Source organism: Virgibacillus proomii (assembly GCF_018916875.1).
Classification (GTDB): domain Bacteria; phylum Bacillota; class Bacilli; order Bacillales; family Amphibacillaceae; genus Virgibacillus; species Virgibacillus proomii_B.
Genome location: NZ_JAHLNO010000019.1, coordinates 346,029 through 403,699, shown reverse-complemented (window position 1 = coordinate 403,699; position 57,671 = coordinate 346,029). Strand labels below are relative to the sequence as shown.

General features: G+C 36.1%; 45 protein-coding genes, 3 pseudogenes and 1 CRISPR repeat array (2 of these 49 cut by a window edge). Of the genes and pseudogenes, 10 read left to right on the top strand and 38 right to left on the bottom strand.

Going from position 1 to position 57,671, the window contains the following annotated elements:
- From ilvN to KQI21_RS09230, 11 genes are all read right to left on the bottom strand, one after another.
- A protein-coding gene (ilvN, locus tag KQI21_RS09280) for an acetolactate synthase small subunit (protein ID WP_216483909.1) crosses the window boundary here: on the bottom strand, nt 1–151 show its 5' portion. The gene continues 368 nt to the left of window position 1, outside the view; 151 of the gene's 519 nt are visible here — the first part of the coding sequence; it begins with the start codon at nt 149–151; its stop codon lies off the left edge, out of view.
- Nucleotides 148–1,872 (bottom strand): biosynthetic-type acetolactate synthase large subunit, encoded by a 1,725-nt coding sequence (ilvB, locus tag KQI21_RS09275; protein ID WP_216483908.1) that lies wholly within the window; start codon nt 1,870–1,872, stop codon nt 148–150. The genes ilvN and ilvB overlap by 4 nt, the downstream gene beginning before the upstream one ends.
- A gap of 907 nt (nt 1,873–2,779) precedes the next feature.
- Entirely contained in the window at nt 2,780–4,465 is a 1,686-nt protein-coding gene (ilvD, locus tag KQI21_RS09270) for a dihydroxy-acid dehydratase (protein WP_216483907.1), read from the bottom strand.
- Nucleotides 4,466–5,289: 824 nt separating this feature from the next.
- Complete coding sequence (locus KQI21_RS09265) at nt 5,290–6,117, bottom strand: aldo/keto reductase (protein WP_216483906.1); 828 nt, start codon at nt 6,115–6,117, stop codon at nt 5,290–5,292.
- Between the two features lie 1,889 nt (nt 6,118–8,006).
- A complete protein-coding gene (locus tag KQI21_RS09260; RefSeq protein WP_216483905.1) occupies nt 8,007–8,816 on the bottom strand; it encodes a MurR/RpiR family transcriptional regulator in 810 nt (269 codons plus the stop codon).
- 29 nt (nt 8,817–8,845) lie between these two features.
- A complete protein-coding gene (locus KQI21_RS09255) occupies nt 8,846–10,372 on the bottom strand; it encodes a DUF4127 family protein (RefSeq protein ID WP_216483904.1) in 1,527 nt (508 codons plus the stop codon).
- A 4-nt stretch (nt 10,373–10,376) separates the two neighbouring features.
- Nucleotides 10,377–11,171: an HAD family hydrolase gene (locus KQI21_RS09250; protein WP_216483903.1), complete on the bottom strand. Its 795-nt coding sequence runs from the start codon at nt 11,169–11,171 to the stop codon at nt 10,377–10,379.
- A 27-nt stretch (nt 11,172–11,198) separates the two neighbouring features.
- Nucleotides 11,199–12,515: a PTS sugar transporter subunit IIC gene (locus tag KQI21_RS09245; RefSeq protein WP_216483902.1), complete on the bottom strand. Its 1,317-nt coding sequence runs from the start codon at nt 12,513–12,515 to the stop codon at nt 11,199–11,201.
- Between the two features lie 33 nt (nt 12,516–12,548).
- A complete protein-coding gene (locus KQI21_RS09240) occupies nt 12,549–12,857 on the bottom strand; it encodes a PTS sugar transporter subunit IIB (protein WP_216483901.1) in 309 nt (102 codons plus the stop codon).
- A 66-nt stretch (nt 12,858–12,923) separates the two neighbouring features.
- On the bottom strand, nt 12,924–13,232 hold the full coding sequence (locus KQI21_RS09235; RefSeq protein ID WP_216483900.1) for a PTS sugar transporter subunit IIA: 309 nt from the start codon (nt 13,230–13,232) through the stop codon (nt 12,924–12,926).
- A gap of 219 nt (nt 13,233–13,451) precedes the next feature.
- Nucleotides 13,452–13,688, bottom strand: a complete 237-nt coding sequence (locus KQI21_RS09230; RefSeq protein ID WP_216483899.1) for an IS3 family transposase — start codon at nt 13,686–13,688, stop codon at nt 13,452–13,454.
- Between the two features lie 502 nt (nt 13,689–14,190).
- On the opposite strand from KQI21_RS09230, the gene KQI21_RS09225 reads away from it, so the two are divergent.
- Nucleotides 14,191–14,871 carry a toxoflavin lyase-like VOC family protein gene (locus KQI21_RS09225; RefSeq protein WP_216483898.1) on the top strand — a complete coding sequence of 227 codons (681 nt, stop codon included), beginning with the start codon at nt 14,191–14,193 and terminating at the stop codon, nt 14,869–14,871.
- Between the two features lie 469 nt (nt 14,872–15,340).
- A CRISPR array of direct repeats spans nt 15,341–15,771; the repeat unit is 33 nt; unit sequence CGTCGCACCTTATATAGGTGCGTGGATTGAAAT.
- A 121-nt stretch (nt 15,772–15,892) separates the two neighbouring features.
- Here KQI21_RS09225 and manA read toward each other — a convergent pair.
- From manA to KQI21_RS09185, 8 genes are all read right to left on the bottom strand, one after another.
- The gene (manA, locus tag KQI21_RS09220) at nt 15,893–16,849 is read right to left on the bottom strand and encodes a mannose-6-phosphate isomerase, class I (RefSeq protein WP_216483897.1); all 957 of its coding nucleotides are present in this window, start codon (nt 16,847–16,849) and stop codon (nt 15,893–15,895) included.
- A 178-nt stretch (nt 16,850–17,027) separates the two neighbouring features.
- The gene (locus KQI21_RS09215; RefSeq protein WP_216483896.1) at nt 17,028–18,956 is read right to left on the bottom strand and encodes a PTS fructose transporter subunit IIABC; all 1,929 of its coding nucleotides are present in this window, start codon (nt 18,954–18,956) and stop codon (nt 17,028–17,030) included.
- 706 nt (nt 18,957–19,662) lie between these two features.
- A complete protein-coding gene (locus tag KQI21_RS09210) occupies nt 19,663–21,576 on the bottom strand; it encodes a BglG family transcription antiterminator (protein WP_216483895.1) in 1,914 nt (637 codons plus the stop codon).
- Nucleotides 21,577–21,638: 62 nt separating this feature from the next.
- Nucleotides 21,639–23,579 (bottom strand): BglG family transcription antiterminator, encoded by a 1,941-nt coding sequence (locus KQI21_RS09205; protein WP_216483894.1) that lies wholly within the window; start codon nt 23,577–23,579, stop codon nt 21,639–21,641.
- Nucleotides 23,580–24,417: 838 nt separating this feature from the next.
- Nucleotides 24,418–25,794, bottom strand: coding sequence for a 6-phospho-beta-glucosidase GmuD (gene gmuD / locus KQI21_RS09200; RefSeq protein WP_216483893.1), 1,377 nt, complete (start codon nt 25,792–25,794; stop codon nt 24,418–24,420).
- Nucleotides 25,795–25,818: 24 nt separating this feature from the next.
- Nucleotides 25,819–26,124, bottom strand: coding sequence for a PTS sugar transporter subunit IIA (locus KQI21_RS09195; RefSeq protein ID WP_216483892.1), 306 nt, complete (start codon nt 26,122–26,124; stop codon nt 25,819–25,821).
- Between the two features lie 15 nt (nt 26,125–26,139).
- Nucleotides 26,140–27,426 carry a PTS cellobiose transporter subunit IIC gene (gene celB, locus KQI21_RS09190; protein ID WP_216483891.1) on the bottom strand — a complete coding sequence of 429 codons (1,287 nt, stop codon included), beginning with the start codon at nt 27,424–27,426 and terminating at the stop codon, nt 26,140–26,142.
- A gap of 20 nt (nt 27,427–27,446) precedes the next feature.
- Nucleotides 27,447–27,761 carry a PTS sugar transporter subunit IIB gene (locus tag KQI21_RS09185; protein WP_216483890.1) on the bottom strand — a complete coding sequence of 105 codons (315 nt, stop codon included), beginning with the start codon at nt 27,759–27,761 and terminating at the stop codon, nt 27,447–27,449.
- 642 nt (nt 27,762–28,403) lie between these two features.
- Here KQI21_RS09185 and KQI21_RS09180 point away from each other — a divergent pair.
- Together KQI21_RS09180 and KQI21_RS09175 are read left to right on the top strand one after the other, a co-directional pair.
- Nucleotides 28,404–29,795 carry an NAD-dependent succinate-semialdehyde dehydrogenase gene (locus KQI21_RS09180; RefSeq protein WP_216483889.1) on the top strand — a complete coding sequence of 464 codons (1,392 nt, stop codon included), beginning with the start codon at nt 28,404–28,406 and terminating at the stop codon, nt 29,793–29,795.
- A gap of 636 nt (nt 29,796–30,431) precedes the next feature.
- Nucleotides 30,432–30,862 (top strand): annotated as a pseudogene (locus KQI21_RS09175) (RNA-guided endonuclease TnpB family protein); the annotation flags it as partial.
- Nucleotides 30,863–31,089: 227 nt separating this feature from the next.
- On the opposite strand, the gene KQI21_RS09170 reads toward KQI21_RS09175, so the two are convergent.
- From KQI21_RS09170 to KQI21_RS09145, 7 genes and pseudogenes are all read right to left on the bottom strand, one after another.
- Complete coding sequence (locus tag KQI21_RS09170) at nt 31,090–32,391, bottom strand: family 4 glycosyl hydrolase (protein WP_216483888.1); 1,302 nt, start codon at nt 32,389–32,391, stop codon at nt 31,090–31,092.
- 419 nt (nt 32,392–32,810) lie between these two features.
- On the bottom strand, nt 32,811–34,859 hold the full coding sequence (ptsG, locus tag KQI21_RS09165) for a glucose-specific PTS transporter subunit IIBC (protein ID WP_216483887.1): 2,049 nt from the start codon (nt 34,857–34,859) through the stop codon (nt 32,811–32,813).
- A gap of 253 nt (nt 34,860–35,112) precedes the next feature.
- On the bottom strand, nt 35,113–35,958 hold the full coding sequence (gene glcT, locus KQI21_RS09160; RefSeq protein WP_216483886.1) for a glucose PTS transporter transcription antiterminator GlcT: 846 nt from the start codon (nt 35,956–35,958) through the stop codon (nt 35,113–35,115).
- Between the two features lie 102 nt (nt 35,959–36,060).
- A complete protein-coding gene (locus KQI21_RS09155) occupies nt 36,061–37,152 on the bottom strand; it encodes a nitric oxide synthase oxygenase (RefSeq protein WP_216483885.1) in 1,092 nt (363 codons plus the stop codon).
- 415 nt (nt 37,153–37,567) lie between these two features.
- A pseudogene (locus KQI21_RS16790) lies at nt 37,568–37,840 on the bottom strand (hypothetical protein); the annotation flags it as partial.
- A 952-nt stretch (nt 37,841–38,792) separates the two neighbouring features.
- On the bottom strand, nt 38,793–39,902 hold the full coding sequence (gene menC, locus KQI21_RS09150) for an o-succinylbenzoate synthase (RefSeq protein ID WP_216483884.1): 1,110 nt from the start codon (nt 39,900–39,902) through the stop codon (nt 38,793–38,795).
- A 163-nt stretch (nt 39,903–40,065) separates the two neighbouring features.
- Entirely contained in the window at nt 40,066–41,484 is a 1,419-nt protein-coding gene (locus tag KQI21_RS09145; RefSeq protein ID WP_216483883.1) for a YfcC family protein, read from the bottom strand.
- Nucleotides 41,485–42,130: 646 nt separating this feature from the next.
- Here KQI21_RS09145 and KQI21_RS09140 point away from each other — a divergent pair.
- Together KQI21_RS09140 and KQI21_RS09135 are read left to right on the top strand one after the other, a co-directional pair.
- Entirely contained in the window at nt 42,131–42,946 is an 816-nt protein-coding gene (locus KQI21_RS09140) for a MurR/RpiR family transcriptional regulator (protein ID WP_216483882.1), read from the top strand.
- A 1-nt stretch (nt 42,947) separates the two neighbouring features.
- Nucleotides 42,948–44,075, top strand: a complete 1,128-nt coding sequence (locus tag KQI21_RS09135) for a M20 peptidase aminoacylase family protein (protein ID WP_216483881.1) — start codon at nt 42,948–42,950, stop codon at nt 44,073–44,075.
- A 44-nt stretch (nt 44,076–44,119) separates the two neighbouring features.
- Here the strand turns inward: KQI21_RS09135 and KQI21_RS09130 are convergent, their stop codons facing one another.
- Nucleotides 44,120–44,689, bottom strand: a complete 570-nt coding sequence (locus tag KQI21_RS09130) for a sigma-70 family RNA polymerase sigma factor (RefSeq protein WP_253291375.1) — start codon at nt 44,687–44,689, stop codon at nt 44,120–44,122.
- 217 nt (nt 44,690–44,906) lie between these two features.
- Between KQI21_RS09130 and KQI21_RS09125 the strand changes: the two genes are divergently transcribed.
- The 3 genes from KQI21_RS09125 (at nt 44,907) to KQI21_RS09115 (ending at nt 48,307) form a co-directional block, all read left to right on the top strand.
- Nucleotides 44,907–46,520, top strand: a complete 1,614-nt coding sequence (locus KQI21_RS09125) for an aspartate:alanine exchanger family transporter (RefSeq protein ID WP_253291374.1) — start codon at nt 44,907–44,909, stop codon at nt 46,518–46,520.
- Between the two features lie 1,224 nt (nt 46,521–47,744).
- On the top strand, nt 47,745–47,945 hold the full coding sequence (locus tag KQI21_RS16140; RefSeq protein ID WP_253291373.1) for a hypothetical protein: 201 nt from the start codon (nt 47,745–47,747) through the stop codon (nt 47,943–47,945).
- 14 nt (nt 47,946–47,959) lie between these two features.
- Entirely contained in the window at nt 47,960–48,307 is a 348-nt protein-coding gene (locus KQI21_RS09115; RefSeq protein ID WP_216483880.1) for an ABC transporter, read from the top strand.
- A 311-nt stretch (nt 48,308–48,618) separates the two neighbouring features.
- On the opposite strand, the gene KQI21_RS09110 is transcribed toward KQI21_RS09115, so the two are convergent.
- Genes KQI21_RS09110 through KQI21_RS09095 form a run of 4 tightly spaced genes read right to left on the bottom strand, consistent with a single transcriptional unit; the run spans nt 48,619 to nt 49,879 of the window.
- Complete coding sequence (locus KQI21_RS09110) at nt 48,619–48,891, bottom strand: transposase (RefSeq protein ID WP_216483879.1); 273 nt, start codon at nt 48,889–48,891, stop codon at nt 48,619–48,621.
- A 36-nt stretch (nt 48,892–48,927) separates the two neighbouring features.
- A complete protein-coding gene (locus KQI21_RS09105) occupies nt 48,928–49,314 on the bottom strand; it encodes a hypothetical protein (protein WP_216483878.1) in 387 nt (128 codons plus the stop codon).
- Nucleotides 49,315–49,557 carry an IS110 family transposase gene (locus tag KQI21_RS16785; RefSeq protein WP_216483877.1) on the bottom strand — a complete coding sequence of 81 codons (243 nt, stop codon included), beginning with the start codon at nt 49,555–49,557 and terminating at the stop codon, nt 49,315–49,317.
- 43 nt (nt 49,558–49,600) lie between these two features.
- A complete protein-coding gene (locus KQI21_RS09095) occupies nt 49,601–49,879 on the bottom strand; it encodes a hypothetical protein (RefSeq protein ID WP_216483876.1) in 279 nt (92 codons plus the stop codon).
- A gap of 82 nt (nt 49,880–49,961) precedes the next feature.
- Here KQI21_RS09095 and KQI21_RS09090 point away from each other — a divergent pair, with 82 nt between their 5' ends.
- Nucleotides 49,962–50,198: an LPxTATN C-terminal sorting signal domain gene (locus KQI21_RS09090; RefSeq protein WP_216483875.1), complete on the top strand. Its 237-nt coding sequence runs from the start codon at nt 49,962–49,964 to the stop codon at nt 50,196–50,198.
- A gap of 139 nt (nt 50,199–50,337) precedes the next feature.
- Here the strand turns inward: KQI21_RS09090 and KQI21_RS09085 are convergent, their stop codons facing one another.
- The 7 genes from KQI21_RS09085 to KQI21_RS09055 all read right to left on the bottom strand — a co-directional run bounded on the left by KQI21_RS09085 (nt 50,338) and on the right by KQI21_RS09055 (nt 57,401).
- Entirely contained in the window at nt 50,338–51,114 is a 777-nt protein-coding gene (locus tag KQI21_RS09085) for a GNAT family N-acetyltransferase (RefSeq protein WP_216483874.1), read from the bottom strand.
- A gap of 236 nt (nt 51,115–51,350) precedes the next feature.
- Nucleotides 51,351–52,331 (bottom strand): ABC transporter ATP-binding protein, encoded by a 981-nt coding sequence (locus KQI21_RS09080; protein ID WP_216483873.1) that lies wholly within the window; start codon nt 52,329–52,331, stop codon nt 51,351–51,353.
- On the bottom strand, nt 52,328–53,311 hold the full coding sequence (locus tag KQI21_RS09075) for an ABC transporter ATP-binding protein (protein ID WP_216483872.1): 984 nt from the start codon (nt 53,309–53,311) through the stop codon (nt 52,328–52,330). The genes KQI21_RS09080 and KQI21_RS09075 overlap by 4 nt, the downstream gene beginning before the upstream one ends.
- 11 nt (nt 53,312–53,322) lie before the next feature.
- A complete protein-coding gene (locus KQI21_RS09070) occupies nt 53,323–54,132 on the bottom strand; it encodes an ABC transporter permease (RefSeq protein WP_216483871.1) in 810 nt (269 codons plus the stop codon).
- Nucleotides 54,132–55,085 (bottom strand): ABC transporter permease, encoded by a 954-nt coding sequence (locus KQI21_RS09065; protein WP_309245532.1) that lies wholly within the window; start codon nt 55,083–55,085, stop codon nt 54,132–54,134. The genes KQI21_RS09070 and KQI21_RS09065 overlap by 1 nt, the downstream gene beginning before the upstream one ends.
- A gap of 24 nt (nt 55,086–55,109) precedes the next feature.
- Complete coding sequence (locus KQI21_RS09060) at nt 55,110–56,651, bottom strand: ABC transporter substrate-binding protein (RefSeq protein WP_216483870.1); 1,542 nt, start codon at nt 56,649–56,651, stop codon at nt 55,110–55,112.
- Nucleotides 56,652–56,669: 18 nt separating this feature from the next.
- Nucleotides 56,670–57,401 (bottom strand): MBL fold metallo-hydrolase, encoded by a 732-nt coding sequence (locus KQI21_RS09055; RefSeq protein ID WP_216483869.1) that lies wholly within the window; start codon nt 57,399–57,401, stop codon nt 56,670–56,672.
- A gap of 212 nt (nt 57,402–57,613) precedes the next feature.
- Here KQI21_RS09055 and KQI21_RS09050 point away from each other — a divergent pair.
- A pseudogene (locus KQI21_RS09050) lies at nt 57,614–57,671 on the top strand (IS110 family transposase) (its annotated part continues 238 nt past the right edge of the window); the annotation flags it as partial.

Here is a 57,671-nt window from a genome sequence, read left to right as displayed (position 1 = left end):
CGACAACAAATGTCATCTTGGAGAGTCCTTCTGTTTCCGATGCGCCAACTGAAATACTCTCGATATTGAACTGTCTTCTATACAACATCCCTGTTATTCGATTAAGCACACCACTTCGATTTTGCACCGTGGCAGTGATAATACGCCTCATTTTCTCACCCCGATCATTTCTTGGATTCCCTTTCCTGGAGCAACCATCGGATATACACAGGTCTCTTGCTCTACACGACAATCGACTACAACAGGACCTTCATAGGCAAACGCTTCTTGCAATACAAGCGGCACATCCTTTTCGCTTTCAACACGCATTCCACGAATTCCATAGCTCTCTGCTAATTTTACAAAATCAGGATTTTCCATAAATATAGATTCAGAATATCGTTCTTCATAAAAAGTTTCCTGCCATTGTCTCACCATTCCCAGTGCCTGATTATTTACGATAATCGTTTTAATCGGTAGCTTCTTTTCTTTGACAACCGAAAGTTCCTGGAAAGTCATTTGAAATCCTCCATCCCCGACGATCGATACCACTAAGTCATTTGGGGCGCCTAGCTGTGCTCCAATTGCTGCTGGGAAACCAAAGCCCATTGTTCCAAGTCCTCCTGAAGTTACCCAACGATTCGGTTTTTCAAATCGATAGTATTGTGCTGCCCACATTTGATGCTGACCAACATCAGTTGTCACAATTGCCTTTCCCTCTGTGATGTCATATATTTGCTCAAGCAGCCATTGTGGAGAAATATATCCATTAGATCTGTCATACCACAGCGGATAATCTCGCTTATATTTTTCTAAATGATTCCGCCAGTTTTTGGGATTGATTGGTTCTGCTGAACTACTTAACAGCAATGCGTTTAAAGCTTCTTTTGCATCTGCTACGATCGGAATTTCGGTCGGTACATTTTTTCCAATCTCAGCTGGATCAATGTCGATATGTGCAACTTTCGCTTTTGGAGCAAAATGCTTGAGGTTACCGGTTAGGCGGTCGTCAAAACGTGCTCCAATGTTAATTAATAAATCACATTCATATAAAGCCATATTTGCTGCGTAAGTTCCATGCATTCCAGCCATCCCGAGCGATAAATCATGAGAACCTGGGAAACTGCCTAAACCAAGCAACGTATTAGCTACAGGAAGCTTAAGCTTTTCTGCAACAGCTTTTAACTCATTACTTGCGTTAGCAAAAATTACTCCTGCTCCTGCCAAAATCATTGGTTTTTTCGCTTTTGCCAAAGCATCCATCAGTTTAACTATTTGTAGAGGATTTGGTGTTTTATTTGGCTGATAACCAGGAAGTTCAAAATGATCATCGTATACAGCTGTTGAAAGCTGGGACGAAACATCTTTTGGGATATCCACAACAACCGGTCCCGGTCTTCCGGTAGAAGCAATATGAAATGCTTCCTTTACAACTCTTGGTAATTCTAACAACTCAGTAACCTGATAATTATATTTTGTAATCGGTGTTGTGATCCCCATAATATCAGCTTCCTGAAATGCATCCGTTCCAATGACAGTATTAGCCACCTGACCTGTAAAAATAACGATTGGCAACGAATCCATCATTGCATCTGTTATTCCTGTTACCAGGTTGGTCGCTCCCGGACCGGAAGTAGCAATAACAACTCCTGGCTTCCCTGTAACTCGTGCATAGCCTTCTGCTGCATGGATAGACCCTTGTTCATGGCGAGAAAGCACATGTTCAAAGGGAGCATTACTGCGATAAATTGCATCATAAATTGGTAACACAGCACCGCCTGGGTAACCGAAAATAGTATCGACTCGAGCTTTGACTAATGCGTCAATTAACACATCTGCACCCGTTTCTAATTTTTTTGTACTTTCCACTTCATGCTTTGCCTCAACCTCCACTACTGCATGCCTCCTTTAGATAGAATAATTTTTTAATATGAAAATCCCGCTCAATCAGAGCTGTATGGATTTATTCAACATTTCACCAACCTGATATTTAGCTATTAGAAAAACTTGGCTTGTCGCCAAGTCTTTATGGCGAAAGCTATAGTTTTTCTTATACTATAAAGCCAAAAGATTTATACTTTCCATAGTACAAAAAAAGCGCCCTCCTCCCTAACTGCACATAAATTTACAGTGTTTGGGGAGAAAAGCGCTGCCTTTCACGGTACCACCCAGTTTTTTAGCATTCTCGCGAATACTAACTTAGCGAGTTTAGTTGATTCTTATGCTATGTCTTGATAGGCATCCAAAAATCAATTAAAACTCATTTGGATAACAGATACATAAGTAAATGCACCTGGCCGGCCTATTAAGTGACCCGTTCAGTCCGGCGCTCAGAGATGATGTCAGAATATACTGTATTTCCGGGCTTCCAGCACCCCCGGATCTCTGTAAATACATTTGGCTATATTCCTTTTTTCCCGTCATCGCATTATAATAATTAAATTTTCAGTTTGTTTTTTGTTTAACTTTTCAAAAAATACAATTAGTGAAATACGAAAAATTATTGTTTGTTGTAAGATTTCTTTGATATTGCCGTTAATAATATACTGTTTTCAAACAAGAGTCAACAGGTATTTTAAAATTTTTAGATATATTCATTTATTGTATGCGCTTACAACACATTAATTATAATAAAGCAGAGGATATATTACATTTTCTTTACAATGTAATATATCGCAATTAACACTATTAATATAGTGTTTTTTTAAAAACAACAAAGCGCAATATATTAACTTAATATACTGCGCTTTATAATAAGCCTTTAAAACCATTTAGCTGCCCGATATACTAATCTTTTCGTTTATTTATCGAGAAAATCAGTAACTGCACCAATTGAGGAACAGGAAACATTATGTGCGTATTTTCCTAACACACCTTTTTTATACAAAGGAGGCGCTGTCCAGTGTTGCTTTCTTTTCTGTAACTCTTCTTCCGTAATTGCAAACGAAATTTCTTTTTTAGTAGAATCGATCGTAACCATATCGCCTTCTTCTAAGAAAGCAATCGGCCCTCCATCCTGAGCCTCTGGAGCAATATGACCGACGACTAAACCATGCGTTCCGCCAGAAAATCTGCCATCCGTTAGGAGAGCAACTTTTTCTCCCAGACCTTTTCCTACTAAAATTGCGGAGATTGATAGCATTTCTGGCATTCCAGGTCCGCCCTTTGGTCCAACATAACGAATAACAAGTACATCTCCTTCTTTAATTTGATTATTCATAACAGCTTCTGTTGCTTCTTTTTCTGTATTAAATACTCGTGCAGGACCCACATGACGGCTGACTTTTACCCCGGATACTTTAGCAACAGCACCACTAGGAGCTAAGTTGCCTTTTAGAACGATTAATGGACCATCCTTACGCTTTGGATGATCAAACGGCATAATTATAGCTTGGCCTTCTTTTAAAGATGGTACATCCTTCATATTTTCAGCAATCGTTTTTCCGGTTACAGTTAAGCAATCTCCATGTAAATAGCCAGCTTCATACAGCATTTTCATGACAGCTTGTACACCACCAACTCTGTGTAAATCCTGCATCACATATTTACCACTCGGTTTTAAGTCAGCAAGATGCGGTGTTTTTTCTTGGATTCGATTGAAATCATCCATCTTTAAGTCTACTTCCATAGCATGAGCGATAGCAAGTAAATGTAAAATGGCATTGGTAGAACCGCCTAAAGCCATAACAACTGTTATTGCATTTTCAAATGCTTTCTTTGTCATAATATCCTTTGGGTAAATGCCTTTTTCAAGTAGATGATAAACAGCTTTTCCAGCATTCTCGCAATCTTTTGCTTTTTCTTTCGATTCTGCAGGGTTGGAAGAACTTCCTGGTAAACTCATTCCAATTGCCTCCATTGCTGAAGCCATCGTATTTGCGGTGTACATCCCTCCGCAGGCTCCGGCTCCCGGGCACGCATGACATTCAATCTGACGTAACTCGTCGTCATCTATTAAGCCATTATTATGTTTTCCAACGCCTTCAAATACAGACACGATATCGATATCTTTTCCGTTAATTGATCCTGGAGCTATGGTACCTCCATACACAAACACAGCTGGCACTTCTGCATTGGCAATGGCGATCATACATCCTGGTATATTTTTATCACATGCACCGATAGCAACTAACCCGTCTAAGTTTTCTGCACCTACTACCGTTTCTATCGAGTCACCAATTAAATCACGACTTGGTAAAGAATAACGCATACCTTGCGTTCCCATCGAAATTCCATCAGAAACCGTAATGGTATTAAAAATTAACGGAACCCCTCCCGCCTCTCTAGCACCTTCTTTTGCTTGTTTCGCCAAGTCATTAATATGTATATTACATGGCGTAACCTCACTCCATGTGCTAGCAATACCAATCATCGGTTTTTTGAAGTCATCATCTGAAACGCCTACAGCTCGTAACATAGCACGATTTGGGGCTCTCATTGCTCCATCACTGAAGACATGACTTTTTATTCGCAAATCTTTTTCCAAATCTATTACCACCTTTCTTTCGCATTATTATATGCTTAATTATCAAATACTTCAATGTATTTTTGTAATTGAGAAAGGAAAAATTCCGTATTTATTCATCCTTCAATCACAATTATGCTAATCTGATCTTAGGGAGCTGCTGAACTAAATAAATGCTTAGAATAGCCGTTTAATTGCTATTCGGATAGTTATTTTCTAACAACTTTAATAGATTTGATTTACGATAAGATCTAAGTCAAGAATAAAGTGAAACTTCATTCAGCAGGAGTTTCTTCCATCTCCTACTGAATGTTAGTACCTAGAAGGGTATGACCTAAGGCCCTTGAACGAATCGGGCATTTAGATGCCGTTTTCTACCACTTACACCTTTTTGTACCAACTCAGACTCTTGAAATGGGAGTCTTACGGCATCTTACATGCGGGATAAACTCAAATTTCCTATCCACATAGGGAACTTCATTCATTCCCTACTGAGATTTAAAACAAAAACTAAAATCTCGGGCGTCCTTGAAAAAGAAAAACACTTTTTCTGCGTAAAATGTGGTGCTGTCGAAGCTTTTCTTGTCTTATTACCCCAAACGAATCTGGGATTTAAGAGCCGTTTTTTCTTCTTAGACTTCTTCTTATTCTCTTTCAGGCGGTGTGTAACATGTGTGATAAATAGATTTACACTAGAAAAACTTGGCTTATCATCAAGTCTTTATGGCGAAAGCTATCGTTTTTCTTATACTATAAAGCCTAAAGTTTTATATTTTCCTATAGTACAAGAAAAACTTCCATCCCTGCACCGGAATAGAAGTTTTGATGATAGATTTTAAAATGGTTTAATCAAAGCTGTCTGGATTTGTGCCACTGCGATCATTCATATTTAAACTATTAATCTGCTCCATTTCTTCTTCCGTTAGTGAGAAATCAAATACGTCAGCATTTTCATTGATTCGTTTCGGTTTAATGGACTTAGGTATGGTTACAACCTCATTTTGTATATCCCATCGCAAAATTACTTGTGCGGCGGTTTTCCCATATTTTTCGCCAATGCTTTCTAAGAGAGGATCATGAATCAGCTGACCTCGTTTTAACGGTGACCATGCTTCCAGTTGAATGTGATGAGAATTACAAAACTCATGTAAAGGTACTTGAGTAAGATGCGGATGGTATTCTACTTGATTAACAGCAGGTATAATTTTACTATCCTCCAGCAAATTTTCCAAATGGTGTTGGTGAAAATTACTAACACCGATTGCTCGAACCTTGCCAGCTTGATATAGCTCCTCCATAGCCTGCCAAGTTGCTTTGTACATACCTTTTACAGGCCAGTGAATCAAATATAAATCTAAGTAATCTAATCCTAGCTTTTCCAAACTAAGCTCAAATGCTTTGAACGTATTCTCATAACCCTGCTGATCATTCCAAATCTTCGTTGTAATGAATAACTCATCGCGAGCTATTCTTGATTCTCGAATCGCTTCGCCAACACCTATTTCATTGTCATAAAAAGAAGCGGTATCAATCAAGCGATAGCCAGTTTCCAGCGCTGCTTGAACAGCTGTTTTCACTGTACTTCCATCTTCTACTTTGTACAAACCAAGCCCAAATCCTGGCATTTCAACTCCATTATTAAGCGTTACTGTATCTTGTAAGTAAGCTATCATATCGCTATTCCTCCATCATTACTTATATGCTTGTTCAAAAAAAGGTGAGAGGGGGCATGTTTCAAGTAAACAAGTCAAGAACAAAAGTGTAAGCGATCGGGTTACTAGGCGCTTGAGCACAGAAGCTAGACGACGAAGCTACTTATCCACCATGTAAAAACGGATAACGTTTCCAAATCAATAAAAAACTTGCCTGTTTTCCAAGCTTTTGATTAGAAAAACTTGGCTTATCGCCAAGTCCTTAGCGAAAGCCGTAGTTTTTCTTATACTATAAACCATAAAATTTTATACTTTCCTATAGTACAAGGAATGTCCTTGTTGTACATATACGTTAGACATTAAAAACTTAACTTCAGTATTGAAAATTCAATATTTGCTTTGTCACTTTTGCCTTACTCTTTGAACAATCGCTTATAGAGGTGTTCAAAAAGCACGCTAAAAAGAAACATCGAATTTCTTCGTCGTTCAAACGTATAAAATTTTTGCGTTAAAGTTCATTCAACGTAGTAAAACCTTTTAAGTTCTACGTATACGTGCAACAAGGCTATCGTCTACGCTCTGCTTGCGGCTAGCTAAGTTTTCTTTATTGGCTTTTTTCTCCGTTCCTTGGAGAAGAAAAACACTTTTCCTGCATGGGAATAAGTCTCAAGAAAGCTAAACTAGCACTTATGTATCTATTAAAGAATCTTCTACTAAAGCGCCTACGTCCTGTAGGCAACGTAGAAGTCAGTACGTCCTGTACAAGCGCGTACTCGAAACATCGCCGCCCTAAACTTCGACTAGATAGGACGTACTAGTGTCGGAGTTCCAACAAGAATGCTGCGATCTTAGCTGATCTTGGTCCTTTTTATCCTCTTTTCAAACACGCTCTTATGTATTTATTTTAACGAATAAAAATGCATAAATAAAATAAATTCATCACAAAAACAAGTGTACACACATACTGCGAGGGAAGGAAAAAAACATTAGAGGGTGAAGATACATGGTATTATCTAAAGTTTTTAAAACCAATTTATTTTTTCTAACTATTTCTCTTTAGTTTTAATTATTAGCATAGTAGGCGGTAAATTTTCAACTAAACTAAAGTTAATGCACCATCTCTTGTATTTTTTATTGCCATTAATATGATATTAGGTAGCGATACAATTAACATTTTTTTATTACATGATCCTACAATTACTGGAACTGGTTGGGATGATGGCAATCGTTATTATTTTATTTGCTGGAGGTGTGCAGAGGAATTGGTAAGCTATTCGCCTTGTTGCTGCTTTAACAGCATCAACAAACATCATTGATCGAATTGCTAGAGTAATTTATTTAGCAAATACGTGGAGGAATATTAATCAGCTTAATTATTGGAAATTTAGGTGGTAAAGGGTTAGAATCTTATGTCTTTAGCCTCAAGTAGTTTGTATTCATTACTTACTTTAGCATTTGTTAGTATATAGTATTGGATCTTTAACAAATGCGAGCGGATTTTTAGCAGTATATATTACTACGCTCGTAATTGGTAACCGTCCACTGAAAAAGCATACCATCCTTCTTTTTAACGAAGGAATTAGCTGGATAGTCCAAATAAGCATGGTTGTTTTATTAGGGATTTTTTGTGAAGAATAAAGTAAAACTTCATTTAGTAGGACTTTTCCTTCACTCCCTACTTCCTGTCCTTGAAAAAACCGCGATGTATTGCTTCCGAAGCATTCCTTGTCCTGTCACCCGGAATGTAAGGTGCGGTAAGACACCCAAGGGTTGTAGAGAACATGAAAAATTCGCCTGTTCAACATAGCAACCACCCGCTTACCTTAGGTTTTTTCTACTTTGATACAGGCGAATAAATTTTATACATTGGCTTAAACTGGATTGTTCATCTTAAATATGACTTGTCTTCGTTAATCAATGGACTCAGAAATTTGTTTCTTTGCCCATGCAATTCTAGCACCATCAATTTCATGCAGGTAATGACAAATCTGTTCAACGACAAAAAGCTGCGACATTTCCGTAATTAATGTACTTCCTTCTTGTGCTACTTCTTTTCCTGCAGTAAACAATATCAATTCAGCAATTTTAGTAATAGGCGACCGTGAATGGTTTGTAATAGCGATCGTTTTTGCCCCATTTTCCTTGACCTTACTTAACCATTGTAACGTCTCTCGTGTATCACCTGTAACACTAAATGCTATCGTTAAGTCATCAGATTCGATTAAATGAGATGATACTACTCTTGTATGCTGTTCCGAAAAAAAGTACGCTTTATATCCAAGGCGCATGAGTCTAATCTGTGCTCCCTGTGCAGCCAAAGCTGAAAAGCCGATCCCAAACAAATAGATTGCATTGCTGTTCTTTATCAAATTAGCTGATTGTTTTATTTTTTCTGCATTGGTCAACAATCTTGTTTCATCTAGCATTTTAACGATATCATGATACGTTTTTTCAAATTCAGTATTTGTTTTAACCTCTTTTGTGTCTAGTAATTGCTTTGCCATAGTAGTCTTGAATTCATGATATCCAGAAAAGCCCACTTTTTTTAAAAAGCGAATAACAGTAGCTTCCCCGACACCAAATTCATCAGCAAACTCCGTTAAAGACAAAAAAGCAATACGCTGGTAGTTCTCGGAAACAAACGAAGCTACCTTTTTTTCGCTCTTTGTTAAGGATGGATAAATGCTCTTCACTCTTGCTAAAAAATCCATGATATTCATTGATTAAACTCTCCTCACGCCAGGGATAACTATTTATTCTTTATTTTTAAATCAAGACCAATTTCAAACATTCTTCTCCACGGTAAATGTACACAAACCTGTGATAATTCGAATTCTGAAAAGCTGTTTTTTATCATTTGCTGATAATATGTTACAACCCTCTTCTTAATTTCACTAGCAACTTTATCATCTTGATTATTCAATTGGAAATAGTCTGCACCGATTTCAGGAAGAACGGTTTCTGTAACCTCTTTTCTAACAATGGCCTGATATAAACCATCTTCAAGAATATGGTATATGAGATTCTTTTTTATTGTCAAGCAATCCTGCTTGTCAAACGCAAAGATGCCTGCAGCAATTGATGTTCCTAACGTATTACAATTTGTGTTCCAACCTTTATAGGATATCAATTGATCTAGAACCTGATAGTCATCCAGATAATGGAGCAATTCTATATCTCCTCCATTTGCAAAGGCACTGTCCGCAAGCACTACAGGCTTTCCCATCTCCAAATAGTCTTGGATACGTTCCGTAAAAAAGTGAAGCTCGCGATAGCTGCTGTATGTTACATCTTTTTCATTTTGATTAAATGCTTCTTGCATTACTTTACCCGGAGTATTAATTGCTAATATAAAATCTGCCTCCTCCGGTTGCAAAGACACTTTGCAGCCAGAAGCAAGCAAATGTGCTTTGACACTTTCAGCAAATGGTCTGTCTTCATAAAGTGGTACAATATAGGGGCCTAATGTCGAGCTAAAAAAAGAGTATACCCGCGGTTTCCTATTGAGCAAATGATTCAGCATCCGAGCAACTAATGTGGATCCAACCTCATCTGCTCCTGGATAGACCATTACTTTGTTTTGTAATCTTTTTTGTTCGATATAACGATAAACAATTGCCTGATCTTTTGCAGTATATCCATATACTGCAGCATCATCTTGCGGAATAGCAAGAAAGTTTATTACATCTTTAACAACTAAGTCGAGGATATGCATGTTCATCGTAACATTGAATTTACGTCGTCTTTCATAATCTTCAATAAACATTTCTGGAATTTTAGTATTTATTTTTTGTAATTGACTTTTTTCCTTTTCATTTAATCCTGTACGTTTGTCTTTATCCAGTAAATAAGCTCTTTTAAATAATGCTTCTCCATACTCAGCATAATAATCCGGTTCTTCATCAGCACTATTAAACTTCGGAGTACGCATAATTAAATTTGATGCAAATATCAGTAAATGCGGATACGCTTCTCTTAGCATTTGAAACTTTCTCAATCGCTCTTTTCCTTCTGATTCACGTAATTGATGTAATCTAGAAGGTAAAAGACCGCCGTATAGCATCATTTCAACAGAAACCACCAGACCATCCGCCTCGGGAGCATGATCATTGATAAACTTCCATAATTGCTCGACATTTGCCTTCTCTTTTTTCTTACCAAGTATTTCACATGGTGGAACAATAAGTTTTATGTCTTTTCTTGTTTCTTCCATATATTTCGGATATATATAATTACATGGCCGCTCATCTAAAGGGATATAGATTATCTTTTTCATGTTTTCACCTAACTTTCGGAGATTTATTCATAATCACTTCAATACAGTCAGCTACTGTTTTTTGAATCTCATCCGCTTTTTGCTTCACTTGTTCTGAAGCACCATCAATTACAAATGAATACCCTGCTGCTTCGAACATGGAAATGTCATTTTCAGAATCACCGATAACATACACATCTTGTGTTGATATATTCAGTTCTTTCATAATTTGGCGAACAGCAACACCCTTCGAAATATATTTAGACATAATTTCTAAGGAAGAGTCACTGGTTTCTACACAATTAACAATGTTTTCATATTTTTTATTGATGGTAGCTTTTATCTGTTTGAAACCTGATTTTTCACCGAATATGAGAAAGATGGTTGGAATCACGCTGTTCCCAACTTTTTTGTTTAGTTGTGGATCAATAACTGCCGAATCAACAAATTCAGCGACTCCTCCCATAGGGCGTGGTGAAGGAAAATAACGCCGTATAGCATCATTTACTTCAACTCGTTCTTTTCTATTATCTAATATTTTCATGATTCCTTTAGCCGCATGAGAATCAATCTCCTGTTTAAAAACTACTTTTCCATCCTTATTTGTTATAACGGCACCATTTTGGCTAATTCGAAAATCACCTTGAACTCCTAGTTGCTTCTCGACATACACAATATCATGATCTAATCGTCCTGTAGCAATAATAAATGTACCACCTGAGTTCGAAAATGACTGAATTTTCCTCATGTTTTCTAATGATATTTCATTGTTTTTATCAAGTAATGTTCCATCTAAATCACAGATTAATACTTTCGTCATGCATATCCTCCTGTTGAACAGCTCTCTTTAACTTCTGTTTTCCCTTTCAATAGCTGCTACTCTATTAGTTGCAATTACAAACGGCAAATAAATAACTACCGATAGAGCAATTAATAGAGCAGCTAAAATTGCTGCACGGAAATCACCTGCTGTCGCTAAGAAAGCGGATAATACAGGCGGGGTTGTCCAAGGAATAAAAACAACCGTTTTTGAAATTAATCCTAAAGATGTAGCAAGATAAGCAATATTCAGATTCACAATTGGCACAAGAATAAGAGGTATCGCTAAAATTGGATTCAAAATAACTGGCAGCCCAAACATTAATGGTTCATTAATATTAAATAACCCTGGAGCAGTAGAAAGTTTAGCAACACCGCGGTACTCCGCACGTTTGGATGCAATAAATATGGCAATTAATAAACCGATTGTATTTCCGCCACCACCCATCATTGCGAAGCTATCAATAAATGGTTTGGTTACAATATTAGGTATGATGCTGCCAGCCTGAAATGCTTCAATATTTTCCTGAATAGCAGCTAGTAAAGTTGGTTCCGTAATTGGTCCAAGGACAAAGGTACCGTGAATTCCTAAAGCCCATAATAGGTTTTGTACAAACATAACTCCATTAATACCGAATAATCCTTGATAGATAGCATCAAGTGGTGCTTGTATCGCTTTTGTTATTATTTCTTGTAATCCTAAATCAAAAAATGCATTCGTTAAAAACACCAATAGGGCAAACAATGTTAACGTGAAAAATGCTGGGATCAATGCATTAAAAGATCTAGCAACTTCTGGAGGAACACTTTCCGGCATTTTGATTTGTAATTTTTTAATTCTCTTTAATCGTAAAAAAACTTCTGTTCCAATTAAGGATGAAATAATCGCAAAAATTAATCCAGTAGCGGATGTTTCACTTTGACTAAATACCCCCGTTATCTCTACCATTTTCTCTTGATTTAGGGGAACAACTTTAACAATACTAGGAAACATGGAAACTAATACAGCAACTGCCATTACTCCTGGTATAACGCCATCTTCATTGTAAGAACGTGCCAGTTTATAAGCCACAGTAAAAGCAATTAAGATGGAAAGCAGTCCTAATGTACCATTGTAAACTTGATTTCCTATTTGCTGGTAAGCACTTAAATCTGCAACATCAGCAAAAATACCGTTATTAGGATCCAAAATTACATTATTAATCAATACAAAAAATGAGGCTACAATAACAAGTGGAATCAAAATAATAAAACCATCACGCACAGCTCCTAAATGACGCTGCGTAGAAAACCTTGTAGCAATAGGTGTCAACCATTGAGCAATTTTATTGGCTATTCGATTCATTTTTATTTCCCCCTAGCTTTTTATTTTTCCATACTAGTGGTTTACTATATCCAATATTTGTTTTAAAACATTTTCAACACGCATCAAACCATAATCCTGACTATTAATGACACGAACTGGAAGCGAATTCCCTAATTCTTTTTCCATTTGATTTTTCATAAAAGCAACTTGCGGACCTAACAATAGTAAGTCATACTTGTTATTTTGCAAAAGCGAACGTGCTTCTGAAATAGATACAGCTTCTATTTGCAAATCTACACCTTCTGTTTTTGCAGCATCCTTTATTCTTTGAACAAATAAACTCGTGGACATACCTGCACTGCAGGCTACTAATACACGCATAACACACACTCCTTTTTTCGTATTTATTAGTTTTAGAAAAACTTCTATCTTTCTTACTGTAAACCTCTATAAAGTTTTATCTTGCTGCATTGCAATAATTTCAGTTGCTAAGTCTTTTGCCAACATTGCTGTCATTAAGTGATCCTGCGCGTGAACGAATATAATGGATAAATTCATGCTTCTTCCATTAGCTTCTTCATGTAATAAAGATGTTTGAATTTTATGTGCCTGAAGCAGCTGATCATCAGCATCTTTTAACAATTGTTCGGCTTTTTCAAAATTTCCTTTTCGGGCATTTTTTAATGCTTCCATCGTATAAGAACGTGCATCACCGCTGTGCATAATAATTTTAAAACCGCTTTCATTCATATCCATGGTTTCACCTCCTTGCTGTAAGAATATCACAAAAATCAATTTTTGTATATAATTATTCACCTATTTTTTAAAAATGGAGAATATCATCCAAATGATTAGTTAGAAAAAAGATAGTAAAGAACAAAAGCTAGAAGCGCTCGATTAGCGATGTACAAATAGAGAATTTCTGATGATAAAGGAAAACTTCATTCAAGGAATTCTTTTCTCTTTGAAAGTTTTTTAAGGTGTTCTTTTTTTAATTGGGATAGGTGGGAAATAGTCTAGGCTTTCATTTACTTGACAATGGTTAAACCAATGCACATAATCAGCTGACCCTAGTTTTAATTGTTTTAAACTATCGAACTTTCTATTTTTCACAAACTCTTTTTTGAATGATTTAAATGTCGATTCTGCTATAGCGTTATCATAGGAACACCCTTTTATGCTAATGTGATCGTTCGATTTGAATGCTGCCATGCTTCATCACCTATCTGTTATCAAACTCTTTGCCACGATCGGTGGGAAAATAGAAACTTCTTGCGAGACTTGCTGGAATTAGTGGCTAAAGCCTTCATGACTAATAGATGATCTTAGTTTACTTCTAAACTGTACCTAATCATTTCACGATTAAAAAGATCGACAAACAGGCAGACATAATGCCACTTTTCAGCTACACGTACATACGTGCAGTCACTTACAAGAACATTAAGTGATGTATCTTGATCAAAACCGCGATTTAAAACGTTTGTAATTTCGGCTTTATTGGTCTGCTTAGATATGTTATTCCACAAAGGTCCAGATTGTAAAATTAAGTTAAAGGTTAATTGTACAGAGTTAATAAAGTTGTCTATAAAATTCGAATTAGTATAATATTTAATAAGGAAAAATGAATGGGAAAACGTTTAAATTAAACACAACCCTATTCACACATCGAGGCTGATATCTAAATATAAAACTTTTTTAGGAGGATATATTTGTTATGGAAATAAAGTTACTGACACTACAAACAAATAAATTAGAAGCAATGAAGGAATTTTATACGCAACAATTAGGTTTTTCTCTTTGTGGCGAAAGCCCAAATCGTTTTCAAATTCAAGTAGGAACAAGCATTTTAGAATTTAAAAATGAAAATGTAAAAGGGGAACCATATTATCATTTTGCTTTTAATATTCCATCCAATCAATTTCAAGAAGCAAAGACATGGTTGAAAGGAAAAGTCAGGCTGTTATTAGATGATGGACAAGACGAGGCAGATTTCTCATTTTGGCCTGCGTATGCTTGCTATTTTGAAGACCCGGCAGGAAATATTGTGGAACTTATAGCTCGATATAATGAAAATCCAATTAGAGAAACCCCATTTTCAGTAAATAACATTTTGAATATCAGTGAAATTGGGTTGGTTGTCAAAAACGCTCCTAGTGTCGGGAAGAAATTGAAAGAAATAAACATTTTAAAAAGTGATAATGAACCTATTACTAATTCTTCTTTAAGTTTTATGCAAGAAAAAAAGAATGGTGTTTTTATTATTTTAACGAGTACGGGTAGAAGATGGCTTTTCTCAGAAAAGAAATCTAAAATCTTTTCTATGGAAATAAATCTTGATCAACAACTTGTTTTAGGTGTAGATGAAGAACATGAATTTTTTATTAGAAAAAATTGACTAATAAAGTTGTTGCATGTCAAGGGCCAAAATGACAACTTTATTATGTTTCACTGAAAGTAATGCCTAATTTTTGAGATGAGAGAAATGACGGCTCTTACATTGGGGATAAAGATAACATGCCTCTAAAACAGGGGTATGCCAACGCCTGAGCGACAAGCCCGCTTTTAGTCGGCTTTCCTTTAGAGTCGATGTTGACTTATCGTAGGAAGAATATACTAGTTTGCTACAGCTTGAGCGTTAAGCTAGACGAATCGTTAGTTTACTTTTTGATTTCCAAATGAATAGACATGTTATTTTGGTGCGAACCTGAAGTGCACATAAAATCTCTAGGGGATTCGCACCAAAATTTGTTTGTATAAAACCTAAAAATGGGATAAAATGGAGGAAATAGAAGCGTTTTTTGAAGCTTACATTCTAAAAAGGCACAAATCATTACTATTTTTGTAAAAAATTAGGTCATATTCGCTGTCGCACCTTATATAGGTGCGTGGATTGAAATCGCTCAAACTCCGCATCCTGCGCTAGGACGTAGGCGTCGCACCTTATATAGGTGCGTGGATTGAAATCTTGCCGTCTTCGATTCTTGCCGCTTGATATTCGTCGCACCTTATATAGGTGCGTGGATTGAAATATCAGCCAGATCACCTGTCAACGACCGCATTTCCGTCGCACCTTATATAGGTGCGTGGATTGAAATCCCAAATGGACATAACAAAGTCAACAAGTGTTTGGTCGCACCTTATATAGGTGCGTGGATTGAAATACGAGGCGAAACTCGAAAAAGGCAACGTCGCTACCGTCGCACCTTATATAGGTGCGTGGATTGAAATACACTAAGATGGAAAAGAACAAAGGTAGAACATACGTCGCACCTTGTATAGGTGCGTGGATTGAAATTATTATATCTTGAACGACCTTATAATGTAGTCAATTCAAAAGTTTTTTAACAATTGCTTCAACCTCATTGTCATGTTGTTGATTCAAAATGATGCAATCAACATATCTCTTTACGTATCCATTACGTATGTGAAACAATCAATTCTGCATTGCCGACGAGCTGATATGTATCAATGCCATACGGGAGAATAAAATTATTACCTTTTTTTAATGTGTAAGATTTATTATTTACATGTATTTCTGCATTTCCCGTAATCACACTGCATTGTAGAAAATCAGCTTCTAAATGTTGCGTCACTTCGCCCGAAAGTTTCCAATGATACACAGTGAAATAAGTTTCTTTTACTAATTGCTGAACATTTAAACCCTCTTTCTGATAACTTTGCTGTTCAAGCTTTGACATTTGATGAGGGATATTTGTAACTTGCTTTGCTTTGTCCAGATGTAATTCTCTGGGATTTCCTTTTTTATCTTTACGATCATAATCATACACTCGATATGTAATATCAGAGCTTTGTTGGGTTTCTAATATAACAATACCTTTACCAATTGCATGAATTGTCCCACTTGGCACATAGATAAAATCGCCTTTGTTTACAGCCACACGTTGTAACAACTGATCCCAATCTCCATTATCCATCATAGCCGCTAAATCTTCTTTCGTTTTTGCGTGATGACCTAAAATAATTTCTGCTCCCGGCTCTGCATCAAGCACATACCAACATTCCGTTTTACCATATGGTTGATTTTCCACATTTCTTGCAAACTTATCATCGGGATGAACTTGTACCGATAAATTATCATTTGCATCTAAAATTTTAACTAATAATGGATATGCTTCATCATCGCTGCTTTTTTTGTGAAACAGTTCGCCATGATTTTCCCAGGCATCTTGTAATGTTTTTCCTGCTAATGGACCATTTATAATTTCGCTCGGACCGTGCGGGTGTGCAGAGATAACCCACGCCTCGCCTGTTTGCTCTGATGGAATTTCATAGCCAAACAATGCTTTTAATTTTTTTCCTCCCCAAATTCGTTCTTGAAATACAGGTTTTAAAAATATTGGTTCTTGATTCATGCTGAATCCCTCCAACATATTATTTTTATTAAACAGGGAATGGGAAAAGAGGTTCATCCCTTTTCCCATATTATATAGTGAAACTCCGCACAATGATAGTTTTTCTTTCATTTCTTCCAACAATTCAAATTTTAAAGCTAAGCTAAACTTTGGTTAAAACATTAAAGAACTGCTTATCCTATTGAATCTCATTTAGTAACTGGTATGCTTCTTCCTTTGTTGTAACTTTTAAAAGCTGGTCTCTAAATGTAGCATCCATTAATTTTCTGGACAGCATTTGTAAAATTTTTAGATGTTGATCTCCCGCCTGTTCTTGCGGTACAGCAATCATAAAAATTAATTTAGCATCCGTTCCGTCCAAACTTTCCCAATCTACACCATCACGTTTTATGGCAAAGGCTACTGCGGTCTTATTAACAGCCGTCGATTTACCGTGGGGAATAGCAATATTCATTCCCATTCCTGTTGTTCCTTCTTCTTCTCTAGCAATAACGGCTTGTTTATAAGCCTTTGGATCATTCAAAACTCCTGATCCATTTAATTTTTGAATGAGTTTATCAATTACTTCATCTCTCGTTGTGCCCTGAATATCTGTATCAATTAAATCCATCGTCATAATATCTGTTAATTTGTTTAGCTCAATGGACGTATTGTCTGTGGGCTCATTGTCTACTTTCTGCTTATCTTTTTCTTTATTGGAATGTTTACGCACACCACTTACATCTTTTTTTAGAAAGTTAACCAGTAATGCGGTGACAAGTGTACCAATAATAGCGGCGACAAAGAACATGAATACATTGTCTACTGCTCCTAAAACGGCAACGATTGGTCCACCATGTGCCACTCGATCACCAACATTCCCTAGCATAGCAATAACAGACCCGGTCATTGACCCAATTACGATACTCGGGATTACACGTAACGGATCTTGTGCAGCAAATGGAATTGCTCCTTCTGTTATTCCAAACAGTCCCATAGTGAAGCTTGCTTTACCAGCTTGTTGCTCTGCTGGTTGATATTTTCGTTTATTGATAAATGTTGCAAGACCCATGCCAAGGGGCGGAATACAAATTGCTACTGCAATCGGTCCCATTATTTCATAGTTCCCTTCTGCAATCATAGCCGAGCCAAATAAAAATGCTACTTTATTAAATGGACCACCCATATCAATAGCGATCATTGCACCAAGAATTAATGCCAATAATACGGAGCTTGCCCCTTGCATCCCTTCCAACCATGCTGTTAGCGATTCAAACACTTGAGCTACTGGAGCACCAATGACATAAACAAATAGCAAACCAACTGCTGCGGTTGATAGAATTGGAATAAAGATAATCGGCATAACCGGTTGGATAGCTTGAGGAACTTTAATTTTTTTAATAGCTAGTGTAATGTAACCTGCCAAAAAACCTGCAATGATCCCACCAATAAATCCGGCACCGGCTTCACTACCATAAAAACTTCCATTTGCTGCAATAAATCCACCAATTATACCTGGAGCTAAACCTGGTCGATCAGCAATACTTACAGCGATAAATCCAGCGAGAATAGGAACCATAAAACTAAACGAAGCAGCCCCTATTTCTTCAATTTTTTTCCAAAATGAATCTTCAGGAATAACAATTCCCCCTGGTGTCTGCTCTCCACCTAATGTTAAAGCAAGTGCGATCAATAATCCGCCTACAACAATGAACGGAATCATATAAGATACACCGCTCATTAGATGTCTATATATTGGATTTTCTTTTTCTTTTTTCCTTTTTTTTGCTTCTTCCAGGGACATTAAATCTGCTCTATACACAGGTATATCTTCAGTTTCAAACCGTTGGATCAGTTTTTGCGGATTTCTAATTCCTTCTTGTACACCTGTTACAATCAGCTTTTTTCCAATAAACCGTTCTTTGGAAACCTCTTTGTCACTAGCTATAATGACTCCATCCGCTTCTTCAATATCCTTCTCGGTTAGAGCATTTTCTACACCAATGGATCCTTGAGTTTCTACTTTTATGTTTACACCTAATTCCTCTCCAGCTTTTTGTAAATTTTCAGCTGCCATATAAGTATGTGCAATACCTACTGGACACGCAGTTACAGCAACTATTTTCATTATTTCAACCTCCTTATAAAGTGAAGCTTCATTCAGTAGGAGTTTTCCTCCATCTCCTACTGAGTGTTAGTACCTTAATGGTATGACCTAAAGGCCCTTGAACGAATCGGGCATTTAGGTGCCGTTTTCTCCCGCTTAGACCCTTTTGTACCAACTCAGGCTCTTGAAGTGGGAGTCTTACGGCACCTTACATACGGGATAAATTAAGCTTAGTGAGCAAAGCTTTTTATCCGCTTGCCCATCATCTTTCATACAAGCGCTTTTTATTGAATATCTCGTAAAAAATTTTTAATAGAGAAATTATAAGTGTTTTCATCACAAAGTATATCTTATTATTGTTCATTCATTATGTTAGGTTTTTACCGGAGCTATGGTAATTTAAAATATATCGGTTAAAAGTAACCAAGTTAGATAAGAAATTACTTTTTTCGCCTCTAGAACCTCTATTATTTGGTTTAACCTAGTTTCCCTTGAGATTAGAAAAACTTGGCATGTCGCCAAGTCTTTATGACGAAAGCTATCGTTTTTCTTATACTATTAACCATAAAGTTTTATACTTTCCTATAGTGTAAAAAAGTGAAGCCTTCATTTTCTTTATCTTCATGGATGATAAAGAAAAATGAAGGCTAACTTACTACATATGTGACGAAGTATATACAGGAGAATAGAATGAATGAAGTTTTCCTTTCGCAGTACAGGGGCACGTTTATAAATTTCTTTCATTTAAAATTCGTAAAAGATTTTGTTTATTGCGAGCGTTTAATAAAGTCCCAACCATTTCCGGATCTTTAGAGAGAGCTGATATTTTGTGAATAATTGCTTTAATCGGATTGGCTTTGTCGTTCTCTAAAGCAAGCATAAACACAATCGATACTTTTTCTGTTCCCCAGTCAATTGGCTTATCTAAAAGAGCTACAGCTATCGTGGATTCTCTAACTAGTATTGGATCACCATGTGGAATCGCTACTCCTCCGCCAATAGAAGTTGCAGATTTTCGTTCTCGTAATAACGCTTGATGAATATAAGACTTGTCTACTTTTCCTTGTTTATATAGCATATTTCCTAGCATTTCTACTATTTGAAAACGATGCTGTGGCCGGATACCGGTAAATATTGATTCTTCATCGATAAACTCACAAAGCACATGATCAGAAGCTGCTAACACAGATGACTCTACTGCTCGCCTTTTAAGATACTTTTGTAGTTTTTCTTTATCTGTAGCTTCTAAAAGCGGCGAAATTATAATAGAAGGTACTTTTACATTTTCTAAAGGCGTTGTGGAAATAACTAAATTAACATCATTTTCTTTCAGAAAAGCTTGTACTTCCCCTTTTCCTATTGCTCCTACAATTTTTAATTCTTGATATTGCTTTTCCACCTTGGCTTGCAGCAAACGGGACATTCCTATTCCCATATCGCACACAATTAAGACTTTTGGTATAGCGTGTTTTTCAGCATCCAGCCTCTCAATGGAAGCTTGGAAATGGAGTACAATATAAGCCACTTCTTCCTCTGGTATATCTAAATTAAAATTGTCATTTATCCTCTCTGACGCTAGAGTAACCATGCTAAACATATATGGGTACATCTTTTTAATCTCAAATAACAATGGATTAGAAATTGGAAACCCGTACATTAAACGATTGACCACAGCATCCAAATGAATTGTTAGTCCATTTACTAATTGATCATCGAAAGAGAATGGAACTCTCGTCAGCTGTTGCATCGTTTTAATTAGTGTAGATAAAATTTGCTTCATTGGCTCATCTTTTTGTTGATAAATCGTCTCTTCGTACTTTTTACTGCCACGTATATGCCAGGTAAAATAAATCAACTCTGATTCGGAAAAAGTAAGACAAAATTTTTCAGCTAATTGCTGTAAACCCCACTTCGCTGCTTGATATTCTATTGATTGAAAAATAGATTCATTCTGTTGCAGAATGCTAATGGGAGCATTACACTTTGTTCTTTTCACAATAATTAACACATGGACCAAAAGATTATTCAATGATTCACTTGTTATAGGAAGATCCCAGTGCTTACACATGCTGTCTAAGGTTTGCTTTACCGTAGCAACCTCAAACGGCATAAATAAATCCAATAAAAAGTTTGCTGAATCACCAGTAAGTTCTTCAATATGAGCTAAAGCAATTCGTCTATTTATTTCATCTCCTTTAATATAGTGCCCAAGCCCTTGTCTGCACTCAACACTTAAACCAAAACTCTCTAACCATTGCTGTATACAGTTTAGATCATCTTTAATAATAGCATTAGGCATAAAATAAGTTTCACTAAGGTTTTGTATAGTAATTGGTTCTTCCTTAGTTAGTAGTCGATAAGCTATGTTCATTACTCGCTTATCTTTTGCTTCGTCTTTACGAAAAAGAGCATGGAATAAACGGGCACGGTCTTTTTCATTTATTTCTATAAATACCCCTGTTCCCGGTTTCCGAATAATATAAGCAGATGGATAATCCTTTAACAACTTGTCAATCGTTTGTAAATCATTACGCACGGTTTTCTCTGAACAGTGCACCTGGTTAGCAAGATCTTTTATCAATAAAGCACGTTGATGATTGGATAATAAAATTTCTACTAACTCTCTTTGTCTTTGATTCATTGTTGCACCTACTTCTTAATCTTTCTCTAGACATAGCATAGCAGATCAAAGCTTTATAATCACTATTTATTATAATCATTTAGCACTTTAATAAAAGACGCATAATCGTTAGCTTTAAGTAATTGTTGGACAATTGTTTCAGAATTAACAATAGCTCCTAATAAATCATACATCGGTTGTAAATCTTCTTGGCTGTTTCTTTTTACATTTAATAAACATATAAATTGTGCTGGCTTGTCTCCCCAATCAATTACATTTGTAAGAGTACAAACAGTTAAAAAAGTTTCATCGGTCTGTGGTGTTACTGGATGGGGGATAGCAACTAGATTACCGTAGACGGTTGAGGCAATTTTTTCTCTTTTATAAACATATTCTAAGTAATCGTTATCAACAAGTTCAAATATCTTCAGTTGCTGAAATAAAAACTCAAGTACCTCTGTCTTTGTCGTTAAATTTTTTTGCAAAAATACAAATTGCTTTTGAAAATATTCCATAATCGATTGTTGATCTTTAACAAAATTACTTATTTTTTGAATGTCAGAATCCCCGATAATTGCATTCACCTGTACAACCGGGATAGAAATCTCAGCTTCAATGGGAACCGAACTTATTATCAAATCAATATCATTTGAATTATACTTCTTTATACGGTATAGCTCTGTTATCCCGACAATATGAAGACTATCTCTAAATTCTGACTTTATCTTGTAGTAAATTAACTGAGCTGTTCCAAAACCTGAAGCACACACTATTAAGCAACGTTTCGGTTCAATATTAAAACTCTTTCGCTCCATTGCTGCTCCAATGTGGAGAGCAATATAACCTAATTCATTTTCATTAATTTTACACTCCGTCATTTCTTCAATAACAAGTCCAGCTAAAATGGCAGCTTCAAATGCCAACGGATATTTTTTCTTAATATCTTGAAGTAAAGGATTTCTAATATTCATTCCATACTTATACCGATTGATAGCAGGCTTTAAATGTAATCCTAATGCAATAATGAGTTCTTTATCATACTTTATTCCTAAATGATACTCATCATCAATTTTTTCAAGCATTTTTTTTACAATGATAAGAATATCTGATGCTATCAATTTTTCATTTAGTACATCATGATGATTTGGTTTAAATAACATTTTTGTGCCTAATAAATGAATGGCGATATAGGCCGTTTCGACATCCGGAAATTGAATGTGAAGTTGTGTTTCCACATCTTCTACTATTTTTTTTGCCACTGCAAATTCATATTGATTAACTATTTGCCTTAACTCGTTTGATGGAAAAACAACGTAATTGCCATTCTTAATTCTCTCATAAGCAATAACAATATGAATCAATAAATTATTAATAGAAATATCTGACATGCTAATATTATGAAAAATAATATGTTCAATTATAATGTTATGAATGATGGTAAATGCTTTTTTATGACGAGAAACAAGCATGGAATGGAATGTTTGTTTCTCGGTATTCTTGTCACGCTCAACAATGTATTCTGCCATACAAAAACGTAATTTTAATTCTTCACCTTGTAATTTCAACCCATAGTTAGGTCTAGACTGTACTGTTATAGAATACTCTTTTAATATTTCTTTTACTTGTTTCAAATCATTTTGAACTGTAGATTTACTAACATAAAGTTCATCTGCTAATTGTTCAAGTTTCACATAGCCTTTACTAGTGGAAAGTCTACGAATAATATACTCCTCTCGATCTTGTGGGAGGTGATAAATGATTTGCCCTTTTTTTCTTTCGTTCTTTACAACATCCTTAAGAAATTCTCGAAAATATTCCCTATTATAAATGGTTAACTTATAACCTTTCGAAATCACTGTTTCAATCTCTGCACCATGTTTTTTTACTAAATCATCTAACTTTTTTATATCTTCTCGTATTGTTCTTGTTGTTACTTTATTTAGATTAGCTAAAAACCTCCCTGTTAAAGGAGAATCAACAAGCATTAACTTTTTTAAAATCACTCGCATCCTTGTTGTAAGCATTTCTTTTCTCCTCTTGACATTATTCAATTTTAAAAAGGTTACTTATACAGGACATTAAAATTTCCATTTTGTTTGATTGACTTCATCGTAAAAAATGGAAAACTTCCTCTTTTCCTGACAAATTCTCTTGCTTTCTCTTTTATTTTAACATTTCCTATTGTTTATTACCGTTTTTATTGATGGACAGATGATAATCTTTACTTGTTGAAAAAGAGTACACGTAATTAACCATTCAGCAAATTGAACGAAAAAATCTGTACAACCTATATCTGCTTTTTCATTTATTCTCCATATTTATTGAATGGAGGGAATAAAGTGAAACTTCATTCAGCAGGGATTTTCTTCCATCTCCTACTGAACGTTAGTACCTAGAAGGGTATGACCTAAAGGCCCTTGAACGAATCGGGCTTTTAGGTGCCGTTTTCTACCACTTAGACCCTTTTGTATTAACTCAGGATCTTAATGTGGGAGGCTTACGGCACCTTACATGCGGGATAAAGTGAAACTTCATTCCGTAGAACGCTTTTTACACGGAATGTTAGTTGAACGAATCGGGCATTTAGGTGCCGTTTTCTACCACTTAGACCCTTTTGTATTAACTCAGAATCTTAATGTGGGAGGCTTACGGCACCTTACATGCGGGATAAAGTGAAACTTCATTCCGTAGAACGCTTTTTACACGGAATGTTAGTTGAACGAATCGGGCATTTAGGTGCCGTTTTCTACCACTTAGACCCTTTTGTATTAACTCAGAATCTTAATGTGGGAGGCTTACGGCACCTTACATGCGGGATAAACGATTTACTTTATTCCCTTTCTACCACTTCATCCATATCAATTAGAAACCATTGTTTTCAGCTATTTTTTTGAACCAATAAGCACTTTTTTTAGGAGTTCGTTTCATAGTACTTAATTCGACAGAGTAAAAACCATAACGATTTTTATACGCATTCAGCCATGACCAATTATCCATGAACGTCCATAAATGATACCCTTTAACATTACAAGCTTCTGCAATTGCTTTATGTACCCATTTCAAATGTTCACGAATAAAGTCAATCCGGTAATCATCTTGAATTACTCCATCTTTTATAAAGCGTTCTTCATCCTGAACTCCCATTCCATTTTCTGAAATAAATGATTCAATATTTCCATAATTATCCCTTAGATTTACTAAAATATCATATATTCCTTTTTCATATATTTCCCAGCCTCGATACGCGTTCATTTTTCTACCGGGCATCTCATATAGATCAAAAAACATATCCGGCATAAAAGGAGCATAAGGATTAGGTAAATATTCTTTAGCTTTAACGCGCCGTGGTTGGTAATAATTGATTCCCAAAATATCAATTGTATTTGCTTTTAAGAGTTCTTTATCTGTCACTTCTGTATTTGGCATTTGTCCATATTTTGTTAAAATTTCAATTAATTCTGATGGATATTCTCCGTAAACTGCTGGATCTAAAAAGCTTCGATTAAAAAATAAATCCGCAATCCTCGATGCTCTAAGATCGGCAGGATTATTACTTCTAGGATAGGAAGGAGTTAAGTTTAAAATAATACCTATCTTACTATCTTTAAAATTAAAGCGACGAAATAGCTGAATTGCCTTCGCATGTGCAATCATTGTATGATAAGCTACCTGTACAGCTCTCTTAGCATCTACTATATTAGGATAATGAAAATCATATAAATAACCGCCCTCAACCGGTACAATTGGTTCATTAAAAGTAAACCATTTTCTCACACGATCACCAAACAGTTGAAAGCAAATGTTTGCATATTCTTTATACTTTTCTACAACAATTCTATTTTCCCAACCGCCTAGTTCTTGCATGCTTAAAGGCATATCAAAATGAAATAGATTAACAAAAGGCTCTATGCCATTAGCAATTAATTCATTAATTACATGATCATAAAAATCCACTGCTTTCTGATTAACTTTACCATTTGGTAAAAGACGCGACCATGATATAGATAAACGAAAACTATTATGTCCAATTTCTTTCATATGTTGAATATCTTGTTTGTAGGTATAATAGAAATTTGATGTTTTTTCAGGACCGACTTGGTCAAAAAAGCGATTCGGCTCTTTTTCAAACCAATAATCCCATATATTTTTATCTTTACCTTCTTCACTGGCAGCTCCCTCAATTTGTGTTGCAGAAGTCGCACTTCCCCACCAAAAGTTACTAGGAAACTTATATTTCATGATTATATCCTCCTGTATAAAAGCTTATTTATAACGATAGATTTCAATAATTTCGATAGCTAGATCTCTCATTGTCATTGTTGTCATCAAATGATCCTGTGAGTGTATGAGCATTACATTGATGATGTTTCCCTCACCATTCGCTTCCTTCTTGAGAAGTAAAGTTTGGTATTTATGTGCCTTTCCTATCTCTTCTCCTGCTTTTTCGACGAGCTGATTAGCTCTAGTAAAGTTTCCCGCTTTAGCTGCTTGAATAGCTTCCATTATACTTGTCTTACCATTACCTGCATATAAGATAATTTGAAATGCAATCTCAGTTGTTGAATCCACTTTCTTCACCTCTCATTAGCTATCTGTACCTTTGTTCTCTTTTTCGTAGTAGCTTTTATCCATAATTTTTAAGAATGGCCACCATATTGCCATAACTACTAATAAGTTAACTGCTTGAAGCACACCCCCTTGCCAGGCGTTTCCCGTAGCTAGAAATCCATTTAAAATAACCGGTGTTGTCCATGGAACAATAATCCCTGCCGGAGGAGGACAAAGTCCAGTTGCCATTGCAAAATAAGTAATAACGGTTACTACTACTGGTGCCAGCAGCCACGGAATAATAACGAGTGGATTCATAATGATTGGTAACCCAAATATAATTGGCTCATTAACATTAAACAATCCAGCTGGAGCTCCAAGCTTCCCTAGTTCTTTTATTTGTCTGCTTCGACCGATAATAAAAATAAGAATAATTACAGCAAGTGTCATTCCTGATCCACCCATACCTACAAGAAATGAATCAATAAACTGCTTTGTTACAATATTAGGAAGCTCTGATCCCGCTTGAAATGCCGATAAATTTTGCTCATTAAGCGTATACCAAATTGGATCGAATACAGAGTTGATAATTATTTGCCCATGCAAACCAAAGAACCAAAATAGCTGAATAAGTAAAACAGCTAAGATTGTTGCAGGTAATCCACTGCCAAGTTTCGTTAACGGTTGCTGAATGATTGTATAGATAAAGTTTTGCACTGTTTCAAATCCTGTATAACTGAATAAGATTCTAACAATCAAGAACAATGTTAGTGTTAAAGTAATTGGAATTAAGGCGCTAAATGATTTGGAAACTGCATTTGGAACTCCAGCAGGCATTTTAATGATCCAGTTCTTTTTTACAAAAAAGTTATATAATTCTGCCGAAAAAAATGCTGTAAAAATCCCTAAGAACATCCCTTGTGCTCCTAAACTTGCAGTGGGAATAACACCTGTTACGCCTTCCAAAACCTGTGGAGTCAGAATTAAAAATGCAGTTAACGCAACTACCCCTCCATATATACCATCATTACCGTAATGTTCTGTCATTTTATAGCCAATACCTACAATGACAAACATACCCATAATACTTAGAGTTGAAGCTGAAGCGGGCCCCAATGCATTTTGATAAGCTAAAAAGGTATCTTCACTCATTAAACGATCAAGGAAAGGAAGGTTTGCGATTACTACAAAAATTGAACCAAAGATAATAATTGGTAAAGCAACCATAAATCCATCACGTAATGCTGTTAAATAGCGATTATTATTCAACTTATCCGCAATTGGCAACAACACATTTTCTAATGTCTTCATAAATGTATTCATTATCGTTTGCCTCCACTAAATTAGTTAACTTCTTTTAACAATTCTAGCGCTCTTTTAAGCACTGCTTCTCCATCGATTCTTCCATAAGCTACAGGGTCAATCACATCCATCTTTACATTTGCATCGGCTGCGATTTTAGACAATTTTTTCTTTAAAAAACGCATTTGCGGGCCAATTAGTAACACATCTGCCTTTTCAATTTCTTTGATAACTTTATCCTGTGCCACAGCCCATATTTTAACTTGTTCGCCTTTTTCCTTTGCTACCTCTTCCATTTTAGAAACAAGTAGACTTGTTGACATACCCGCTGAACACGCTAACAATATATGTTTCACATTAATTCCCTCCTTAATTTAGATTTAGTAGGATCCTTTATCTTTATTTTAGTAGACTCCTTTGCTTAACTAAACACATACTTTTTCCTTCTAAAGACGGAAAATATTATTTTTTGATGTTTTTATAAGAATTTAGTCAAAAAGGATGCTGTTAAGTTTATTCAACATAGGTAATAACATTTTAACTCTATATAAGAGCAACTCGATTATCTTCTGCGCTTTATCACTCGCCAAGCTCTCTCTCCGCTTTTTTAAAAGAAGGCCTTTCTTTTTGTGCATTCATCTTAAGAAAGAACCGCAATGCTTGTTTTGCAATCTCAAAAAGGGCGTAAATTGGTATTTACTTAACACTTAGTGAAACTTTCAAATCAGTTGGGTTTTCTTTCATCCTTACTGATTGTTAGTAGCGTAAGGATATGAACTAAAGGCTTTTAATAAATAAGGTATTGAGGCGTCGTTAGCGCCTACTTAGGGGTTTTCTTGTGATTTTAGATCACATTCTATAATTATTTTTAAGGTTCTAATAGTGTTTTAGACCAGGAATTAATTTTCACAATGATTAGTTTAATTCAATGTTTTCCTTTATACTAAAAAAGGGAATATACTATAAATAAAAAATTTATTAGAGAAGGGAGTTTTATCATGGCAAACACGATAACAGTTAAAAATCCAGCTACTGGAGAAGTAATTAAAGAAATTAAGAAGTTTAGTCAGGAGGAAGTCGAAACAGCTTTACGTAAAGGTTTTGATTATTTTCCAAAGTGGGCTAAAACAAATGCTCATAAGCGGTCCGAGTTGCTAAATAATTGGGCTGTAAAGGTGAGGGAAAATAAAGCTGAACTTGCTAAAATGATGACAATGGAAAACGGAAAACCATTAAAAGAATCATACGGAGAAGTAGAATACGCAGCAAGTTATATTGACTGGTATGCAGAAGAGGCAAAGCGAATTTATGGCCGGATGATCCCTGCCAATACGGAAACAAAGCGAATTATTATTAGTAAGCAGCCCGTTGGATTAGTTGCTGCCATTACACCATGGAATTTTCCGGCAGCTATGATGACGAGAAAGGCCGCACCGGCACTTGCTGCAGGTTGTACATTTATTGTAAAACCAGCATCTGAAACTCCACTAACAGGAATTCGTATGATTGAATTGGCACATGAAGCTGGAATACCGAAAGACGCCATTCAATATGTTACAGGCTCAGGAAAAGAAATTGGCGATTTGTTTACAGACAGCAAATATGTGCGAAAAATAACGTTTACCGGTTCTACTTCAGTTGGAAAACAATTAATAAAAAATAGTGCCAATACTGTTAAACATGTAACAATGGAGCTCGGTGGACATGCTCCTTTAATTGTCGCCAAGGACGCTGATGTGGAGCTTGCCGCTAAAGAGACCGTTACTACCAAATTTCGTAACGCCGGTCAAACCTGTGTTTGTGCAAACCGTGTGATTGTCCATGAAGATATTGTTGATGAATTCGCTGAAAAGTTTGTTCAATTTGCAAAACAGCTTAAAATCGGAAATGGACTGGATAAAGGAGTAGATATTGGTCCAATCATTAATAAAAGCAGCTATGAAAAAATTGTTGACCAAATTACGGATGCAAAGAAAAAAGGTGCTGACGTTTTATTAGGTGATCAGTTTGATACGGATGAAGAAAAAGACTATTATTTTGTACATCCAACCATACTAAATAACGTAAACGAAGATATGGATATTATGCACGAAGAGACTTTTGGTCCAGTTGCTCCAATTACGGTATTTAAAGAGCTTGATGAAGCTGTTAAATTAGCAAATAATTCACCATATGGTCTTGCCGCATATTTCTTTACGAATGATTATCGAACTGGTATATATCTTCATGAACATTTGGAGTATGGAATTATCGGGTGGAATGATGGCGGCCCATCTGCAGCTCATGCACCGTTTGGAGGTATGAAAGAAAGTGGTCTTGGTCGTGAAGGTGGGCTAGAAGGAATTGAACCTTATTTAGAAACAAAGTATTTATCGATCGGCAACTTATAAAGTGAAACTTCATTCAGTAGGAGTTTTCTTCCATCTCCTACTGAATGTTAGTACCACAAGGGTATGATCTAAAGGCCTTTTGAACGAATCGGGCATTTAGGTGCCGTTTTCTCCCACTTAGACCCTTTTGTATCAACTCAGGTCTTGAAGTGGGAGTCTTACGGCACCTTACATGCGGGATAAATCAAACTCGTAAAATTTCCTGTTATTCCTACAGAATGTTAATGGAATAGTAATATAAAAATATTAACTCTTGTGAAAAAACTATTTTCCTTCTTTGGAATAAACTTATCATTCAACAGCTCATGTCAAGGGCTGTTTTTCCTTTTTTATACAGTCTATGCACTAAGTTCAAGGAGTACTTTACATGAAAACAAGGCTAGCTTTTTATTTACTGGAGATGCTGGCCAAACAGAAGAGTTAACCATGATTGAATTAAATAATAATCTCAAAGCAGATATTTTACAGCTTGGTCATCATGGTTCAAACACATCAAGCGCAGTCGAATTTTTAAAGACTGTTAAGCCATCTGTAGCTATTTATAGTGCCGATAAAAACAATAGCTATGGTCACCCACATCCGAACACTATACAACGAGTGAAAAAACAGGTAAAGAAATATATCGTTTTCCGAAATTGGAATAAACAACGTATCAAGGTTGCTAGAATCCACGAACGTATTACCAATGCAAGAACAGACTATTTGCAAAAAATCTCTACCTACATTATCAAAAACCACGACATCATTGGTATTGAAGATTTGCAAGTATCTAACATGCTAAAGAATAATAAGTTAAAAGCAATCAGTGAAGTATCGTGATCACAATTCAGAACGATGCTTGATTACAAAGCAAAATGGTATGGCAAAGAAGTAGTTGCTGTATCTAAAACTTTTGCTAGTTCTCAACTATGTTCATATTGTGGATACCAAAATAAAGACGTCTAAACCTTCGTGAGTAGGACTGCCCTTCTTATGGCACACATCACGATCGTGATATTAACGCAGGACAAAATCTTAAAAATGAAGCTATAAGACTTTTAACCGTTGGAATGACGGGGATAGCTTAATCAATTAGGATTTGATAGAAACCTTTACTTAGGAATCTCCCACTTCAATCAGATCACAAGGTCGATAAGTGGGAGTAGATACGTTTTTCATGCCTATGACGTAGCGAATAACTGTTAGAATTAGACCGTCTTCTGCATCGGTCATATACTTTATAAGAAAAAAGCTGCTTAAGTAGTTCTAATTTTTACCACTTAAGTAGCTTTTCAAATCTAAAAAAGGTTGGTTCTTAATAAAAAACCGGATGAAAATAAGCTTCATTTTCCATAAATAAATCCTGAATTAACGCATGTGCTTTTTCTGCAGGTACCAATGGATGAAGTGCTAATGCTTGTAGACAAATGCCCATATTTCTAGTTACTGCAGCTTCTACTGTTAGCTCCTCAAAGGCTTTGATAAGTTGTAAAAATCCGCGGATATGTGGAAGGATTATTTCGGAATTTAAAGGCGAAATCCGATATTGTTCCACAACACTGTTTACTTGAATACATGCATCATCAGGTAACCAAGGTATTGCTCCATTATTACAAGCACTTACTGCATGAACTTGTTTTTGATCATAGTGAATTGACTTTATCACATTGATCGCTGCTTCTGCACAGGCAGCACCCTCTCGATCTTCTAAACCCTTTGGCAATTCTATTGTAGATTTTCTTTCATAGATAGAAAAAAGCGTTGTCTCCTCTCTTGTTCTTCCATCCGATGGAAGGTTTCCCTCTTTGTAAGCTTCTATTTGCTTCGTTAAAATCTTTTCTGTCTCTAAATAATATGGATGATAGTTACAAGGTATTGCTCCATAAGTCTGTAAGAAAAATGGATCTAATCCTAAAGAGTTACTTTTGTCGTTGACCTCACTGATTGTTGAATCATTAAGCATCATATCTGTAAGCTTTGATTTTCCTTTAATGAATAGCTCCGTCACCCAAAGTAAATGATTTGTCCCTACAAAGCTAATATTTACATCCTTTTTAGATACTTGGTACATTTTGGAAAACATTTGATAAAAACTGGTTGGTGTTTCACTTAAGCCGACTACTTTGATGTTTGTGTTTTTATAAATGGCTTCTGTTATAATTCCACAAGGGTTAGTAATATTTAGCAACCAGGCATCAGGAGCTAATTCTTCTATATCCTCACATATATCAAGCATGACCGGAATTGTTCGTAATGCGTTCATAAATCCTGCTGCTCCTGTTGTTTCTTGTGCAATGACGCCATGTTTTAAGCAGATCGACTCATCCCTTTGTCGCATGCTTAATCCTCCAACGCGAATTTGCGTAATAATATACGCAGCATCTTTAATTGCTTGACGCCGATCTAACGTATCTATAATTTTAATTGGATAGCCTGCACGCGCCACCATTCGCTTAGATAAATTCGTAACAATGGATAATCTTTTTCGTCCTTCTAAAATATCTACTAACCAGATTTCTGCAACCGGCAGTACTTCGTATTGTTGAATAATTTCTTCTATTAATTGTGGAGTATATGGTGAACCCCCGCCAATTACTACTAACTTAATGGTGTTCATGCTACCTGTCCTCCTTTTTATAGTCCTTAGTATAGTGTATTAAGATAGCATGTCATTTAGTATCTATTCATTTCTATTTCTTCAACAATATTCCTTTAAGAAATCTATTTTTATCATAGTAGGACAGAATTGCTTATACTTATTTACTCGAAGCATTTTGCTCTTTTAACAGAGAGTCCATCTACTTTCATTTAGACCTCTAACATGTGAGTTTAAATATCCAATATACTTTAGAAAAACTTGGCTTGTCGCCAAGTCTTTATGGCGAAAGCTGTAGTTTTTCTTATACTATATACCCTAAAATTTTATACTTTCCTATAGTGATAAAAAACCGATTAGAAGTTATTCCTAATCGGCTTTTTTTGTTAGCTATCTCCCGCCACTTGTCTGTGCTAAACGAGCGCTTCGAGCTTTGGTTCTTATAACTTAATGATATCTTTTTCTGCTCGTACTACTTTTCTACTTTTTTCGATGCTTACTTGTTGCCCTTCTTTTAAATTTGTAAATACAATTGGTGTGATTATTGGCATACCTTTACGTTGAATAAAATCTAAATCAGCTTTCAATAGAGGCTGTCCAGCTTTAACTTGATCTCCTTCTTCGATTAATGTTTCAAAACCTTCACCTTTTAAGTTTACCGTATCAATTCCTACATGAATCAAAATTTCTTTTCCACCATCTGATTCAAGCCCAATGGCATGTTTTGTAGGAAATACGTTTACCACTTTCCCGTTTACAGGTGATACGATAAGATCTTCATCCGGCTTGATTGCAAAACCGTCGCCCATCATTTTTCCAGAGAATACTTGGTCAGGAACCTCAGTAATCGGAAGCAGTTCACCAGTCATAGGAGAAACAATCCGATCCCCTACTTCATCATTTTGTAAAGGTTCCGAATTCACTTCTTCCATTTGCTGTTGTACTTTTTCCTGTTGGTCTGCTTCAACTTTTCGTGGTGTTTTTCCTGCTATAATGTCTTGAATCTGGCCTTTAATCGTTTCTGAACGAGGGCCAAAAATCGCTTGAATATTATCCCCTACTTTAAGCACTCCAGAAGCGCCAAGCTTTTTCAACTCTTCTTTGTCCACATCTTTAATGGAATGGACAGATACACGTAAACGGGTGATACAGGCGTCAAGATGAGCGATATTCTTTGCGCCGCCCATAGCTTCTAGAACATTGTATGCAATATCTCCAGTCTGAGCTGCCTTTTCTTCATTTTCTTCATTATCTTGCTCACGTCCCGGGGTCATCAAATTGAATTTCTTGATAAAAAAGCGGAAAATCACATAGTAAATAGCAGCAAAAGCTAAGCCTAGAATAATAGTGATCCACCATGGTTCTTTACCCGGCAAAATTCCAAACAAGACAAAATCAATGGCTCCACCAGAAAAAGTATACCCCACATTCACGCTAAACATTGTCATTAATACAAATGCTAATCCATCTAAAACAGCATGCAAGAAGAATAACAAAGGTGAGACAAACATAAAGGAAAATTCAAGCGGCTCTGTAATTCCAGTTAAAAATGATGTTAATGCTGCAGAACCTAATAAGCCAGCTACTACTTTCTTTTTCTCAGGACGAGCTGCATGATACATTGCTAATGCTGCAGCCGGTAAACCAAACATCATAATTGGAAATTCACCAGCCAAAAAATTACCAGCTGTAATTTCTACATTATCTTTTAACTGTGCAAAGAAAATCGTCATATCTCCGCGAACAATATTGCCTGCCTCTGTTGTATAAGAGCCAAACTCATACCAAAATGGAGCATAAAAAATATGATGTAATCCAAACGGAATAAGTAATCGTTTAATAAAACCGAAAAAGAAAACAGCAATATAGGTTCCTTCTTGAATCAACCAGTAAGAAGCACTGTTCATCGCATCCTGCACAGGCGGCCAAATAAATAACAGTATCATTCCAGCAATAAATGAAAAAGCCGCTGTAACGATTGGTACGAACCGTTTTCCTGCAAAGAAACCAAGAAATGTAGGCATCTCCATGTCATGATAACGATTATAACAATATGCTGCAATTAAACCAACAATGATACCACCAAAAACGCCTGTTTGCAAAGTGGGGATCCCTAACACGGAAGCAAATCCCGGATCTGCCTTAATCATTTCTGGTGTAACATTTATCCAGGATCCCATTACTTGATTTAATACTAAGTAACCAACCAATGCTGCTAAACCAGCTGCACCGTCGCTAGCTAAACCGATGGCTATTCCAATCGCAAAAATTAATGCCAGATTACTAAAAATAATACCTCCAGCATCTTCCATTACTTTTGCCACTAGCTGAATCCAATCAGCTTCTAAAAACGGCAAATACTCCAATGTTGTCTCCTGTTGTGCTGCATTTCCCAAACCTAACAGTAAACCGGCTGCAGGTAATAATGCCACAGGAAGCATAAACGCTTTACCAATCTTCTGTAAAACACCAAAAGCCTTTTTAAACATTCCGTTTCCTCCTTTTACCAACAAACACACTTAAAAACCATAACGTGACACTTCATTCAGCATGGTTTCTTTCAATACATAGGGATCTTGCTATATTGCTAAACCGAAGCGCTAAATTGCAAGCTTCCGAAATACAAAAAAGGCATGAGTAGAAAACAGAAATAAGCAGTAGGATTTTTGGGTTGTCCTACTTGTACTTATTTCATAATCTTTCCACTCATGCCTGATCGGATCAGTAACACGGAAAAATAAATTATGATTCATATTTTTGATATAGACGCTGCAAATGCATCGTTAAATACACTGCTTCTGCTTCATATATCGGTTTTTTTAATGTTTGTTGCATTATTTTAATTAACTTCCACGCCAGATTATAACATGTTGGATATTCTTTTTTCAATAGAGAAGCTATTTTTACCGGCTCATTTACAGTTTCTCCCTTTAATACACGCTCAATTGTATACCGGATGTGTCGAACTAAACGAATATACTCCACCCCGTCTTTATCGACTTTGATTTTTAATTGTTCTTCTATAATCTTAACAAATTGAGTGACGAGCTGTGAATATTTATTAATATCAGAGAGCTTCTTGTTGGAAATTGCACTATGTACATGCAAGGCAATAAATCCTATTTCTCCTTCTGGCAAATGAACATCTAAACGTTGATTCATAAAATCAACAATTTCCGAGGCAATTTCATATTCACATGGATAGAGCGTTTTTGTTTCAGCAAGAAAGGGATTTTTAATTTCTAATCCTTTCATCACACGATTAACTGCAAACAGAATATGATCCGTCAGTGCAACATGTACAGATTCATTAAGCATAACGTCAGATCGTTTTCTAATCAAATCGATAGCACTAATAATGGAATGTAATAAAGCTTCATCCACATTTGGGATTAACTGCTTATATTGTTTTTGCTCCTGTTGATCACGTAATACAAACATTTTTTCAACTTTCTGTGCGTCAACCATATCTTTCTTTTTATAATGAAATCCAATCCCATTACCGATTAAAACGACTTCTTTTTCTTGGTCATCTAAAGCAATTAGTACATTATTGTTTAATGACTTCTTAACCCTAAACATGTTCAAAGCCTCTATCTCCTCACAGCATTTTTTGCAGCACGTATGATTATAACATGTTTTTCGCGATGAAACATTATCTAAGATTATAAAATGACAAAGATGTAAAAATTATTTCCAATGTGGTGGCTGGTAAAAATAATTTGGCTTCTTCGCTATATTGTTATAGGGTTTATGAAAAACATGGGTTGCGGCTGGTGAAAGTGGAGGAATTAACCAGGACCATTTCCCGGTAACTTCTCTTCCTTGTTTTTGTTCTGTTTCTTCAAATACTTGAAATTGCTTCGCTGCTGTATGATGATCAACCATCGAAACCCCAGCCCGTTTAAACGAATCAAGTACAGCTATATTCAATTCAACAAGAGAAGTGTCTTTCCACAACGTACTAGCATGCTCTGTATTTAAACCTAACTGTTTGGCAACGATAGGCAGTAAATTATAGCGATCTTTATCAGCTAAATTCCTTGCTCCAATTTCGGTTCCCATATACCAGCCATTGAATGGGGCTGCTATATAGTTTATCCCGCCAATTTCCAATCGCATATCAGAAATGATCGGAACACCATACCATTTCACCAATCGTCCAGCAAAAATATCTGCCTCAGGGTGTCGAATGTTTACTTCAATCACTATATCTTTAGGTAGCTTCCGCCATTGAGGCGGCTCATTATTCATTTGAATAACTAATGGTAATAAATCGTGCGGCGTTCCTTCTCCTTGCCAGCCGAGCCTCTGACATTCTTTGGTAAACTCTAACGAGGCAGGGTCTCCAATAATGCTGTTCTCCGTTTCGTAGCCAGCATAACGTAAAAGTTGATGGTTCCATATCTTAACAGGCTGCTGACTATGGGGACGTTCAGGAGGAAAAATTGTAATTAACGGTTTTATTTTACCCTTATTTCCAGCATTCTTAATATGCTCATACAAATAGTGAAACACATCTTGACTTGTTTGTACTTCTCTTGCATCAATCACTTCCAACCGATTCCAAAATAGTCGTCCAATACATCGGTTGGAATTGCGCCAGGCAACTTTAGCCCCGTAGCTTAATTCCTCATAGGTATGTTCATATATTCCCGTCGCAGCAATTTGCTGTTTTATCACTGCCAGTCTATTTGCTAATTGGTCTGATGATAAATTAAGTTCTTGATAATACATACGTAAAAAAGCGTTAGCCTCTTCCCACAATTGATCTTCACGCATATAGACCTCCCCCCTATCAAGTTCCTACATAGTGTAACAAAAACATTTCCCATCATGTATGACAAACTACTGACAATTTACGTTTTTTTCAATAAGTTTTATTCAAGAGGAGGGATAAAGTAAAACCTTATTCCGTGAAAGCTTCTCTTATCTCAAGGTATGTTAGTCAGGTAAAATACACCTCAACTAACATTTAAGATTATTAGAAAAACTTGGCTTGTCGCCAAGTCTTTAGCGAAAGCCATAGTTTTTCTTATACTATAAACCATAAAAATTTTATACTTTCCTATAGTGCAAAGGAAAATCTCTTCTTGCCACTTTTAAGTAAGCAAATAAGAGACTCTAAAATCGTCATATCATAAAAGAAAGAATACGCCCCCATCAGTGATCTTTAATTAACTCTAAAACAACATTTCTACTTCCTTTTTTTACAATCGGAATAAAAACTCCACAACCTAATCAGAAGCATAAGTTCAATTATACTTAATACAAATAGAATATCAAAGGTAACCCCAGTTCCTGGATCAATAAAATTTAGTAAATTCGTCAACAAGAAACCTGATATGACACCAAATACAATTCCACAAAACAGATGTAAAAAAACCTGTGTCATCATGACATTCACGATTCCTTTTACATCTAAAAAAACCGCTCTTAAGACTGCAAAATTCTTTTTCTCTTGAAGTAAATACGCTTTACTAAAGTATTAATCGTTCCTACCATTACCCCAATAGAATACAAAATCACCAGAAAAAAATCGACCAGCGTTGCGAAAACATTTTCCTAGACTGTTGTAATGATTGCTGATAACTATCAATTTGTATTTTTCCGGAAACTGATTTTTTAACCATTCCAGTTGTTCCAATACTTTGTTCGAAAATCATCAGAATAAAGTGAAACTTCATTCAGTAGGAGTTTTCTTCCATCTCCTACTGAATGTTAGTATCACAAGGGTATGACCTAAAGGCCTTTGAACGAATCGGGCATTTAGGTGCCGTTTCCTCCCGCTTAGAACATTTTGTACCAACTTAGGCTCTTGAAGTGGGAGTCTTACGGCACCTTACATACGGGATAAATTAGTGCCCGTTCAAAAGGAACAAAATCAGTCGCAAATGTCGAATTCTTCCCAATCTCATAATACATCAATTTCCTCATCATAATATGAGAATAAGCCAACAGTATTTGTGATGGTCCTGTATCGGATTCTTTCAATTAATAGTAAAATTTGATTGCTATTTAAATAGCCTAACCTTCAGTGAGTTAGTAATTGAACACAAAACAAAAATATTCCTTTATGAATTTTTTATTGAAGTAGGCACTTTTGATTACGTTTACATACAACACAACATTTTTTTAGATGTCAATTACTTTTTAGAAAAACTTGGCTTGTCGCCAAGTCTTTATGGCGAAAGCTGTAGTTTTTCTTATACTATATATCCTAAAATTTTTTACTTTCCTATAGTATAAACTAATGGGCTGGGACAAAACTAAAAAGATCAACTCTAAATACGAATTTTTACTGGAATAAGTAAGCTTACAAAAAGAGAAATCCGAACTAATTCGAATTCTAACTGAAGAATTTTGAGTTATCGTTCGGATTTTTCTTTGACTAAAACGCTTTTATCCCAGCCCCATTAGCTTTATTTCGTGAACACTTTCTTTTCCATCGTATGTTTCTCTACCTCATTCATCAACACATCATAACCAATCCCCGGAGAATCATTTACCGTAAGTATCCCTTGCTCGGCAACTACCTCCGGATCAATGATATCCTTCTCCCAATACCTGGATGAAGAAGCCGTATCGCCAGGCAGTGTAAAATTAGCAAGTGAAGCTATGGCAATATTATGCGCACGTCCAACTCCAGACTCTAACATTCCTCCACACCATAATGGAATACCTGCCTGTTCACATAAATCATGGATGCGTTTGGACTCTGTCAGACCACCAACACGGCCAATCTTTAGATTAATAATTTTACAGCTTCCTAATTCAATAGCTTGACGTGCATCATCGTAGGAATGGATGCTCTCATCCAAGCATACAGGTGTTTGTATTTCCTTTTGCAGCTTCGCATGATCAATTAAGTCTCCAGCTGCAAGCGGTTGCTCGATCATCATTAAATCGAACTCATCCAATGCTTTTAAAACATCGATATCCCTAAGAGTGTAAGCACTATTAGCATCAACCATTAAAGGAATACTAGGGAAATGCTTTCGTACCTCACGTACTACTTCAATATCTTTTCCTGGTTTAATTTTTATTTTGATCCGTTTATATCCTTCATTTACTTTACCTTGGATGTTTTCCAATAATTTAGCATAACTGTCTTCAATACCTAAGCTGATACCAACTTCGATTTTATTCTTACTTCCTCCCAAAGCTTGTGATAACGATTGGTTATTCTGCTTTGCATATAGATCCCATACAGCTCCTTCTAAAGCTGCTTTAGCCATATGATTTCGCTTATAAGGTTGAAAAATTGCTTGAAGATCTTCAGGGTGATCCATGTTTCGATTTATTACTTCAGGTATAAGAAATTGTTCCAGCATGTACCAGCTTTGCTGAGTAAATTCTTCGCTATAAAGCGGACGTTCAGAAGCTACTCCTTCTCCCCAGCCGGAACGTCCATTTGCATCTTTTGCCTCTACTAATAAAAATATTCGATCTTGTTCAGTTCCAAAACTGGTTGTAAATGGATTTTTCATTCTCATCTTTAGTTTATACAAAATAATTTCGTTCATTTCCATCTTTTCTCTCTCCTTTTTGATATGTAAATATGCTTACATCCGCTTTCTATCATTTTGACATCCATGAAACAGTATTAAAAATTACACAATTTTAGTTACAACATTAATTTTAAGTGCGTTTTCAAAAAAGTTTCTTTCCTGACAAACCTCTTTGAACATTTTTTTAAATAGGTCCCCATCCTATCATGACAGCAATCGTTAAATAAACAATACCAATTACACACCAAATAATCACTAATGGCATGATGAATTTAAGCCATTTCCCCAAGGGTATACCAGCAATTGCCAAAGTAGCCATTAAAACGCCTGATATTGGTGTAATAACATTAGAGAATCCATCTCCCATCTTATATGCTTGAACCGCTACTTGTCGAGAGATCTCCATCATATCTGCAAGTGGAGTCATAATTGGCATAACAATCACTGCCTGCCCACTTCCAGAGGATACAATAATATTAAACAAAAAATTTGCAATAAACATGACGATCGCACCCATTACACTTGTAAAAGGGTCCATCATTTTGGACATCCCTTGAACAATTGTATCTAAAATTTGTCCATTTTCTAATACGACAACGATAGAACGGGCCATGCCAATAATTAAAGCCCCGTAGACCAAACCTTTACATCCATTAAAAAACTGAATAACAAATTCATTAGAATTAATTCTAGCAATCACTGCCGTACCAATTGCAATAACGATAAACATAGCAGCCATGTGATTCAATGACCAATTGTATTGAAATACTCCGAATACATAGAATCCTATACCAATTGCAAGCCAGCCTAAAACCAATTTATGTACAATTGTTAATTGTGCCGGTACATTTGCCATATCCTTATCAGCAATTTTTGGAAAGCGATTTTCTCCTAAAATACTGTTCAGCGGATCTTTTTTGACTCGATTTGCGTACCAGCAAACGTAGCCAATGGTTAAAATTAATACAGTTAAATAAATTAAAATTCGTAAACCTATCCCTGAAAATAATGGAACTTGGGCAATTTCTTGAGCCATTCCCGTTGTTAGCGGATCTAAAAACGCAGTATTAAAACCTGCATATGCCCCTAAGTAAATAATGGATACCCCTACTATAGCATCTAGCCTCATAGAACGGGCTAATATAATCCCAATCGGTATAAACGCAATAACTGCATTCACAATAATTCCCAATGCACCAAAAATAGAAAATAAAGTGCTTACAATAATTATTAGCAAATATTCCTTATCCTTGGTTTGATTGATTGTTTGCATAATTAAAGCATCAATCGCCCCAGTGTATTCAATAACTGCAAAAGCTCCCCCAATAATAAGGACAAGAAAAATAAGGCCTGCTGAATCGATCATTCCCTGCTGAATAGCAGTAAATATTTCAATCAGTGATATTGGTTGCTGATCTATTTTTTGATAACTTTCCGGTACAACTGTCGTGATATCATTTACTGTTTCTCGTTCAAAGCTTCCTGCTGGTATCACATAAGTAGCAAGTGCTGCTAACAGCAAAATAGTAAATAAGATAACATAAGCATCAGGCAAAGCCATTTTCTTTCTCCGCTTCTCTCTTTCCCCCGTAGAATTTATCATAATCCCTCCTGAATTTTCAAAATATTATCAACTTGCATTTTATTATAATAAAGGATATAATTTATTGCAATAAAAAATAACGTAAATACTTTAACTGTTCAAAAAAGAACAGCAGTACATGTTAACTATATTCCAGAAACGAAAAAACAAAACAAGAACAAAAAGCTGGAAGTGCTTGGTTAGCGACATACACACCGGCAGAGCTTCTGACGAGATAAAGTGAAACTTCATTCAGTAGGAGTTTTCTTCCATCTCCTACTGAATGTTAGCACCACAAGGGTATGACCTAAAGGCCCTTGAATGAATCGGGCATTTAGGTGCCGTTTTTCTCATAAAGTTGGGAACATGATAAGCAGATCTTTGAAATGAGAAAAATATCGCTCCTTACATCCGGGATAAAGAAAACATGCCTCTAAAACAGGGGTATGTCGACATTGGGCAAAAAGCCCGCTTTTTGTCGGCTTTTAGTCGGCCTCCTTTATGACTTATTGGCGGAAGACGTTCGAAGTTTGCTTCAACTTAAGCGCTTAAGCTAGACAACGAAGCTACTTTCAAAGAGATATTCACCACTAAGAAAAAGGAGATCGGAGAAAATTCAGCTAAATCCTAGCCTTTAGCGCAGGAAGCCATATAAAGGAGATATCTGATGACTGCTAACTTCTTGCAAAAAACCGAAATGCAGTTTCCAAACTTGACGGATGGATTAAAAAAAGTAGCAGATGGATTGCTGTCGGATCCAATGATGTTTGCGATTCATCCAGCGAAAAAAGTTGGGGAAATTTTAAATGTTAGTGAAACGATGGTTATCCGTTTTTCTAGATCAATCGGCTATGCCGGCTTTAGTTCTTTACAAAAGGAAATCCGTCAATATCTTTTAGAATTTAAACAAGACACCGTAAAAAAAGATACTACCGTCAACGCCTTTACAAAAAGTTTCTATCAAGACATTACGATGATAGAAAGGAATCTAGATGAATTAAATAATGAATTATTAAACATCTTAATCAACACAATGATCAGAAGTAATAGAATTATTATCGCTGGTTACCACCATTCTTTTACATTTGCCCATTGGATGTATTTTAATCTAAATTATATTCTGGGCAACGCTATATTATACCAGCCAGAAACAGATGCCGGATTACTAGATTTACCTCCAGAGAAAAAATGTATTATCATATTCTCTTTTTATCGATATGCACTAGATACCATCCGTTTAGCAGAAGGAGCAAAAAAGAAAGGGATTAAGGTGATTGCCTTTACGGATTCCAGGGTCGCGCCAATTGTTGATTTTGCAGATATTATCATTCCTATAACAACGAACCAACATCATTTTTTCAGTAAAGGACCAGTAACGCTAGCTTATATCAATGCTATTTTGATTGAATTGATTGAACGAGTTGAAAAAATAGGCAAAGTACAATCAACCTATAAATACTTTATTAAAGATGGGGAGGATTAATATGGGGAATTTAGAACAAAAGATCAAAGACACATTTACTTATTTACATACGCATGCAGAAATCAGCTGGGAAGAAACAAATACTACAAGCTATATTGCAAACATATTGCAGGAAAATGGTTGTGAGGTGACTACCTTTTCAGACCATACAGGAGTAATAGCACAATTGGGAAACTTTAAAAAAAATTTACCTGTAGTAGCAGTCCGAGCGGATATAGACGCTCTTTGGCAAGAAGTAGGTGGAGTGTTTCAGGCAAATCATTCTTGTGGACATGATGCGCATATGGCCATCGTCTTAGGATTACTGTGGAAGCTGAAGGAAACACCCGAGCTTATGGATAATATAGCAGTTAAATTTATCTTTCAGCCTGCCGAAGAAACAGGGAAAGGTGCATTAAAACTAGTTGAAAAAGGAGCTGTGGAGGATGTTGATTATTTATTTGGCATTCACTTACGTCCACAGCAAGAAACTCAAATGCATCATGCTACTCCAGTAATTGTACATGGAGCAACAAAAATGTACCAGGCAAAAATTAAAGGACATGATGCTCATGGAGCTAGGCCGCATTTAAATAGTAATGCAATTGAAGTAGGCGCTCAAATTGTTCATTTACTAAATAAAATCCATTTAGACCCGACTATTCCCCACTCTGTAAAAATGACAAAATTCCAAGCTGGCAGCAAAAGTACCAACATTATTCCCGGCAATGCTATTTTTGCACTTGACATGCGAGCTCAGACAAATGAAGCAATGGAAGAATTAGATAAGCAAGTAATACAAATTTTTACAGCAATCGAAAGCTTAAACAACATTGAAATAGAAATTATAGAGAAACGCGGTATTGCAGCAGCAAAAATAAATTCAGAAGCAATATCTATTATGGAATCGGCTATTAGCAATGTCTTAGGCTCAGAAAATGTTGACCCCCCATTACTTACACCAGGTGGAGATGACTTTCACTTTTATACGATTAAAAAACCTGAATTAAAAGCAACAATGCTTGGACTAGGCTGTGAATTAACACCGGGCTTACATCATCCACAGATGACATTTAATAAAGATGCCTTAATAAATGGGGTACATATTTTATTTAAAGCCGTTCAACAAGTTTATCACAATAACGAATAGAACTCTTTTAACTTGCTAAGGGGATACTCGATTCGACTCCCCCTTTAGCATAGATTTTCTTCATTCAAGAACTTAGCAGCACGCAATTTTTTTCTCGCTTCTCTTCCCCAGCTTTTCACAGCATCAATCGATACCCCCTCTCTTTCAGAAATAGATTTTATCGACATATCTTGAATAAGAAAGAAATAAAACCATTTTAATTGATTCGTGCTTAGTAATTGATGAGCTTCTTTGATTAAATCGTCGAAATCTACTAGCATTGGATCTTGGCTTTGCACTCGCTTCTTTAAACTGCCAGAACGATAAAAATTTCCGCTCGTTTCATTTAGCTGCTGATACTCCCGATAGACATTTAACTTTTCTTGTTCTCTAGCTTTACTCCGAATTAAATCAATCAATCGATTGCGAATGGTATAATTAAAATAAGTTGCCATTGGTCCTTTATCCGCTCGATAGGTTACATATGCATTCCACATCGCTACTAATCCCTCTTGATAAAATTCCTGATGTGGATCGCGTATATTAAGTTTATGGATCTGGTAATAAATTCGTCGCTCATTTTGCCTAACGATTTCTTCAAACGTCATATTTATTTTATGCATATTGTCTTCCATGCTCATCCCCCTAATTATTTCTTCTTATTCCTATTTTCGTACAAATCACACAAATAGTGGCATAACACAAACATCATTCTTTTTTACCAGAGCTTGTATATTAGTAAAACCGCTCCGTTTCATATATATTCTTTCAATAAGCTTGAAAAATTAGTGAAGTTTATCAATTGATTTCGTTTTCTCTATCTAGTTGTAGTAATATATATAGGAAGAATGAATGAAGGAGATTAAAATGGAAGATTTACTACATGATTTACTTAATGAAGAGCTTATTTTAGTTTTTGTTGTTTTGTTTCTTGGATCATGGCTAGGGCAATTAAAAATTAAAGGGATTGGCTTAGGATCAGCGGGTGTTTTAGTTATTGCCATGATTTTTGGTCATTATGGTTATCAAGTATCGCCAACGATTCAAAATTTAGGCCTTAGCTTATTTATTGTTGCTGTTGGTCTTCAAGCAGGACCGCGTTTTTTCCGAATGATGCGTTCCAATGGGATCGTTTTTTGCCTTATTTCTTTATTTATTGTCTGTAGCGCTGTTCTCACATCTGTTTTCGTTGCAAAAATCTTCCACCTCTCAGCTCCATTAGCAATTGGATTAATGACCGGTGCGTTGACGAATACGTCAGGTTTAGCAGCAGCTCTTCAAGCAACCAATGATCCAATCACATCGGTTGGCTACGGGATTGCATATCCGTTTGGAGTGCTGGCTATTATATTATTTATACAGCTTCTGCCCCGTTTTGGTAAAATAGACCTTATCCAAGATTTAGAAGAAACAAACAATCCAATAAAAACTGCAAATTCACCGGAAGTAATGACATTTAAAGTGACTAATCCAAAATTGCATAAAAAAACGTTGCGAGAGATTTCTTTTAGCCGTAACTCCGTTGTGATTAGCAGAGTTATTCGAGGTGATCATACGATGATCGCACTTCATGACACAACCATCTTAACTGGTGACCATCTTGTTACAGTGGGAGAAGCCCATGAACTTGAATTATTTGGCAAGTATGTCGGTGAGCAAGTAGATACACTACTAGAGAATCCTGATAATATTCAGTTTCGAAAAATAGTGGTTGAAGATGATGAAATTATTGGTAAAAGTATTAAAGAACTTAAACTTAGAAGGAAGTATGGAGCAACAGTAACAAGAATTCAACGAGAAGGAATTGAGCTTAATCAAAATCCAAATATGCCTTTGCTTCGTGGCGATGTTTTAACAATGGTAAGTAGTGAAGACCGATTAAATGAATTAGAAACACTCTTTTCCCGAAAAAAGCTAACTGTAACGAATGTTCATATCTTATCTATTAGTATTACACTATTAGTAGGAATTTTGTTTGGCATGATACCTATCCCTATTCCTGGTCTTGGTACAATGAAACTTGGGTTAGCAGGAGGACCATTAATCGTAGCTTTAATTATCGGTCATTTTGGCAAGCTTGGACCAATTCATGTACGCTATTATGGACCAGCTAATCACGTTATCTTGAAATTAGGTCTTGCTTTATTTTTAGCTGGTGCAGGAACGACAGCAGGACAAGGATTGGTAGAAGTCATTCAAACCGAGGGATTCAAATTAGTTGTTAGTGGAACCATCATTACAATCGTGTCGATTATTATCGGTTATACTGTGGCCAGAAAACTGTTTAAATTTGGTGTTGTTTATTCGCTTGGCACACTGTGTGGTGGCAGAACCTGCACCCCAGCATTAGGTGCTTTAAATCAGTTAGTAGATTCAGAAGACCCGGCAATTGCCTATGCCGCCGCTTATCCATTTTCACTTATTTTTGGATCCATCGCTGCTCAACTCATTTTAATTTTCTTTTAATATTTATAAATAAACACGATACGAGTATCAAACCCGTTGGCAATCGCCTGTTTCATTCATTGGAGCTAAAATTTTATCTTTATTTACGTCGTCCATTTACAAAATTTCCTGCAGCTATCTTCCCGATAGTAAGTTCATTATTGCACAACTAAAGGATAACATGATATGACTGTTCAAGAACAAAATCTAGAAGTACTGGGTTAACGACAAGATACAAAAGTTTTCCACCACGTAGAAATAAATTCATAGATAATTAGAAAAACTTGGCTTGTCGCCAAGTCTTTAGCGAAAGCCGTAGCTTTTCTTATACTATAAAGCCTAAAGCTTTATACTTTCCTATAGTAAAATAAACATTTGGCTAAACGGCGGGCAGTTACAACCTAAATAAATATGTATTATATATTGAATCTACGCTAATGATTCATCTGTATGTAACATCATTCATTTTATAATTTTTTTTACAGTTCTCGATATTAAGTTCTTTATAGTATAAGATAACAAATTACATGATACGGCTTTTCAGGAGCAAAATTCGGTTTCTGATCCGCCCAACAAGGTGCTTTACTCGTGACGCTCAAGATTTCTAAGCCGCAAGAGACTGAAACATACCTTGGGGGTCACTAAGTACTGAGTTGGATGCGGCTAATTTTAAAACAGATTAGCCGCATTGCACAAATTTTTATAATTCTCTACCAACAGATTAACCCTTTTTTTGACAATAACACTCTTAAAAATACACTTCTTTTTTCGTTAGCTATTCCTTAAGATGATAGCCAATTCTTTTATTCCGTGAAGGGTAATGGCTTTGTCCGCTATGCTTAGCCCTTTCTTCCATTTCAGTATTGACAGCTACAAAGTGTGGACAAAAAGAAAACACCCAAATTTCTTCTACCTTCTTACTCTTTTGTAACAAGTGATAGGGCATGAATACTAGAATAATTGTAGAAATCCACAAATATGTAACCACTTCTTAGCCCCCATAAGATTTAAATTTATATCCAGATATACGTTTCTTCGATATTTCGTTATAACAGCTCTATACCTGCTATCCCTATAATAGTCGGATTTTTAGCAAGATTTGGTATCAAATGGATTGTAAAGAAGTTTGGAAAAAAGGCTGTTAAAAGCGCAGTTAAAAATTTAAATAAACAACTGAAAAAAAAGTCCCTAGGAAAAGGGTCTACAGGGAGAACTACAGCTAAAAATCTTGAAGAACAAATCGCAATGAAAAGTGTTTTATCCAATCCTTTGAAAGGTGCTAAAGAAATTCTTCCATCAAAAAAAATGACGGATAAACGTTGGCCTGGTAAAAAAGGATGGGTTAAAATGCAAAGAACATTCAAAGTTAAAGGTAGTAAAACAATTACAATCCACTTCAATTATAATAAGAAGACTAAGAAATTTGATGATTTCAAATACAAATAAAGGTGGTTAACATCGTGGAACAAAAACTACTAAATATCTTTGAAAATTGGGAAGCGGAACTTGATCAAAATGAATGGTATTTCAGAGAGTCTTTTGAAGAACTTACTGAAGGCCTTTCATCGGAAGAAGCATTTAATGCTATACCAGAAATATGTTCAGTTTTATTAAAACTTAATAATAGCTTTCTTATTGGAGAAACTATAGATTTTCTTCATGAAATATATAATGTAGCAGATACTACTGAAATACATTCTTTTCTCCATGAACATCTTGATGAAATTCAAAAACATATAAATCAATATGGTGATGATTACGGTAAAAATGCATTTAATGAATTCAAAGAATCGATAAGACTATACTAATCACTTTTTTTATACTTTGAGGCTAACTATATAAAGTCAATAAGCTTTTAGCAATAAATTTAGTATTTTCCATTAGAAGTTTTGGAGCATGGCAAATAAGCTTGATGATTCGTGAATTTCAAATTAATCATCAAGCTTATTTGTAGTGTAAAATCTGAGATTATTGCAACGCTATTTACCATGGCTTCACTTTTTTTACACGTACTTCTTTATATGAATTCACCGGTTTGCAGTAAATGGAATATCACTCTTTATTAATTTCTTCGTTACATGGCTGAGCACCACGTTGTAGCGCTTACCCTAGCTTTTTCTCATAGTATGCCTTGAACGTTGGTGATAAATGGCATTAATCGTGATGCATGATACATCGCCCAGCGAAGATGAGGAGATCCGCGTTTCACCATTTTTCCTGGGCCCCTATAGTTACCAGACTGATAAATGGATGGTTCCATTCCTGCAAAAACCAATAGCTGACTCGGGTGATTGAAGTTGTGGATATCTCCTATTTCTGCTATGATTGTACTACCGAGTCGATAGGAAATTCCGGGAATGGTTACGATTGGCGAATCGAGTGTATCCATCATTGCTTGAATTCTTTTATCGACTTCTTTTATTTGCTTTTAATACAAATAGAGCTGTTCTATGGTTTGAATTAATTCAAACTCCGTAATTTCAGAATAATACCCAATGCTTTCTTTCACTAGTCGTTTAAGCTCTTGAGATTGCAGACTACTGTTGTTCACTCCCAATAATTTTGAAAGTGTTTTTTCATGAGCTTTCGCAATTCTCTTGGGGCTTGGGTATTTTTTTAATAGCTCCATTATGTAGTTAGAATAACGAACCTGACCGTAAGCAGCCAATTCAGGAAAGCTTTTTTCTAAGATTCGAGTATATTGGGTTTTAAGAAGAGCTTCATGTTTTCCAAGCCGCCTTCTATATCTGGTTAGTTCTTTAAGATCTAGGGTTACCTTATCTTGGATCTCTTCCCTTTTTTCGAAGTCGCCCATTCATTTTTTTGCGATTACTAAGGCATCTGCTTTATCCGTCTTTGTCTTTCTCAAGGTGTGAATTTTGGAGAATCTCTTGATTAAGATTGGATTATAACGAAAAACTTGGTAATTCTTTCCCCTCAAAAATTGTAGGATAGGAACATTATAATGGCCAAATCTATGTCCAAACGTATTCTCCTTACCTGGATGATTATAATTATTATGATCCAGCGGGGTATCCTGAAAAAGATGAATTTTCATTTGATTTTGATACAGCAGCACAAACGAAAAAGGTTGCTACGGATTACATTGAAGTCAATGTATATACAGACGAAAAAATTGACACTGTAAACAATGTTCCAAGTGGTAAAAAAGCTTCTGTCGTATGGAATAATTTAGATCCGAACCATGAATATTTCTGGTATACGATAGCAACTGATAAATTTGGTGGCAAAACACGCTCCAGCATTTGGAATTTTCTAACCGTTGATGGAGAAATTATTGAACCAGAAAATCCAGAGAAGCCGGAAAAACCAAAGGACGACGGCCAACCAGGTGAAGCTACAGATGATGGTAAAAACAATCAAGATAAATCTACCGGTAGTGATGGCGGCCACGGTTCTACTGGAAACGATCAAGATAATAACAACAATGAAAAGCCTAGTGTGCAACAACCAGCAGCTGATAATGGCACCAACCAATCGAAACCAAATCAAACAAGGGATGATAACCAAACTCCAATTATTGAAAATACATCCAATCACAATGGTACAGGATTATCTTCCTTACCCAATACAGCAACCAATATATTTAATTGGATGTTAATCGGCACACTCTTATTATTCATTGGTATAAGTGTATGGCTGATTCAATCCTATCGTAAAAAACAACCTATCAACTAGGAACAACAGTTATTCACTCGATTAGCCCCTCACAATAAGAGAGCTTGGACGAAAGATTATACAAAAAGTGATGTTAATAAAGTAAGTAGTAACCCTAGAAACCGGAAAGCCAGATAACGGCTTTTCGGTTTCTTCTACTTTATTTGGAAAAGTAAAAATATCCAAACGGTCGATTAGAATCACGTATAAAGTGCTTTGCTTTGAAACCTTGTTTGAATAGCGACAGGAAAACTTCGCGTGTTTTCATTCGCCATTCTAATGCCTTTTGCAAATCTTCTTTTTTCAACTCTAGTATATTGTTAGGAATAGTGACAAAATATTCCTCCTCGTGAAGCAACTGATCTATATCTACCATAACTGGATTTCCATTAACTTCTCTTAGTAATAGTTGATCATCGACTACTTTCCGGACATCAACTGATGACCACCGGTTCCAATCCCATTCTATAATCATACGATCAGAGGGCATTCCTTGATTTAACCCATCCTTCATTTCGCCATAGTAGTTCTCTTTATATGTCATTCCGACAGCTCCAAGTTTTGCTAAATTAAGATATGCATTTAAGCTTTGCAGCGGATCAAACGTCCACTTCATTTTGGTATACCCCATTTGCTCTGCTATTTCTGCTTGCTTTAACTTTAGCTTCATCCCTAACCCCATTTTTTGATATGACGGAGTAATTCCAAGCATATGCGAATACAAATATACTTCTTTTCCATCATAGGCAGCAAACCCATATGAAAAGCCGACTAATATATCCTTGTCAAATGCGCCAAGCATAAGTCCACCATTTTTTACCGTTGTATAGGTCTGATGCACAGGTGTAGCATTTCCCCAGATCTCCTTCTCTAAGGAGATCACCCTTTCCAATTCATGTTTTTCCACCAACTGTTGAATCCTTATCTCGCTATTCATGGCATTTCTCCATTCTTCATTTTCATTTATTAGCTGCAAACAGAGATTTTATCATGTGCAGCTTTCCCTAGAAGGATAAAGTGAATCTTCAATCAAGGAGTGCTTTTCCTCTTGAATGTTAGTTGAACGAATCGGGGATTTAGGACCCGTTTTTCTCTTCATGTTTGCAACATCATTAGCACATTTTTGATATGAGAAAAATACGGCACCTTACATCCGGGATAAACATATACCAACTATCTCATTTTTTCTTTCTCCAGCTTAATAAGATGACAAGCTGCCTCATGTCCTTTACTGATTGTCATGGTAATAGGCTTTTCAAGCTTACAACGCTCAAAAGCATGAGGGCACCGAGGATGAAACGTGCAACCACATGGCGGATCTGATGTATCTGGTATGTCTCCTTTTAACTTGGTTGGCGACTGCTTGTTTCCTATCGTTGGGATAGCTGAAAATAACGCTTGTGTATAAGGATGCTTTGGATAAGCTCCTATTTCTTCCGTCGTGCCAAGTTCTACTATTTCTCCCATATACATCACAGCAATCCGATCGCAAAAATATTGGACAATATTTAAATCATGAGAAATAAATAAGTATGTCAAAGAATACTTTTCTTGCAACTCTTTCAATAAATTAATAATCTGAGCTTGAACAGAAACATCTAGCGCCGAGACTCCTTCGTCGATTACCATAAATTGAGGTTCTAAAATAATTGCCGCTGCAATAGCTACGCGTTGTCGCTGTCCTCCACTAAGTTCGTGAGGATACCGATACAAAAAAGAAGTATCTAAACCTACTTCTTTTAATGTCTGAATAATTTTTTCATCTCTGTATGCCTTACCCCCAATTCGATGCAAAGCTAACGGTTCATTTAATATCCACTTAATCGTTTTTTTGGGATTCAATGATGAATATGGATCTTGAAAAACGATTTGTACTTCTTTTCGCCATGCTTTTAACTGCTTGGGCGAAAACGTAGAGACATCCTTCCCCTTATAACGAATAGTTCCGTCTGTTTGTTTCATTAATTGAATAATCAGCTGACCAGTTGTCGACTTACCACAACCGCTCTCGCCAACTAAACCAAAAGCTTCTCCTTCGTATAATGTGAGCGATATGCCATTAACAGCTTTTACAAACGAAGGTTTTTCGAATATATTTGTCCGTTTTTGTTTGTAAAATTTTTTTATATTCTCTATTTCAATTAGCGGCTTCATAAGCTGACTTCCTTCTCTTTTGCATATAAATGACAAGTAACTGTCTGTTCATTAAATTTATATGTATGAGGAAAAATTTGTTCACATGACGCTATTTTAAACTGGCAGCGATCGGCGAAGGGACATCCCGTATGTCGAACATGGAGCTGCGGTACTGTACCGGGAATTGTATATAATGGCTGTCCTCGTCTTGCTCCATCTGGAATTGATTGTATTAAGCTCTTTGTATAAGGATGCTTTGGCGAACTTAAGAGTTTTGATATGGACCCTTGTTCAACTATTCGACCTGCGTACATGACAAGCACACGATCACAAATGGCGTGAATAACTCCCCAATCATGTGAGATAAAAATCATCGACATGTTCCGAGTTTGTTTAATTTTTTTAAAGAGCTCTACTATTTGTGCTTGGATCGTAACATCTAAGGCAGTTGTAGGTTCATCAGCGATAATAAGCTTCGGCTGGCCAATTAAAGCCATTGCGATTACAACCCGTTGACGCATGCCGCCAGATAACTGGTGGGGGTATGCTTTCCATAATTGTGCAGCACGAGGTAACCCAACTTCTTTCATGATGGATATGGTCTTTTCTTTCATATCTTTTTTCGATAAAGTTGTATGCTGTTTCAATACCTCAGATATTTGTTTACCAATTGTTAGTACAGGATTAAGCGAAGTCATTGGCTCTTGAAAAATCATGGAGAGTTTACTTCCCCTAATCTGCTGCCACTGCTTTCGAGATAAAGCTGTAAGCTCATCATCCTGAAAAATAATCTTGCCTTGCTTTATGATGGCATTCTTGGGGAGTATTCCCATAATAGCTTGGGAAGTTAAACTTTTTCCACAGCCCGATTCACCAACAATACCGACAACCTCATTTGGGTAGACGGAAAATGAAATGCGCTCTAGTGCATTAAATTCTCCCTCCGGAAGCTGAAGGGACACCTCAACTTCCTCAACTGACAATAAAGGTTTTACCATTTAAGCCCCTCCTATGCCTTTCTATCCTGAATGTCACGTAAACCATCACTTAATAAATTAAACCCTAACACCATAATTGTAATAATACTTCCAACAATAATTACATACCAAGGAGCTGATTCAATATAAGGCTGTGCTTCCTTTAACATCCTTCCCCAACTAGGATCTGGTGGCTGAACACCTAAGCCTAAATAGCTCAAGCCTGACTCAGCCAGAATAGAACCGGAGAAACTTAAACTTGACACAACTAGTATAGGGGAAATAGCATTAGGAAAAATATGTTTCAAAATAATATGAAACGCTCCTGCCCCTTTGGCAATACTTGCTTTAACAAAATCATATGATTTATATTGAATGAAGCTGCTCCGAATAACTCGAGCAAACGCTGGAATACTCATAATTCCTAGTGCGATTATTGTATTTTTCATTCCCGCTTCAAAAACAGCTATCAGCATAATAGCTAATAAGATACCTGGAAAAGCTAGCATTGCATCAATAAATCGCATTAGTAATTCATCTAGCCAACCGCCAAAATATCCTGCACAAGCGCCTAAAATAAAGCCAATGCTCAACCCTATCATAACAGTAGTTGTTCCAATTAAAAAAGCAGTCTGTGTCCCTACCATCACCCTGCTTAGGATATCTCTTCCGAAGTTATCTGTACCAAATGGGTGTGCTAATGATGGAGTCGCAAGTCGATTATTAGGATCAATCGCATTGGGTTCATATGGTGTATAAAATAAACTAATAAACATCATGGACAATAAAACAATAACAAAGCTCAATCCTAAATAAAAAGGGAGTCGATTTGCCTTGTTCATTATAGCTGTTCACCCCTTTTGCTAATTCTTGGGTCAATGAGCTTATATAATAAATCAACCATGAAATTGATTACTAAAACGATGACGGCAATATATAGCACCATGGATTGAACAAGCGGAAAATCTCTCGAAGTAATGGATTGAATTAGTAAATTTCCTAATCCAGGAAGTGCAAAAACATTCTCAATGATAATACTGCCGCCAAGCGTATCGGCGGTTATTAATCCAATAATCGTTAATACTGGAATGAATGCATTTCGCAATACATGTCTATACAAAATCGCCCGCTCTGATAGCCCCTTACATGTTGCTGTTCGTACATAATCCATTTTTTTCTGATCCAAAATCGTATTTCTTAAATATCGAATGACAACAGCTATGTTCGAAATGGCAATTGCCAGCGATGGTAAGAAATAGGCTCGTAAAGCACCAAAAAAATCCTCTGACCAAGGGACGTAACCAAATGTTGGAAACCACTTTAAGATAACCGAAAATAACAATATCAACATAAACCCAAACCAAAAGGATGGAATAGAAATCCCCAGTTGAGTAATCATAGATAAAAAAACGGATATGAACTTTCCATCCGTACGGGCAATGAGAATTCCTAACGGGAAGCCAACCAAAATTGTCAACAGCATGGAAAAGACAGCAAGTGACATGGTCACCGGTATTCGATCTGCAAGAACTTCGCTAACAGGAAGCTGATAGCGTAGTGACTCTCCTAAGTTACCTTGAAAAACACCTGCAATCCAATCAATATACCGTTCCGTTGCTGGTCGCTCCAGCCCTAACTCTTGTTCCAAATTACGAATTTGCTGTTCATCAGCATCCAGCCCAAGAATAATTTGGGCTGGATTCCCTGGTAACAGTTGAAATACAAAGAAAATAATTAGAGAAACCATAACTAGTGTTAGGATGAACATAGAAGTTTTATATAGATAATACCTCACATCAACGTCTCCTTTATCAGACGGTTATTCCGTATAGTATAAGTCTTCTAAGTTGAACTTTTGAATTGGGTACATCTTCCACCCTTTCAGACCCTTTTTCATTGCAACAGTCCGATATGGATCCATAATAAATACCGAAGCAGCATCTTCTGTTAATAATGTTTGTGCTTGCTTATAAATATTAACTATTTCTTCTACATCTGTTTCTACCAATGCTTGACGAATCAACTGGTCGTACTCTTTATTCTCATACTTAACAAAGTTATTTTTATAATCACTAACATATCTGAGTAAAATTTCATACGGATCTAATTTTCCGGTAAATCCAATAATCGTACTTTCATATTGTGCTTCATTATACACTTTTTCTAACCAAGTGCTGAATTCAATGAGCTTAATATCTACTTTAATACCAACTTGACTTAGTTGATCTGCAATCACTTGGGCAGTATCAACATGAAATTGGTAATCAGAGGGAACCGTTAATTCTAATGTAAACCCATCAGGGTACCCCGCTTTTTCTAATAATTTCTTTGCTTCTTCGGGATTTGTTTTATAGGTATCTTCTAAACCTTCTTGACAATAAAATTCCATGGAAGGACTAAAGTTAGAACCAAGCTTAACTCCTTCACCTTCTGCTACTGTTTCTATAATCATATCTTTATCAATTGCCAAATTAATTGCTTTTCGAACGTTCGGATCATCTAATGGTTTCACTTTATTGTTTAGCGCCATCAACTGTACCATATTTTGCGGTGCCGATACCGTTTCAATCAAATCGTCTAATTGCTGCTTACCTTGCGAAGAAATCCCGGGAATAACATCTATTTCTCCTGACTTCATCGCTAGAATAGCAGATTCTTGATCTGGCATAATCTTAAATTGAACCTCATCTATTTTTGGTACTTTTTCTTGATCATAATAATTTTCATTTTTTACTAGCCGTAATTCTTGTCCAACTTTATAATCTTCAAACTTAAATGGACCTGCACCAATTGGTTTTTCACTGTGTTTATTATAATCAGCCGGTACAATTGGCCTAATCGTCGCTGCTAAAAATGCTGAATTTTTTTCCTTTAATGTGATAACAACCTCTAAATCTGATGGTGCTTCTATTTTTTTAATTATTTCAAATTGCGAAGAAATCGCCTCTCCCCCACTTAATCCTGCTAATTTTTCATACGAGTATTTTACATCTTTAGAGGTTAACTTTGAGCCATCATGAAAGGTAACATCTTTTTTCAATTTAAACGTATATACTTGTCCATCATCAGAAACTTCATAAGACGCTGCAATTGCCGGCACCAATTCACCTGCTTCATTGGTATCTAATAAACCATCATAAACATTATCCATCATGGACATCGTATCGGTTGCTGCCGATTGATATGGATCTAAATTATCAATCTCTGTACTCATGGCAATTCTAACAATACCTCCGGATTTCGCCTCATCATTTGCTTTTGCTGATTTGTCTTCATTCTTCTTGCTGTCATTGGAGCATGCTGTTAATAAAAGAGAAATTAATGATAAAAAGATAAGTAATTTGAATCCATTCTTTTTCATAATAAAGCCTCCAATATATTATATTGTAAATGTAAAACCTTCCTTTGCCAGATAAACAGATTGACCAAATACGGTCTCCACTTCTTTCTTTAATTGCAAGATATCACCAAAATGAGGAAAGTGAGTGAGCACAACATGTTTTGCTTTGGCTTTTGTGGCAATATCCGCTACTTCTTCACTGGATAAATGCCCTTTCATCATCCCTTTCTGCTTCCTATAAAAGCTGCATTCAATTAACAGTAAATCCGCTGCCATCGCAAAATCGACGAGTGCTGTTGTATAGCCGGTATCGCCTGAATATACAAGCTTGCTTTTGTTATTACTAACTTTAATCGAACAGCAAGGAATTTCGTGAATATTTTCAGAAAATGTTAGCATTAATGAACCGATTTTGACAGTGTCGGTTAGTCGTAACTGATGCAAGCGCATTACATCAGGAAATTCAAATGTTAACGAAGCTATATCTTCTGTATACACATACACATCTAAGGGCCTTGTTCTTTTACCCAGCTGTGTTAATATCAGCATGGCATACTCTAAACTATAAATATCTGCCATATGATCTGTATGCGTATGGCTTATAAATACGGCATCTAAATCTTCTAAATTTGCCTTTGCTTGTAGTTTAGAAAGTGCTCCGCTGCCACAATCTAATAATATTTTCGTATTTGAATCTTCTATAAGGTAACACGACGTTGCTTCATTTGCCTTTGGATATGCCCCCCAATAGCCAATCGTATGTAATTTCACTGCAAACCTCCTCGTATAATATGTTTAGGCATTATTTTTTCGCCTATTCATTCCTAATTTTTCACCTGCAAATATATCAAAAGTCTTGGACGTTCCGAGATGTTCCTAGATAATGTTCTTAGGATCATTTAGGACAATTCTTATCCTCCTTGCGAGTATCGTCGCATTATTTAGACTGTTTCCCAGTGTCGCTTCGACCTAACCCGCAGGCTGTCGGGCTGGAATCGACAAGTGTTTATAGTTTTCATCCATCCATGTTTTTCCATTCAG

Coding starts and splice junctions, on each gene's coding strand:
- KQI21_RS09140 (WP_216483882.1), top strand. CDS start 42,131: ATGACTGCTAACTTCTTGCAAAAAACCGAAATGCAGTTTCCAAACTTG.
- KQI21_RS09265 (WP_216483906.1), bottom strand. CDS start 6,117: ATGATAGCTTACTTACAAGATACAGTAACGCTTAATAATGGAGTTGAA.
- KQI21_RS16140 (WP_253291373.1), top strand. CDS start 47,745: ATGAAAAGTGTTTTATCCAATCCTTTGAAAGGTGCTAAAGAAATTCTT.
- KQI21_RS09205 (WP_216483894.1), bottom strand. CDS start 23,579: ATGCTTACAACAAGGATGCGAGTGATTTTAAAAAAGTTAATGCTTGTT.
- KQI21_RS09230 (WP_216483899.1), bottom strand. CDS start 13,688: ATGGCAGCATTCAAATCGAACGATCACATTAGCATAAAAGGGTGTTCC.
- KQI21_RS09070 (WP_216483871.1), bottom strand. CDS start 54,132: ATGAACAAGGCAAATCGACTCCCTTTTTATTTAGGATTGAGCTTTGTT.
- KQI21_RS09155 (WP_216483885.1), bottom strand. CDS start 37,152: ATGCGTGAAGATCAATTGTGGGAAGAGGCTAACGCTTTTTTACGTATG.
- gmuD (WP_216483893.1), bottom strand. CDS start 25,794: ATGAAATATAAGTTTCCTAGTAACTTTTGGTGGGGAAGTGCGACTTCT.
- ptsG (WP_216483887.1), bottom strand. CDS start 34,859: ATGTTTAAAAAGGCTTTTGGTGTTTTACAGAAGATTGGTAAAGCGTTT.
- KQI21_RS09215 (WP_216483896.1), bottom strand. CDS start 18,956: ATGAAAATAGTTGCTGTAACTGCGTGTCCAGTAGGTATTGCACATACT.
- KQI21_RS09245 (WP_216483902.1), bottom strand. CDS start 12,515: ATGAATCGAATAGCCAATAAAATTGCTCAATGGTTGACACCTATTGCT.
- menC (WP_216483884.1), bottom strand. CDS start 39,902: ATGGAAATGAACGAAATTATTTTGTATAAACTAAAGATGAGAATGAAA.
- KQI21_RS09255 (WP_216483904.1), bottom strand. CDS start 10,372: ATGAAAAAGATAATCTATATCCCTTTAGATGAGCGGCCATGTAATTAT.
- KQI21_RS09135 (WP_216483881.1), top strand. CDS start 42,948: ATGGGGAATTTAGAACAAAAGATCAAAGACACATTTACTTATTTACAT.
- KQI21_RS09075 (WP_216483872.1), bottom strand. CDS start 53,311: ATGGTAAAACCTTTATTGTCAGTTGAGGAAGTTGAGGTGTCCCTTCAG.
- celB (WP_216483891.1), bottom strand. CDS start 27,426: ATGAATACATTTATGAAGACATTAGAAAATGTGTTGTTGCCAATTGCG.
- KQI21_RS09210 (WP_216483895.1), bottom strand. CDS start 21,576: ATGAATCAAAGACAAAGAGAGTTAGTAGAAATTTTATTATCCAATCAT.
- KQI21_RS09235 (WP_216483900.1), bottom strand. CDS start 13,232: ATGGATATGAATGAAAGCGGTTTTAAAATTATTATGCACAGCGGTGAT.
- KQI21_RS09180 (WP_216483889.1), top strand. CDS start 28,404: ATGGCAAACACGATAACAGTTAAAAATCCAGCTACTGGAGAAGTAATT.
- KQI21_RS09080 (WP_216483873.1), bottom strand. CDS start 52,331: ATGAAGCCGCTAATTGAAATAGAGAATATAAAAAAATTTTACAAACAA.
- KQI21_RS09260 (WP_216483905.1), bottom strand. CDS start 8,816: ATGAATATCATGGATTTTTTAGCAAGAGTGAAGAGCATTTATCCATCC.
- KQI21_RS09225 (WP_216483898.1), top strand. CDS start 14,191: ATGGAAATAAAGTTACTGACACTACAAACAAATAAATTAGAAGCAATG.
- KQI21_RS09125 (WP_253291374.1), top strand. CDS start 44,907: ATGAAGGAGATTAAAATGGAAGATTTACTACATGATTTACTTAATGAA.
- KQI21_RS09105 (WP_216483878.1), bottom strand. CDS start 49,314: ATGGGCGACTTCGAAAAAAGGGAAGAGATCCAAGATAAGGTAACCCTA.
- KQI21_RS09130 (WP_253291375.1), bottom strand. CDS start 44,689: ATGGAAGACAATATGCATAAAATAAATATGACGTTTGAAGAAATCGTT.
- KQI21_RS09060 (WP_216483870.1), bottom strand. CDS start 56,651: ATGAAAAAGAATGGATTCAAATTACTTATCTTTTTATCATTAATTTCT.
- KQI21_RS09145 (WP_216483883.1), bottom strand. CDS start 41,484: ATGATAAATTCTACGGGGGAAAGAGAGAAGCGGAGAAAGAAAATGGCT.
- manA (WP_216483897.1), bottom strand. CDS start 16,849: ATGAATCAAGAACCAATATTTTTAAAACCTGTATTTCAAGAACGAATT.
- KQI21_RS16785 (WP_216483877.1), bottom strand. CDS start 49,557: ATGAAAATTCATCTTTTTCAGGATACCCCGCTGGATCATAATAATTAT.
- KQI21_RS09240 (WP_216483901.1), bottom strand. CDS start 12,857: ATGCGTGTATTAGTAGCCTGCAGTGCAGGTATGTCCACGAGTTTATTT.
- KQI21_RS09110 (WP_216483879.1), bottom strand. CDS start 48,891: ATGATGGATACACTCGATTCGCCAATCGTAACCATTCCCGGAATTTCC.
- KQI21_RS09085 (WP_216483874.1), bottom strand. CDS start 51,114: ATGAATAGCGAGATAAGGATTCAACAGTTGGTGGAAAAACATGAATTG.
- KQI21_RS09250 (WP_216483903.1), bottom strand. CDS start 11,171: ATGACGAAAGTATTAATCTGTGATTTAGATGGAACATTACTTGATAAA.
- KQI21_RS09170 (WP_216483888.1), bottom strand. CDS start 32,391: ATGAACACCATTAAGTTAGTAGTAATTGGCGGGGGTTCACCATATACT.